Origin of the sequence: Amycolatopsis viridis, assembly GCF_011758765.1 — a bacterium.
In the GTDB taxonomy this organism is placed as follows: domain Bacteria; phylum Actinomycetota; class Actinomycetes; order Mycobacteriales; family Pseudonocardiaceae; genus Amycolatopsis_E; species Amycolatopsis_E viridis.
The window spans coordinates 2,639,684-2,695,736 of record NZ_JAANOU010000001.1; the positions used below are offsets into that span (position 1 = coordinate 2,639,684).

At 72.9% G+C, this 56,053-nt stretch carries 53 protein-coding genes, 4 tRNA genes and 1 riboswitch (2 of these 58 cut by a window edge); of the genes, 37 read left to right on the top strand and 20 right to left on the bottom strand.

The window, feature by feature from the left end; genetic code table 11:
* The 3 genes from FHX46_RS13035 to FHX46_RS13045 all read right to left on the bottom strand — a co-directional run.
* A protein-coding gene (locus FHX46_RS13035; RefSeq protein ID WP_167113741.1) for a PQQ-dependent sugar dehydrogenase crosses the window boundary here: on the bottom strand, positions 1-1,328 show its 5' portion. 1,951 nt of this gene lie to the left of the window's left edge; only the first 1,328 of its 3,279 coding nucleotides appear in the window; it begins with the start codon at positions 1,326-1,328; the stop codon falls past the left edge of the window.
* A gap of 49 nt (positions 1,329-1,377) precedes the next feature.
* Complete coding sequence (locus tag FHX46_RS13040) at positions 1,378-2,331, bottom strand: sugar phosphate isomerase/epimerase family protein (RefSeq protein ID WP_167113744.1); 954 nt, start codon at positions 2,329-2,331, stop codon at positions 1,378-1,380.
* 359 nt (positions 2,332-2,690) lie between these two features.
* Positions 2,691-3,842 carry an epoxide hydrolase family protein gene (locus tag FHX46_RS13045; RefSeq protein WP_167113747.1) on the bottom strand — a complete coding sequence of 384 codons (1,152 nt, stop codon included), beginning with the start codon at positions 3,840-3,842 and terminating at the stop codon, positions 2,691-2,693.
* Between the two features lie 206 nt (positions 3,843-4,048).
* Here FHX46_RS13045 and FHX46_RS13050 point away from each other — a divergent pair, with 206 nt between their 5' ends.
* The 12 genes from FHX46_RS13050 to FHX46_RS13105 are packed head-to-tail and all read left to right on the top strand — an operon-like array spanning position 4,049 to position 17,870.
* Complete coding sequence (locus FHX46_RS13050) at positions 4,049-5,281, top strand: ROK family protein (protein WP_167113749.1); 1,233 nt, start codon at positions 4,049-4,051, stop codon at positions 5,279-5,281.
* Entirely contained in the window at positions 5,281-6,789 is a 1,509-nt protein-coding gene (locus FHX46_RS13055) for a sugar ABC transporter ATP-binding protein (protein WP_167113751.1), read from the top strand. The genes FHX46_RS13050 and FHX46_RS13055 overlap by 1 nt, the downstream gene beginning before the upstream one ends.
* Positions 6,786-7,820, top strand: coding sequence for an ABC transporter permease (locus tag FHX46_RS13060; protein ID WP_167113762.1), 1,035 nt, complete (start codon positions 6,786-6,788; stop codon positions 7,818-7,820). The genes FHX46_RS13055 and FHX46_RS13060 overlap by 4 nt, the downstream gene beginning before the upstream one ends.
* A gap of 55 nt (positions 7,821-7,875) precedes the next feature.
* Positions 7,876-8,931, top strand: a complete 1,056-nt coding sequence (locus tag FHX46_RS13065) for a substrate-binding domain-containing protein (protein WP_167113764.1) — start codon at positions 7,876-7,878, stop codon at positions 8,929-8,931.
* Entirely contained in the window at positions 8,912-10,117 is a 1,206-nt protein-coding gene (locus FHX46_RS13070; RefSeq protein WP_167113766.1) for a Gfo/Idh/MocA family protein, read from the top strand. Before FHX46_RS13065 ends, FHX46_RS13070 begins: the two co-directional genes overlap by 20 nt.
* On the top strand, positions 10,110-11,261 hold the full coding sequence (locus tag FHX46_RS13075) for an inositol-3-phosphate synthase (RefSeq protein WP_208400133.1): 1,152 nt from the start codon (positions 10,110-10,112) through the stop codon (positions 11,259-11,261). Before FHX46_RS13070 ends, FHX46_RS13075 begins: the two co-directional genes overlap by 8 nt.
* The gene (locus tag FHX46_RS13080; RefSeq protein ID WP_167121445.1) at positions 11,258-12,112 is read left to right on the top strand and encodes an SCO3242 family prenyltransferase; all 855 of its coding nucleotides are present in this window, start codon (positions 11,258-11,260) and stop codon (positions 12,110-12,112) included. Before FHX46_RS13075 ends, FHX46_RS13080 begins: the two co-directional genes overlap by 4 nt.
* Positions 12,109-13,521 (top strand): EboA domain-containing protein, encoded by a 1,413-nt coding sequence (locus tag FHX46_RS13085; protein ID WP_167113768.1) that lies wholly within the window; start codon positions 12,109-12,111, stop codon positions 13,519-13,521. Before FHX46_RS13080 ends, FHX46_RS13085 begins: the two co-directional genes overlap by 4 nt.
* Complete coding sequence (locus FHX46_RS13090; RefSeq protein WP_167113770.1) at positions 13,521-14,396, top strand: TatD family hydrolase; 876 nt, start codon at positions 13,521-13,523, stop codon at positions 14,394-14,396. Before FHX46_RS13085 ends, FHX46_RS13090 begins: the two co-directional genes overlap by 1 nt.
* Positions 14,393-15,478, top strand: coding sequence for a metabolite traffic protein EboE (eboE, locus tag FHX46_RS13095; protein ID WP_167113772.1), 1,086 nt, complete (start codon positions 14,393-14,395; stop codon positions 15,476-15,478). The genes FHX46_RS13090 and eboE overlap by 4 nt, the downstream gene beginning before the upstream one ends.
* Positions 15,475-16,869, top strand: coding sequence for an alkaline phosphatase family protein (locus tag FHX46_RS13100; RefSeq protein WP_167113774.1), 1,395 nt, complete (start codon positions 15,475-15,477; stop codon positions 16,867-16,869). Before eboE ends, FHX46_RS13100 begins: the two co-directional genes overlap by 4 nt.
* Complete coding sequence (locus FHX46_RS13105; protein ID WP_167113776.1) at positions 16,866-17,870, top strand: sugar phosphate isomerase/epimerase family protein; 1,005 nt, start codon at positions 16,866-16,868, stop codon at positions 17,868-17,870. The genes FHX46_RS13100 and FHX46_RS13105 overlap by 4 nt, the downstream gene beginning before the upstream one ends.
* Positions 17,871-18,090: 220 nt before the next feature.
* Here FHX46_RS13105 and FHX46_RS13110 read toward each other — a convergent pair whose 3' ends face one another.
* Positions 18,091-19,095 (bottom strand): 1-aminocyclopropane-1-carboxylate deaminase, encoded by a 1,005-nt coding sequence (locus FHX46_RS13110; protein WP_167113778.1) that lies wholly within the window; start codon positions 19,093-19,095, stop codon positions 18,091-18,093.
* A 43-nt stretch (positions 19,096-19,138) separates the two neighbouring features.
* Positions 19,139-19,762, bottom strand: a complete 624-nt coding sequence (locus FHX46_RS13115) for a GntR family transcriptional regulator (protein WP_313886116.1) — start codon at positions 19,760-19,762, stop codon at positions 19,139-19,141.
* An 84-nt stretch (positions 19,763-19,846) separates the two neighbouring features.
* Between FHX46_RS13115 and FHX46_RS13120 the strand changes: the two genes are divergently transcribed.
* The 13 genes from FHX46_RS13120 to FHX46_RS13175 all read left to right on the top strand — a co-directional run bounded on the left by FHX46_RS13120 (position 19,847) and on the right by FHX46_RS13175 (position 34,181).
* Positions 19,847-21,016 carry an AI-2E family transporter gene (locus FHX46_RS13120; protein WP_313886117.1) on the top strand — a complete coding sequence of 390 codons (1,170 nt, stop codon included), beginning with the start codon at positions 19,847-19,849 and terminating at the stop codon, positions 21,014-21,016.
* A gap of 52 nt (positions 21,017-21,068) precedes the next feature.
* Positions 21,069-21,644, top strand: a complete 576-nt coding sequence (locus FHX46_RS13125; protein ID WP_167113785.1) for a biotin transporter BioY — start codon at positions 21,069-21,071, stop codon at positions 21,642-21,644.
* Positions 21,645-21,652: 8 nt separating this feature from the next.
* Entirely contained in the window at positions 21,653-22,894 is a 1,242-nt protein-coding gene (locus FHX46_RS13130) for a class I adenylate-forming enzyme family protein (RefSeq protein WP_313886118.1), read from the top strand.
* Positions 22,891-24,003, top strand: coding sequence for a thiolase family protein (locus tag FHX46_RS13135; protein WP_167113788.1), 1,113 nt, complete (start codon positions 22,891-22,893; stop codon positions 24,001-24,003). Before FHX46_RS13130 ends, FHX46_RS13135 begins: the two co-directional genes overlap by 4 nt.
* Positions 24,000-24,674, top strand: coding sequence for an energy-coupling factor ABC transporter ATP-binding protein (locus tag FHX46_RS13140; protein WP_167113791.1), 675 nt, complete (start codon positions 24,000-24,002; stop codon positions 24,672-24,674). Before FHX46_RS13135 ends, FHX46_RS13140 begins: the two co-directional genes overlap by 4 nt.
* A complete protein-coding gene (locus FHX46_RS13145; RefSeq protein WP_167113794.1) occupies positions 24,671-25,270 on the top strand; it encodes an energy-coupling factor transporter transmembrane component T family protein in 600 nt (199 codons plus the stop codon). The genes FHX46_RS13140 and FHX46_RS13145 overlap by 4 nt, the downstream gene beginning before the upstream one ends.
* Positions 25,271-25,332: 62 nt before the next feature.
* Positions 25,333-26,109 carry an adenylate/guanylate cyclase domain-containing protein gene (locus FHX46_RS13150; protein WP_167113798.1) on the top strand — a complete coding sequence of 259 codons (777 nt, stop codon included), beginning with the start codon at positions 25,333-25,335 and terminating at the stop codon, positions 26,107-26,109.
* A 366-nt stretch (positions 26,110-26,475) separates the two neighbouring features.
* Positions 26,476-26,601 carry a hypothetical protein gene (locus FHX46_RS28810; RefSeq protein ID WP_279589462.1) on the top strand — a complete coding sequence of 42 codons (126 nt, stop codon included), beginning with the start codon at positions 26,476-26,478 and terminating at the stop codon, positions 26,599-26,601.
* A gap of 74 nt (positions 26,602-26,675) precedes the next feature.
* Positions 26,676-26,885, top strand: a complete 210-nt coding sequence (locus FHX46_RS13155; RefSeq protein ID WP_167095909.1) for a hypothetical protein — start codon at positions 26,676-26,678, stop codon at positions 26,883-26,885.
* Between the two features lie 786 nt (positions 26,886-27,671).
* A riboswitch (S-adenosyl-L-homocysteine riboswitch) is annotated at positions 27,672-27,750 on the top strand.
* The gene (gene metH, locus FHX46_RS13160) at positions 27,748-31,374 is read left to right on the top strand and encodes a methionine synthase (protein WP_167113801.1); all 3,627 of its coding nucleotides are present in this window, start codon (positions 27,748-27,750) and stop codon (positions 31,372-31,374) included. It overlaps the preceding riboswitch by 3 nt.
* Positions 31,375-31,478: 104 nt before the next feature.
* The gene (locus tag FHX46_RS13165) at positions 31,479-31,946 is read left to right on the top strand and encodes a DUF6292 family protein (RefSeq protein ID WP_167113804.1); all 468 of its coding nucleotides are present in this window, start codon (positions 31,479-31,481) and stop codon (positions 31,944-31,946) included.
* A gap of 187 nt (positions 31,947-32,133) precedes the next feature.
* Positions 32,134-33,732, top strand: a complete 1,599-nt coding sequence (locus tag FHX46_RS13170; protein WP_167113807.1) for a sigma-70 family RNA polymerase sigma factor — start codon at positions 32,134-32,136, stop codon at positions 33,730-33,732.
* Between the two features lie 275 nt (positions 33,733-34,007).
* Positions 34,008-34,181: a hypothetical protein gene (locus tag FHX46_RS13175; RefSeq protein WP_167113810.1), complete on the top strand. Its 174-nt coding sequence runs from the start codon at positions 34,008-34,010 to the stop codon at positions 34,179-34,181.
* Between the two features lie 376 nt (positions 34,182-34,557).
* Here the strand turns inward: FHX46_RS13175 and FHX46_RS13180 are convergent, their stop codons facing one another.
* The 4 genes from FHX46_RS13180 to FHX46_RS13195 all read right to left on the bottom strand — a co-directional run bounded on the left by FHX46_RS13180 (position 34,558) and on the right by FHX46_RS13195 (position 38,527).
* Positions 34,558-34,710 (bottom strand): hypothetical protein, encoded by a 153-nt coding sequence (locus FHX46_RS13180; RefSeq protein ID WP_167113813.1) that lies wholly within the window; start codon positions 34,708-34,710, stop codon positions 34,558-34,560.
* 177 nt (positions 34,711-34,887) lie between these two features.
* Positions 34,888-36,087: an ROK family protein gene (locus FHX46_RS28815; protein WP_167113816.1), complete on the bottom strand. Its 1,200-nt coding sequence runs from the start codon at positions 36,085-36,087 to the stop codon at positions 34,888-34,890.
* A 49-nt stretch (positions 36,088-36,136) separates the two neighbouring features.
* Entirely contained in the window at positions 36,137-37,315 is a 1,179-nt protein-coding gene (gene xylA / locus FHX46_RS13190; RefSeq protein ID WP_167113819.1) for a xylose isomerase, read from the bottom strand.
* A 105-nt stretch (positions 37,316-37,420) separates the two neighbouring features.
* Positions 37,421-38,527 (bottom strand): ABC transporter ATP-binding protein, encoded by a 1,107-nt coding sequence (locus tag FHX46_RS13195; protein WP_167113822.1) that lies wholly within the window; start codon positions 38,525-38,527, stop codon positions 37,421-37,423.
* Between the two features lie 105 nt (positions 38,528-38,632).
* Here FHX46_RS13195 and FHX46_RS13200 point away from each other — a divergent pair, with 105 nt between their 5' ends.
* Entirely contained in the window at positions 38,633-39,775 is a 1,143-nt protein-coding gene (locus FHX46_RS13200) for an ROK family transcriptional regulator (protein WP_243871595.1), read from the top strand.
* 76 nt (positions 39,776-39,851) lie between these two features.
* Here the strand turns inward: FHX46_RS13200 and FHX46_RS13205 are convergent, their stop codons facing one another.
* On the bottom strand, positions 39,852-40,313 hold the full coding sequence (locus tag FHX46_RS13205; protein ID WP_167113824.1) for an OsmC family protein: 462 nt from the start codon (positions 40,311-40,313) through the stop codon (positions 39,852-39,854).
* A 230-nt stretch (positions 40,314-40,543) separates the two neighbouring features.
* Between FHX46_RS13205 and FHX46_RS13210 the strand changes: the two genes are divergently transcribed.
* Positions 40,544-41,161, top strand: coding sequence for a class I SAM-dependent methyltransferase (locus FHX46_RS13210; RefSeq protein ID WP_167113828.1), 618 nt, complete (start codon positions 40,544-40,546; stop codon positions 41,159-41,161).
* Here FHX46_RS13210 and FHX46_RS13215 read toward each other — a convergent pair.
* Positions 41,158-42,402 (bottom strand): cytochrome P450, encoded by a 1,245-nt coding sequence (locus FHX46_RS13215; protein ID WP_208401201.1) that lies wholly within the window; start codon positions 42,400-42,402, stop codon positions 41,158-41,160. The two genes, FHX46_RS13210 and FHX46_RS13215, sit on opposite strands and share 4 nt — an antisense overlap.
* Positions 42,403-42,570: 168 nt before the next feature.
* Here FHX46_RS13215 and FHX46_RS13220 point away from each other — a divergent pair, with 168 nt between their 5' ends.
* Positions 42,571-43,164, top strand: a complete 594-nt coding sequence (locus FHX46_RS13220) for a TetR/AcrR family transcriptional regulator (RefSeq protein WP_167113834.1) — start codon at positions 42,571-42,573, stop codon at positions 43,162-43,164.
* 54 nt (positions 43,165-43,218) lie between these two features.
* On the opposite strand, the gene gabT is transcribed toward FHX46_RS13220, so the two are convergent.
* Positions 43,219-44,547, bottom strand: a complete 1,329-nt coding sequence (gabT, locus tag FHX46_RS13225) for a 4-aminobutyrate--2-oxoglutarate transaminase (RefSeq protein WP_167113837.1) — start codon at positions 44,545-44,547, stop codon at positions 43,219-43,221.
* A 77-nt stretch (positions 44,548-44,624) separates the two neighbouring features.
* Here gabT and FHX46_RS13230 point away from each other — a divergent pair, with 77 nt between their 5' ends.
* Positions 44,625-45,497 carry a LysR family transcriptional regulator gene (locus FHX46_RS13230; protein WP_167113840.1) on the top strand — a complete coding sequence of 291 codons (873 nt, stop codon included), beginning with the start codon at positions 44,625-44,627 and terminating at the stop codon, positions 45,495-45,497.
* A 44-nt stretch (positions 45,498-45,541) separates the two neighbouring features.
* Here FHX46_RS13230 and FHX46_RS13235 read toward each other — a convergent pair whose 3' ends face one another.
* The 5 genes from FHX46_RS13235 to FHX46_RS13255 all read right to left on the bottom strand — a co-directional run bounded on the left by FHX46_RS13235 (position 45,542) and on the right by FHX46_RS13255 (position 47,009).
* A complete protein-coding gene (locus FHX46_RS13235) occupies positions 45,542-46,060 on the bottom strand; it encodes a hypothetical protein (protein WP_167113842.1) in 519 nt (172 codons plus the stop codon).
* A 165-nt stretch (positions 46,061-46,225) separates the two neighbouring features.
* Positions 46,226-46,297: transfer RNA gene (locus FHX46_RS13240), tRNA-Val, on the bottom strand.
* Position 46,298: 1 nt separating this feature from the next.
* Positions 46,299-46,369 (bottom strand) — tRNA-Cys (locus FHX46_RS13245).
* A 25-nt stretch (positions 46,370-46,394) separates the two neighbouring features.
* Positions 46,395-46,467: transfer RNA gene (locus tag FHX46_RS13250), tRNA-Gly, on the bottom strand.
* Between the two features lie 116 nt (positions 46,468-46,583).
* Positions 46,584-47,009, bottom strand: a complete 426-nt coding sequence (locus FHX46_RS13255; protein WP_167113845.1) for an SsgA family sporulation/cell division regulator — start codon at positions 47,007-47,009, stop codon at positions 46,584-46,586.
* Between the two features lie 384 nt (positions 47,010-47,393).
* Between FHX46_RS13255 and FHX46_RS13260 the strand changes: the two genes are divergently transcribed.
* From FHX46_RS13260 to FHX46_RS13275, 4 genes are all read left to right on the top strand, one after another.
* Positions 47,394-47,465: transfer RNA gene (locus tag FHX46_RS13260), tRNA-Val, on the top strand.
* A gap of 1,132 nt (positions 47,466-48,597) precedes the next feature.
* Complete coding sequence (locus FHX46_RS13265; protein ID WP_167113848.1) at positions 48,598-49,008, top strand: hypothetical protein; 411 nt, start codon at positions 48,598-48,600, stop codon at positions 49,006-49,008.
* A gap of 86 nt (positions 49,009-49,094) precedes the next feature.
* Positions 49,095-49,421: a hypothetical protein gene (locus FHX46_RS13270; protein WP_167113851.1), complete on the top strand. Its 327-nt coding sequence runs from the start codon at positions 49,095-49,097 to the stop codon at positions 49,419-49,421.
* A gap of 367 nt (positions 49,422-49,788) precedes the next feature.
* Entirely contained in the window at positions 49,789-50,436 is a 648-nt protein-coding gene (locus tag FHX46_RS13275) for a class I SAM-dependent DNA methyltransferase (protein ID WP_167113854.1), read from the top strand.
* A gap of 77 nt (positions 50,437-50,513) precedes the next feature.
* On the opposite strand, the gene FHX46_RS13280 is transcribed toward FHX46_RS13275, so the two are convergent.
* Positions 50,514-51,422 (bottom strand): LysR family transcriptional regulator, encoded by a 909-nt coding sequence (locus tag FHX46_RS13280; RefSeq protein ID WP_167113857.1) that lies wholly within the window; start codon positions 51,420-51,422, stop codon positions 50,514-50,516.
* Between the two features lie 118 nt (positions 51,423-51,540).
* Between FHX46_RS13280 and FHX46_RS28820 the strand changes: the two genes are divergently transcribed.
* Both FHX46_RS28820 and FHX46_RS13285 read left to right on the top strand, forming a co-directional pair.
* Positions 51,541-51,666: a hypothetical protein gene (locus FHX46_RS28820; RefSeq protein WP_279589463.1), complete on the top strand. Its 126-nt coding sequence runs from the start codon at positions 51,541-51,543 to the stop codon at positions 51,664-51,666.
* An 18-nt stretch (positions 51,667-51,684) separates the two neighbouring features.
* On the top strand, positions 51,685-52,917 hold the full coding sequence (locus tag FHX46_RS13285) for a CynX/NimT family MFS transporter (protein ID WP_167113861.1): 1,233 nt from the start codon (positions 51,685-51,687) through the stop codon (positions 52,915-52,917).
* Between the two features lie 27 nt (positions 52,918-52,944).
* On the opposite strand, the gene FHX46_RS13290 is transcribed toward FHX46_RS13285, so the two are convergent.
* The gene (locus tag FHX46_RS13290; RefSeq protein ID WP_167113864.1) at positions 52,945-53,475 is read right to left on the bottom strand and encodes a GtrA family protein; all 531 of its coding nucleotides are present in this window, start codon (positions 53,473-53,475) and stop codon (positions 52,945-52,947) included.
* A 66-nt stretch (positions 53,476-53,541) separates the two neighbouring features.
* On the bottom strand, positions 53,542-54,096 hold the full coding sequence (locus FHX46_RS13295) for a TetR family transcriptional regulator (RefSeq protein ID WP_167113867.1): 555 nt from the start codon (positions 54,094-54,096) through the stop codon (positions 53,542-53,544).
* A 108-nt stretch (positions 54,097-54,204) separates the two neighbouring features.
* Here FHX46_RS13295 and bioB point away from each other — a divergent pair, with 108 nt between their 5' ends.
* Both bioB and FHX46_RS13305 read left to right on the top strand, forming a co-directional pair.
* Positions 54,205-55,266, top strand: a complete 1,062-nt coding sequence (gene bioB / locus FHX46_RS13300; RefSeq protein WP_167113869.1) for a biotin synthase BioB — start codon at positions 54,205-54,207, stop codon at positions 55,264-55,266.
* Positions 55,259-56,053: the 5' portion of an adenosylmethionine--8-amino-7-oxononanoate transaminase gene (locus tag FHX46_RS13305; protein WP_167113872.1), read on the top strand. 477 nt of this gene lie beyond the right edge of the window; only the first 795 of its 1,272 coding nucleotides appear in the window; the start codon lies at positions 55,259-55,261; the stop codon falls past the right edge of the window. Before bioB ends, FHX46_RS13305 begins: the two co-directional genes overlap by 8 nt.

Genomic DNA, 56,053 nt, shown 5'->3' on the forward strand with positions numbered 1-56,053 from the left:
GACAGGGTGAACGCGGCGACGTAGTCCTGGGAGAACTCGCCGAAGAACGCCTTGCCGTCCCAGTACGGCGGGAACTTCGTCGGCGACGGGTTGTTCGCGTCGTAGTGGTAGACCGGGCCGGCCATCGGGGCCTGGCCGCTGCTGGAGCGGAACGCGGTGAGCTCGGGCCACGGCTGGTCGCTGTCGCGGTCGCCGTACCAGAGCGTGGCCGGGGTGGCCGGCGGCAGCGTGCGCAGGCCGGTGTTCCACCGCGAGTCGTTGACCGGTGCGGCGCAGTCGAACGCCGGGCCCGGGGTGAGCGTGGCGAAGTCGAAGTCCCGGTAGGGCTGGGAGTTGTCGGCCGTGCAGTACGGCCAGCCCGAGTTCATCGGTTTCGTCGTGGACTGCCACTCCACGTACCCCATCGGACCGCGGTTGGGGTCGGCGGTGCCGGCGTCGGGACCGTAATCACCCCACATCACCGCCCCGGTCACCTTGTCCACGGTCATCCGGAACGGGTTGCGCAGACCCATCACGAAGATCTCCGGGCGCGTCAGCGGCGTGCCGGGCGCGAACAGGTTGCCCTCGGGAATCGTGTAGCTGCCGTCGTCGTTGACGTGGATGCGCAGGATCTTGCCGCGCAGGTCGTTGGTGTTGCCGGAGCCGCGGCGCTCGTCGAGGCCCGGGTTGTAGCCGGGCGCGTCGTTGATCGGCGTGTAGCCGTTGACGTTCGGGCCGGAGGCGGGCGTGTTGCCGCCGGTCGCCAGGTACAGGTTGCCCTGCGCGTCGAAGTCGACGTCACCCGCTTCGTGGCAGCACTGCCCGCGGTTGGTGGTGACGCGGATGATCTCCTGCTCGGTGCTCAGATCCAGCGCGTCGCCGGTCCACTTGAACCGGGACAGGACGTCGTAGCCCTCCCACTGCTTCCAGTACGAGTCGTCCGCACCGGCGGGCAGCGTGTTCGGCGCGGAACCGGCCGGCGTGTTCAGCTTGGGGGAGTAGTACAGGTAGACCCAGTGGTTCTCGGCGAAGCCGGGGTCCAGCGTCACCGTCTGCAGGCCCATCTCCGAGTTCTGGTAGACGGGGATGGTGTTGACGACCTTGGTGACGCCGGTCTTCGGGTCGGTCAGCCGCAGCTCGCCGCTGCGGGCGGTGTGCAGGACCCGGCCTTCCGGCAGCACGGCCAGGTCGATGGGCTCGCCCACGTTCTTGGTGAGCGTGACCTTTTCGTAGTTGTCCCAGTGCAGGGCGGGGTCTGCGTCGTGGGCCGAGGCGGGCGCGGCGAGGCCGAGCACCGCCAGGGCCGTCACCGCCGCGGCGGTGATCGACCGTCTCAGGGCAGGGTGCATCGCGAGATCACTCCGGTGGGGATGTCGACGGGGAGGACGGGGAGGGAGATCAGCCGCGGAGCTCGGTGAGCGCCTGGTAGCTGCGCAGCGCCGCGCCGAACGAGCCGGGCGGGCTGGGCTGGGTGCCGGGGGCGGTGTCCTGCTCCCAGATGCCGTGGTAGCGGCCGCGGCCGTGGACCCGGCGCAGGAACTCGCTGTAGGGCAGGTCGCCCGCGCCGAACTCGACGATGTCGTAGCCGTTGGGGTTGGCCGGGTTCTCGTCACCGTCCTTGAGGTGCAGCAACGGGTAGCGGTGCGGGGCGCGGGTGATGTAGTCGGCCGGGTCGAAGCCGGGGAAGCGGTACTGGCCGACATAGGCCCAGTACACGTCCATCTCCAGGTAGACCAGGTCCGGGTCGGTGTGGTCGAAGAACACGTCGTAGAGCCGGACGTCCGGGCGGTCGGTGGCGAAGGCGAACTCGCCGGCGTGGTTGTGCTGGTAGAACTTCAGGCCGCGGCCGGCGGCCGCGGCGCCGATCCGGTTGAACTCCTCGGCCGCCGCCCGGTAACCGTCCACAGTGTTCACGTTGCTGGGTGCGTTGGCGGTGCCGATGTGCTCGAGCCCGAGGATCTCGGCGTTGTCCAGTTCGCCCTCGAGGTTGGTGCGGAAGTTGCCGAGCCCGACGTGGCTGCCGACCGCTTTGAGGCCGAAGTCCTTCAGCAGCTGGGCGATCTCGGGCACGGTGATCTGCCTGCCCAGGATCGAGGTGCTCTGGGTGTAGCCGGCGAACTCGATCTCGCGGTAGCCGATGCGGGACAGCTCCTCGAACACGGCGCGGAAACCGAGCTGGGAGACCTTGTCGCGGACGCTGTAGAGCTGGATGCCGATCTGGTTCTGCGGGACGAGACGGCCCTGACTGGCCGCGGCGGGCAGTGACCCGGCGAGCGCCGCGGCACTGACCGCGACGGTCGCCCCGGCCGCGGTGCGCAGGAAACCGCGGCGGTTGAACGACGAGTGGGACACGGGTTTCTCCTTCGAGCGAGTGTGAACCGACCCCCTTGCCACGTGCGCCGGTCAACGTAGGCAGCTTCCGTCGAAAGTGTCCAGAGTTTCGCATTTCGCAGAACAAAGTTCCCCGCGCTGCTGCTCAAAAGCGCGGTGGGCGGGACTCCGGTCGGTGCACCCGCGAGCGACGAGGAGGCGCTTTCTCCATGTCCACCAGCGGTTTTGCCCCGCCGGCCGCGCTCCGCGCGGAGGCGGGGCTGCCCGCCCTGGCGCGTGACGAAGGCCCGACGGCGCGGGCCGGACCGGGGGAACGGCTGCGCGTGCCACGCCCGGCCGGCCGGCCGGGATCACCCGGGCGGCCGAGAGCAGGACCGGGTTCAGCGGCCCGGCCCGAGCGTCCGGAAGAACTCCCGGATGTCGGTGACCAGGAGGTCCGGGGCCTGCAACGAGGCGAAGTGCCCGCCCCGGGGGTGGTTCGTCCACCGCGTGACCGTGCTGGACAGTTCCGCGAGACCGCGGATCGCCCGGTCGCCGGGGAAGTTCGCCACGGCGGTCGGCACGGGTGAGCGCGCGGGGCGGCGGCCCCACGCCTCCGGGACCGCCTCGTAGTAGAGCCGGGCGGCCGAGCCGGCGGTGCCGGTCAGCCAGAAGATCGTCACGTCGGTGAGGATGGCGTCCCGCTCGACCGGGGTCTGGTCGCTCTCGCCGGGATCCCAGTCGGCGAACCACTCCAGGTTCCACGCGAGCTGCCCGGCCGGGGAGTCGTTCAGCGCGTAGGCCAGTGTCTGCGGCCGCGTCGACATCTGGGTGGCGTAGCCGGAGTGGCCGTACCACCACCGCTGGTTGTCGCGGGCGCGTTCGCGCTCGGCCGGGGACAGGGCGTCCAGCTCCGCGGGATCGATCGGGGTCGCGGCGTTCGCCAGCGCGTTGACGTGCACGCCGAGCAGGTGATCCGGCGCGATCCGAGCGAGTTCCGGGGACACGATGCTGCCGAAGTCGCCGCCCTGGGCGCCGTAGCGGTGGTAGCCCAGCCGTCGCATCAGCTCCGCCCACGCGCGGGCGACGCGGCGCACGCCCCAGCCGGGCTCGCGGGTCGGGCCGGAGAACGCGAACCCGGGCACCGACGGCGCCACCACGTGGAAGGCGTCCGCCGGGTCCCCGCCGTGCGCGCGCGGATCGATCAGCGGGCCCAGGATGCCCAGCAGGTCGTACACGGTGCTGGGCCAGCCGTGCGTGATGATCAGCGGCGTCGCGTCCGGTTCGGGGGAGCGCGCGTGCAGGAAGTGCACGGTCTGGCCGTCGATCGTCGTGGTGAACTGCGGGATCCGGTTCAGCCGGGCCTCGTGGAAGCGCCAGTCGTACCCGGTCCGCCAGTAGCCGGCGAGTTCCGTCAGGTAGTCCTTGGGCACGCCGTAGGCCCAGCCTGCGCCCGGCAGCTCGTCGGGCCAGCGGGTGCGCGCGAGCCGGGCGCGGAGGTCGTCGAGGTCGGCCTGCGGCACGGCGACGCGGAACGGTCGTGGTGTGGTCATGCCCGCAGCGTGGCACGGTCTGCGGACAGATTCCGGCCGGAAGCTCGTCCGGCGCCGAGCACACTTTCGGCAATCTGGTTCATAAGTAACGATCTGACTGTTACTCCTTTTGCCGGATTGTGGCAGAAGTACTCCGCCGGTCAGAGTAGGCCGGTAGTCACGAGCACTGAGATCCGGTCAGTTTCCCGACGAAGTGGAGCTCCGCGGTGCCCCCTCTCCTCGACCGGCCGCCCGACCGCGCCGGTGTCCGCCGGGCGAACCTCGCCCTGCTCGTCCGGCTCCTGCGCCGCCACGGTGCGCAGTCCCGGGCGCAGCTGTCGACCCGGAGCGGGCTGAGCAAGGCGACGGTCTCCAACCTCGTCGCCGAACTGGAGGCCCGCGCACTGGTCCAGTCCGGCGGCCGCCACGAGGGCGGGCAGGGCCGGCCCGGTCAGCTGGTCGAGCTGCGCCCGCGCGGCACCTGGGGCATTGGCCTGGAACTGGACGCCGGCCACGTCGGCAGCACCCTCCTCGACCTCTCCGGCACCGCCACCACCCGGCGCCGCACTGCCGCCGACGTGCGTGCCCTCGGCCCGGAGCGCACCCTCGACGAACTCGCCGCACTGGTCACCGCCGCGATGTCCGAAGTGGACGGCTGGGACGGCGGGGGGCAGGTGGCCGGGGTGGCCGTCGCGGTGCCCGGGCTCGCCGGTGCCGGCACGGTCCGCGTGGCGCCCGGCCTCGGCTGGCGCGACGTCGCCCTCGCCGACGGCCTCGCCGCCCGCACCGGCCTGCCGCCGGAGCGCATCGTCGTCGGCAACGACGCCGGCCTCGCCGCCGTCGCCGAAACCGACCGGGGTACGGCGCGCGGCTGCTCCGACGTCGTGTTCCTGCTCGGCGGCGCGGGCGTCGGCGCCGGCCTGATCGCCGGCGGCAACCTGATCCGGGCCGGCGAGGCCGGGCACCTGCCGCTCGGACCCGCCGGACGGCTGTGCGCCTGCGGTCGTCGCGGCTGCTGGCAGACCGCCGTCGGCGTCGATGCGCTGCTGCGCTCCTTCGCCGCGCCCGGCGACCTGGTGCACGACCCCGCCCTGGACCTGGCGCAGCGCACCTCCATCGTGCGCCGCCGTGCCCAGCGGGGTGACCGCGGCGTCCTGGACGCGCTCGCCGGGCTGGGCGCCGCGCTCGGCCTGGGCATCGCGGTGCTGGCCGATCTGCTCGACCCGCGGATGGTCGTGCTCGGCGGATACTTCGCGCCGCTGTGCGATTGGCTCGCCGAGCCGATCCGAGCCGAACTCACCGCCCGCTCGGTGACCGCCGAGGCGGGCGGCCTCCGGATCGTGCCGTCCCGGCTCGGGTTCACCGCGGTCGGCACCGGCGCGGCGCAGGCCGCGATCCGGCCCCTGCTGGACGATCCGACGCTGGCCCCGGCCGGCGCCCCGGTGAGCGTGGAGGCGTGATGACCGAAGACCTGCTGACCATGCGCGGCATCGTCAAGACGTTCCCGGGTGTCCGGGCGCTGGACGGCGTCGAGCTCTCGGTGCGGGCCGGGGAGGTGCACTGCCTGCTCGGCCAGAACGGCGCCGGCAAGTCCACGCTCATCAAGGTGCTCGCCGGGGCGCACCAGCCGGACGCGGGCGAGATCCGCTGGCGCGGCGAGCCGGTCACGCTGTCGTCGCCAGTCACCGCGCTGCGGTGCGGCATCGCGACCATGTACCAGGAGCTCGACCTCATTCCCGCGTTGTCCGTGGCGGACAACATCTTCCTCGGCCACGAGCCCGCCCAGGCCGGTTTTACCCGCGACCGGCACGCCCGCGTCAGGGCGAGCGAGCTGCTGGCCCGGCTCGGGCACCCGGAGATCCACCCCGACCGCGAGGTCGCCGACCTGTCCGCGGCCGGGCAGCAACTGGTGTCGATGGCCCGCGCGCTGGTCCACGACGCCCGGCTGATCGTGATGGACGAGCCGACCGCGGCGCTCGCCTCCGACGAGGTGGACAACCTGTTCCGCATCGTCGCCGAGCTCACCGCCGACGGGGTCGCCGTCGTCTACATCTCGCACCGGCTGGAGGAGATCCGCCGGATCGGTAACCGGGTCACCGTCCTCAAGGACGGCGCGACCGTCGCTGCCGGGCTCGACGTGGCCGACGTGACCACCGACCACCTGGTGTCGCTGATGTCCGGCCGCCGCGTGGAAACCGTCTACCCGGAACGACTCGAATCCACGGTGGACAGTTCCGCGGAGCTGCTGCGGGTGGCGAACCTGACCCGGCACGGCGAGTTCGAAGACGTCAGCTTCACCCTCCGGCGCGGCGAGATCCTCGGCGTGGCCGGGCTCGTCGGCGCCGGCCGCAGCGAGCTGCTGGAGACCGTCTTCGGCGCCCGCAAACCCGACGCGGGCACCGTGCACGTGGACGGCAAGCGCCTCAAGCCCGGTGACGTGCCCGCCGCCGTGGCCGCCGGGATCGGGCTGGCACCGGAGGAGCGCAAGAGCCAGGCGCTGCTGCTGGAGATGTCGGTGGCGCACAACGTGACCCTGGCCAGTCTGCCCGCCTACAGCCGCTTCGGCTTCACCGACCGCACCCGCGAGCTCGGCGACTCGGCCGAGCGGCTGCGGCAGCTGGACCTGCGCCCGGCCGACCCGCGCCGCCCGGTCGGCACGCTCTCCGGCGGCAACCAGCAAAAGGCGGTCGTGGCGCGCTGGCTCGTGCGGGGCTGCTCGATCCTGTTGCTGGACGAGCCGACCCGCGGCGTCGACGTGGGTGCGCGGGCCGAGCTGTACCGGCTGATCCGCGAGCTCGCCGCGGCCGGCGTCGGGATCGTGCTGGTGTCCAGCGAGATGCCCGAGGTGCTCGGGCTCGCCGACCGCGTGCTCGTGCTGCGGGAGGGCCAGGTGGTCCGCGAGGCACCCGCCCACGAGCTGACCGAAGCAGACGTGCTGAATCTGGTGATGGAGGGAAGTGCGGCATGACGAAGGACTCCTCGTCGGTGTTGCCCGAGGCCACGCCGGCCCCGCCACCCCGGGCGGCGCCCCCGGCGGCCAAGCCCGCGCGCGGGCGGTTTCCGGTGGACGCCCGGCTGGCCGGCCTGTTCGGCGTGTTCGTCCTGCTCTGCGTGGTCGGCTGGCTGACCCGGCCGGACGCGTTCTTCACCGAGGGCAACCTCTCCACCGTGCTGCGGCTGGCCGCCGCGATCGGCGTGGTGAGCGTCGGCATGACCTTCGTGATCATCAGCGGCGGGATCGACCTGTCCGTCGGGTCGATCGTCGCGCTGTCCAGCGTGTGGGCGACGACGCTGGCGACGCAGTCGTTCGGTCCGCTGGTGATGGTGATCTGCGCGCTGGCGGTCGGACTGGGCTGCGGCCTGGTCAACGGGGTGCTCGTCGCCTACGGCCGCGTGGTGCCGTTCATCGCCACGCTCGCGATGTACGCCTCCGCCCGCGGCCTCGCCGAGCGGATCAGCGGCCGCAACACGCAGGTGGTGCGCCAGAGCGGTTTCCTCGCGTTCTTCCGCGGCGACCTGCTCGGCATCCCGGTGCTGATCTGGATGTTCGCCGCGGTGTTCGTGGCGGGGTGGGTTCTGCTCAACCGCACCACGTTCGGCCGCCGCACGTTCGCCGTCGGCGGCAACACCGAGGCGGCGCGGCTGGCCGGTATCCGCGTCAAGCGGCACACCGCGCTCGTCTACGGCGTGGCCGGGCTGTGCTGCGGCATCGCGGCGCTCATGGTCGTCGCGCGCACCACGTCGGGTGCCTCGACCAACGGCCTGTACTACGAGCTGGACGCGATCGCGGCGGTGGTCATCGGGGGCACCCTGCTCTCCGGCGGGCGCGGCACCCTGACCGGAACGCTCATCGGTGTCCTGATCTTCACCGTGCTCGGCAACATCTTCACGCTCAACAACCTCGACACCGACATCCAGAACATCGCCAAGGGCGCCATCATCGTCCTCGCCGTGCTCCTGCAGTTCCGCAGCAGGCGGCGCGCCCGGCGCTCCACTTAGGACCAGCTTCCCCGACCCCGTCCCGACCGCACCCCGACGACCCCCTGGAGCTCCCATGCCCGGACCATCCTCCCTCGCCCGCCGCCGTTTCCTCACCGGTGGCGCGGCCGTCGGCGCCGGCGCGCTGCTGGCCGCCTGCACCTCCAACGAGTCCCCGCAGTCGGCGCCGCAGGCCGTCGCCGGCACCGCGGGCCAGAACGCCCAGCCGGGCAAGCACGTCACCATCGGCTTCTCCGCGCCGGCCGCCGACCATGGCTGGATGGCGGCGATGACGAAGAACGCCCGCACCCAGGCCGGCCGCTTCTCCGACGTCACCTTCACCGCCACCGAGGGCACCAACGACGTCAACCAGCAGATCGCCCAGGTCGAGACCCTGATCAACCAGAAGGTCGACGTCCTGGTGATCCTGCCCTTCGACGGCAAGGCCCTCACCCAGGCCGGTCAGCAGGCGATGGACGCCGGCATCCCGGTGGTCAACGTGGACCGGGTGTTCGACACGCCACTGGCCTACCGCACCTGGATCGGCGGCGACAACTACCGGATGGGCGTCAACGCCGGCAACTACATCGCGGCGGAGCTCAAGCGCAAGGGTGTGGCCAGCCCGGTGATCGGCGAGGTCGCCGGCATCGATTCGCTGCCGCTGACCCAGGAACGCAGCCAGGGGTTCAAGGACGCGCTGGCGAAGAACGGGTTCCGCGTCGGGCCGCGCGTCTCGGCGCAGTTCACCCCGGAGAGCGGCGAGCAGATGACGGCGAACCTGCTGCAGTCGGCGAGCAAACTGGACGCGTTGTGGAACCACGACGACGACCAGGGCATCGGTGTGCTCGCGGCGATCGACAGCGCGCGCCGGTCCGAGTTCTTCCTGGTCGGCGGCGCCGGGTCGCGCAACATGATGGACCTGGTCAAGGCCGACAGCAGCGTCATCAAGGCCACCGTGCTCTACAGCCCGTCGATGGCGTCCTCGGCCATCGCCCTGGCCCGGCTGCTCGGCCAGGGCAAGGGCATCGGCGACCTCGCCGAGCACGAGATCCCCGCGACCGTCACGACCTACTCGGCCGTGGTGACCAAGGAGAACGTCGATTCCTATGCCGATGTCGCCTTCGACTCCTGACCCGGCGGCCACCCCGGGCGCCGTGATCGGCGTCGGCATGGTGGGGCACGCCTTCATGGGCGCCGTGCACGCCCACGCCTGGCGCTCGGTGCACCGGTTCTTCGACGTGCCGCTGGTGCCGCGGCTGGCCGTGCTCGGCGGCCGCGACCCGGACCGCACGAAGGCCGCCGCCGCCCGGCAGGGCTGGGCGGACGTGGAGACCGACTGGGCGGCCCTGATCGCCCGCGACGACGTGGGCATCGTCGACGTCTGCACGCCCGGCGACTCGCACTGCGAGATCGCCATCGCCGCGCTCGCCGCCGGCAAGCACGTGCTGTGCGAGAAGCCGCTGGCCAATTCGGTGGCCGAGGCCGAGGAGATGGCGGCGGCCGCCGAACGGGCGGCGCTGCACGGGCAGCGGGCCATGGTCGGCTTCAACTACCGGCGCGTGCCGGCCATCGCGCTCGCGCGCAAACTGGTCGCCGAGGGCAGGCTGGGCACGATCCGCCAGGTCCGGGCCGCCTACCTGCAGGACTGGCTGGCCGACCCGGCCACGCCGATGACGTGGCGGCTGCGCCGGGACCGGGCCGGGTCCGGGGCACTGGGCGACATCGCCGCGCACGCCGTGGACACCGCCCAGTTCATCCTGGGCGACCGCATCACCGGGGTGTCGGCGATGACCGAGACGTTCGTGCGGCAGCGGCCGGTGAGTGCGGCGCCGGGCAGCGCGCTGGGCGAGGTCGACGTCGACGACGTCACGGTGTTCCTCGCCCGGTTCACCGGCGGGGCGGTGGCCACGTTCGAGGCCACCCGGTTCGCGCTGGGCCGCAAGAACGCGTTGCGGGTGGAGATCAACGGGTCGCGGGGCAGCCTGGCGTTCGACTTCGAGTCGATGAACGAGCTGTCCTTCTACGACGGTGACGCCGATCCGGCCGAGGCCGGGTTCCGCCGCATCCTGGTGACCGAGCCGGCGCACCCGTACGTGGGTGCGTGGTGGCCGCCCGGGCACCTGCTCGGGTACGAGCACACCTTCACCCACGAGATCGCCGACTTCCTCACCGCGATCGGCGAGCGGCGCGACCCGGAGCCGTCGTTCGCCGACGGGTTGCAGGTCCAGCGGGTGCTGCAGGCGGTGCAGGACAGCGCGGGCAACGGAACGTCCTGGGTCGGCGTACCAGGATCGACCGAAAGGGTGATCGATGCCTGACCGAACTGGATTGTGGCTCGTCGGTGCTCGGGGCTCGGTGGCCACGACGGCGATCTGCGGGCTGCTCGCGATCCGGTCCCGCCTCGCCGGGCCGGACGGCTGCGTGACCGAGCGGCTGGACGTCGCACCCGGCGTGCTGCCGGGCTGGGACGAGCTCGTCGTCGGCGGCCACGACCTGGTGGACACTCCGCTGGAGAAGAAGGCCGAGCAGCTCACGGCCGCCGGGCTGCTCCCGGCCGGCCTGGTGCCGGCTATCCGCGACGGCCTGCGTGCGGTGGAGGCGGACCTGCGTCCGGTCGTTTCCGGCGGCACGCAGGCGGGGACCGCCGCGCGGCTGGCCCGCGATCTGCGGGAGTTCCGCGCCCGGCACGGGTTGTCGGTCGTCGTGGTCGTCAACGTCGCGTCCACCGAACCGCCGGTCGCGGACGCGCCGGAGCACCACGACCTCGACGCGCTGGTGGCGGCGCTGGACGAGCCGGGCCGCGAGGTCCTGCCGGCCAGCTCGCTGGCGGCGTACGCGGCGGTCTCGGCGGGCTGCCCGTTCGTGGACTTCACGCCGTCGCCCGGCATCCGGCTGCCCGCGCTCGTCGAGTTCGCCCGGCGGCAGGGGCTCGCTCATGCCGGGTCGGACGGCAAGACCGGGGAGACGCTGCTGCGCTCGGTGCTCGCGCCGATGTTCGCGGCGCGGGCGCTGAAGGTGCGCTCGTGGGCGGGCACCAACCTGCTCGGCGGCGGTGACGGCGCGACGCTGGCCGATCCGGTGACAGCGGCCGGGAAGCTCGAGTCCAAGGCGCGCGGGCTGGCCGCCCTGCTCGGCGACGACGTGACCGCGCCGCTGCACATCGACCACGTGCCCGATCTCGGCGAGCAGAAGACCGCGTGGGACCACGTGTCCTTCGAAGGGTTCCTCGGCGCCCGGATGACCCTGCAGTTCACCTGGACCGGCTACGACTCGGCGCTGGCCGCGCCGCTGGTGCTGGATCTGGCCCGGCTCACCGCGGCGGCGCACCGGGCGGGCGCGACCGGGCCGCTGGCGCCGCTGGCGTTCTTCTTCAAGGACCCGGTGGGCACCGGCGAGCACCGGTTCGCCGAGCAGGCCCGGATCCTGGCCGAGTGGGCGGCGTCGCTGGGGCGGCCGGCGTGAACCCGTACGTGCAGCTGGTGCGGGCCCCGGCCGCGCTGAGCGTCCTGGGTGACACGGTGGCCGGTGCGGCGGCGGCCGGGCGTCCGCTGCGGGGGCGGCGGCTCGCGCTGCCGCTGGCGTCGGTCGCCTTCTACTGGTCCGGCATGGCGCTCAACGACTGGGCGGACCGGCGGCTGGACGCGGTGGAGCGGCCGGAGCGGCCGATCCCGTCCGGTCGGATCAGCGCGTCCCGGGCGTTCGGCGTGGCAGCCGGGTTGAGCGGGGCGGGCCTGGTGTTGTCCGCGCTCGCCGGCGGCCGTGACGCCCTCACGGTCGCCGCGCCCCTCGCGGCGGCGGTGTGGGCCTACGACACCGTGCTGAAGAAGACCCCGCTCGCGCCGGTGGCGATGGCGGTGTGCCGGTCGCTGGACGTCCTGCTCGGCGCGGGCGGACGCGCCGCGTCCCGGGCGCTGGTGCCGGCGGCCGTGCTCGGCGGGCACACGCTCGGGGTAACCGCGTTGTCGGCGGGCGAGGTGCACGGCGCGTCCCCGGCGCGGGCGGCCGGTGCCCTCGCGCTGACCTCGGTGTCGGCCGCCGCGGCGGCCTCCGGCCGGGGCGGCCGCCCGGGGCAGCGCGCCGCCGCGCTGGCCGCGGCCGCCGGATACGGGGTGAGCGTGGGAACCCGGCAGTACGCGGCCGTGCGCACACCGACCGCGCCGGTCGTGCGGGCGGCCACGGCCGCCGGCATCCACGGCATGGTGCCGTTGCAGGCGGCGCTCGCGGCCCGGCGCGGACGGGTCCGCGCAGCGGCCCTCGTCGCGCTCGCGCTGCCACTGGCCCGGCGGCTCGGCCGGAAGGTGAGCCCGACATGAGCGGATACCACCTCGGCTACGGCACCAACGGTTTCGCCAACCACCGGCTGGACGACGCGCTGGCGATCATCGCCGACCTCGGCTACACCGCGGTCGCGCTGACCCTGGACCACCAGCACCTCGACCCGTACGCGGACGACCTGGCCGCGCGCGTGGACCGGGTGGCGACCCGGCTGGACGCGCTCGGCCTGCGGTGCGTCGTGGAGACCGGCGCGCGGTTCCTGCTCGACCCGTGGCACAAGCACGAACCGACGCTGGTCAGCGAGGACGCGGACAAGCGGCTGGACTTCCTGGCCCGGGCCGTCCGGGTCGCCGAGGGGCTGGGCGCGGACTGCGTGTCGTTCTGGTCCGGCGTGTCTACTGTGGACCGTGACACGGCCTGGCAGCGGCTGCGCTCGCGGATGCCCGTCGTGCTGGCCGAAGCGGACCGGCGCGGCGTGTGGCTCGGTCTGGAACCCGAACCGGGCATGCTGGTGGAAACGCTGTCGGACGCGCTGCGGCTGCGCACCGAGCTCGGCGAGCCCGAGCCGCTCGGGATCACCCTGGACGTCGGGCACTGCGTCGCGGTCGAGGAGGTCGATGCGGCCACCTGCCTCCGGCAGGCCGGGGCACTGCTGGTCAACGTGCAGCTGGACGACATGCGGCCGGGCGTGCACGAGCACCTCGAGTTCGGCGACGGGGAGCTGGACCTGCCGGCCACCCTCGCCGCGCTGGACGAGATCGGCTACCGCGGCGTCGCCGCCGTCGAACTGCCGCGGCACGGCCACGCCGCGCCGCAGGTCGCCCGCGCCGCCCTGACCGCGCTGCGTGCCGCGCGGCTGGACCAGTCCTGGCTCGCGCCCGCGCAACGCCGGGTGGCCGCCGACCCGGATGCGATCCGCACGCTGTTCCCGGCGGCCGGCCGGCACGCCGGGCGTGCACCGCTGCACCCGCACTCCGATCCGGACGGCCTGGTGCACGGCACGGCCGACGACCTCGCCCGCACCCGGCTGCTGGAAACGCTCGCCACGGTACTGCCCGCGGCGGAGTTCGCCACCGAGCTGGCCGACCTCTACCGCTACGGCGACGGCGCCGAGCGGCGTGGCGTGCTGCGTGCGCTGTCCGCCGTGGGCGACCGGGCGCCGGCGACCGGCCTCGAGCTCGTCCGCGACGCCCTGCGCAGCAACGACACCGGCCTGATCGCCGCCGCGCTCGGCCCGTTCGCGGCCCGGCACCTGGACCAGCACGGCTGGCGCCACGGGGTGCTCAAGTGCCTGTTCACCGGCATCCCGGTGGCCGCGGTCGCCGAGCTGGACCGGCGGGCCGACGACGAGCTGCGCCGGATGATCACCGACTACGCCGGGGAGCGCCGGGCTGCCGGGCGCGCGGTCCCGGCCGACGCCCTCCGCCTCCTGGAAGGGGCCCGCTGATGCGCCTGTTCGATCCGCACATCCACATGACCTCCCGCACCACCGACGACTACCAGGCCATGTACGCCGCCGGCGTGCGGGCGCTGGTCGAACCCGCGTTCTGGCTCGGCCAGCCCCGCACCGGGGTGTCCTCGTTCACCGACTACTTCGACGGCCTGATCGGCTGGGAACGGTTCCGCGCGGCCCAGTTCGGCATCCGCCACCACTGCACGATCGCGCTCAACCCGAAGGAGGCCAACGACCCGCGCTGCACCCCGGTGCTCGACGTGCTGCCGCGTTACCTCGCCAAGGACGGGGTGGTCGCGGTCGGCGAGGTCGGCTACGACTCGATGACCCCGGCGGAGGACGCCGCCTTCGCCCGGCAGCTCGAGCTGGCCGGGGAGCACGACCTGCCGGTCCTGGTGCACACCCCGCACCGGGACAAGCTGGCGGGCACCAGGCGCACGCTCGCCGTGGTGGCCGAGTCCGGCGTCCCGCCGGAGCGCGTCGTGGTCGACCACCTCAACGAGGTCACCGTCGGCCTGGTCAAGGAGTCCGGGTGCTGGATGGGCTTTTCCATCTACCCGGACACCAAGATGGACGAGCAGCGCATGGTGGCGATCCTGCACGAGTACGGCACCGAGCGGATGCTGGTCAACTCCGCCGCCGACTGGGGGCGCTCCGACCCGCTGAAGGTGCGCAAGACCGGCCTGGCGATGCTGGACGGCGGGTTCACCGAGTCCGATGTGGACCAGGTGCTGTGGGCCAACCCGGTCGCCTTCTACGGGCAGAGCGGGCGGCTGGTGCTCGACGAGCTGCCCTCCTTCACCGCGGCGAAGGAGACGTTCGCGGGCAACTCGGTACTGCGCGGCGGACGGGACGAGGCGGTCGTGTGACACCGCTGTCCTACTGCACCAACGTCCACCCGGCCCAGGACCTGCCCGGGGTCCTCGCCCAGCTCGACGAATTCGCCCTGCCGGTGCGGGAACGGCTCGGCGCGGACCGGCTCGGGCTCGGGCTGTGGCTGGCCGCGGGCGTGGCATCGGCGCTGGCTGACGACCCGGCCGGGCGCAAGCGGCTGCGGGCGGAGCTGGACGCGCGCGGCCTGGAGGTGGTCACGCTCAACGCGTTCCCGTACGGCGGCTTCCACGACCGGGTGGTCAAGCACCAGGTCTACCGTCCACGGTGGACCGAACGGGCGCGGGCGGAGTACACCCTGGACTGCGCGACGGTGCTGTCCGGGCTGCTGCCCGGCGACGTCGAGTACGGCAGCATCTCGACGCTGCCGCTGGGCTGGCGCGAACCGTGGACACCCGGGGACGACGCGGCCGCCGCCCGGCTGCTCGACGAGGTCACCGCCGGGCTGCGGGCCCAGGACCGGACCATCCGGCTCGCCGTCGAACCGGAGCCGGGCTGCGTCCTGGACACCGTGCACGACGCGGTGACCTGGCTCGCCGGGCGCGCCGACCCGGCACACGTCGGGTTGTGCCTGGACACCTGCCACCTCGCGGTGTCCTTCGCCGACCCGGCCGGGGCGGTCGCCGAGATCACCGCGGCCGGGCTGGACGTGGTCAAGGTCCAGCTGTCGGCCGCGCTGCACGTGCCCGATCCGCGGGACCCGGCCGCGCGGGAGGCGCTCGACGCGTTCGACGAACCGCGTTACCTGCACCAGACGCGCGAGCTGGCCGGCGGCACCGTGCGCGCCGCGGACGACCTGGGCGAGGCGTTGACGGATCTGCCGGGGGAGGGGCCGTGGCGCGTGCACTTCCACGTGCCGCTGCACGCCCGGCCCGCGGCGCCGCTGTCCTCGACCACCGGGGTGCTCGCGGCGGCGCTCGCCGCGCTCCCGGACCGGGCGGTGCACCGGGAAGTGGAAACCTACACCTGGACCGTGCTGCCCCAAGCGCACCGGCAGGACCTCGTCGGCGGGATCGCGGCGGAGCTGACGTTCGCCGCGGGATTGGTGGAGCAGGCATGAAACCACTCCTCGTGCTCGACGTCGTCGGCATGACCCCGCGGCTGCTCGAGCACATGCCGAACGTGGCGCGGCTGGGACGGCAGGGCTGGCAGGCGCAGCTGGACACCGTGCTGCCCGCGGTGACCTGCAGCGTCCAGTCCACCTTCCTGACCGGGCGGATGCCCGCGGGGCACGGCATCGTCGGTAACGGCTGGTACTTCCGCGAGCTCGGCGAGGTCTTCCTGTGGCGCCAGCACAACCGGCTCGTCTCGGGCGAGAAGCTGTGGGAGACCGCCCGCGCCGCGCACCCCGGATACCGGGCGGCCAACGTGTGCTGGTGGTACGCCATGGGCGCCACCACGGACCTCACCGTCACCCCCCGGCCGATCTACTACGCGGACGGGAAGAAGGCACCGGACTGCTACACCCGCCCGCCGGAGCTGCACGACCGGCTCACCTCGCGGCTGGGCGAGTTCCCGCTGTTCCAGTACTGGGGCCCGACCGCGTCGATCGCCTCGACCGACTGGATCGTCGGCGCGACCTCGGCCATCCTGCGCGCCGACCGGCCCGATCTGACCCTGGCCTACCTGCCGCACCTGGACTACGACCTGCAGCGGTTCGGCCCGGACTCGCCGCAGGCACTGGCGGCGGCCCGCGCGGTGGACGCGTCCGTGGCACCGCTGCTGGAACAGGCCCGCGCGGACGGGGTGGCGGTGGTGGCGCTGAGCGAGTACGGCATCACCAGCGTGCACCGGCCGGTCGACGTCAACCGGCTGTTGCGCCACGAGGGGCTGCTCGAGGTCTACACCCAGGACGGCATGGAGTACCTGGACCCGTGGACGTCACGGGCCTTCGCCGTCGCCGATCACCAGGTCGCCCACGTCTACGTCGCCGACCCCGCCGACCTGCCGCGGGTGCGCGGCCTGCTCGCCGGACTGTCCGGTGTGGACGAGGTGCTGGACCGGTCCGCCCAGGCCCGGTACGGGATCGACCATGCGCGGGCGGGCGAGTTCGTGGTGACCGCGGAGCCGGACGCGTGGTTCACCTACTACTACTGGCTCGACGACGACCGCGCCCCGGACTTCGCGCGGGGCGTGGAGATCCACCGCAAACCCGGCTACGACCCGGCGGAGCTGTTCTTCGACCCGGCCGATCCCCTGGTCAAACTGAAGGCCGGGCTGAACCTGGTGCGCAAGCGGGCCGGGCTGCGGTACGCGATGAACGTGGTACCGCTCGATCCGGCGCCGGTGCGCGGCTCGCACGGCCGCCTGCCGGACTCGCCGGCGGACGGGCCGGTGCTGCTGTGCGGCGAGGCAGGGGTGCCGGAGCGGGAGCGGCTGGCCGCGACCGAGGTGCGGGACCTGCTGCTCAGCGTGCAAGGACTCAAGACGAGGGAAGGGAGCCGGCGATGAGCCGTCCGGTCACGTTGTTCACCGGCCAGTGGGCCGACCTGCCGTTCGAGGAGGTGTGCCGGCTCGCCGCGCAGTGGGGTTACGACGGGCTGGAGATCGCGTGCAGCGGCGACCACTTCGAGGTCGGCCGCGCGCTCGCCGACGACGACTACGTCGCGGGGCGGCACAAGATCCTGTCCTCCTACGGCCTGAAGGTGTGGGCCATTTCGAACCACCTGGTCGGGCAGGCGGTGTGCGACGACCCGATCGACGAGCGGCACCGCAACATCCTGCCCGCCCACGTCTGGGGCGACGGTGAGCCGGAGGGCGTGCGGCGGCGGGCGGCCGCGGAGATGGCGGACACCGCGCGCGCCGCGGCGAAGCTCGGGGTGGACACCGTGGTCGGCTTCACCGGGTCGAAGATCTGGAAGTACGTGGCGATGTTCCCGCCGGTTCCGCAGGAGGTCATCGACGACGGCTACGCCGACTTCGCGGCGCGGTGGAACCCGATCCTGGACGTGTTCGACGAAGCCGGTGTCCGGTTCGCGCACGAGGTGCACCCGTCGGAGATCGCCTACGACTTCTGGACGACGCGGCGCGCCCTGGAGGCCGTGGGGCACCGCCCGGCGTTCGGGCTGAACTGGGACCCGTCGCACTTCGTCTGGCAGGACCTGGATCCGGTCGGGTTCATCCTCGACTTCGCAGACCGCATCTACCACGTGGACTGCAAGGACACCAAGAAGCGGTTCGACGGCCGCAACGGGCGGCTCGGGTCGCACCTGCCGTGGGCCGATCCGCGGCGCGGCTGGGACTTCGTGTCCACCGGCCACGGGGACGTGCCGTGGGAGGAAAGCTTCCGCGCGCTGAACGCCATCGGCTACACCGGCCCGATCTCGGTGGAGTGGGAGGACGCCGGCATGGACCGGCTGCGCGGCGCGGAGGAGGCGGTGCGTTTCGTCCGCGGCCTGCTGTGGGACAAGCCCGCGTCCGCCTTCGACGCCGCCTTCCGCACCGACCACTGACCGCGCCCCTCCCAGCCAACACGCCGCCGGGAGCGGCGAACACGCCGTCGGGAGCGGCGAACACGCCGCCGGGAGCGGCGAACACGCCGCCGGGAGCGGCCAACACGCCGCCGGGAGCGGCGAACACGCCGGGGTGTGGCGTGTTGGCCGCTGGGCGCGCCGTGTTTGCTCTTCCGGGCACCGTGTTGGCCGCGGTGGGTGGTGGGTTGGCCGGTCCGGGTCAGGTGAACAGCGCGCTGTAGCCGTTGAGCGCGGGCTGGCCGCCGAGGTGCGCGTAGAGCACCGTCGCGTCCGGGGGGATCTCCCGGCGGGACACCAGGTCGATGAGCCCGGCCATCGACTTGCCCTCGTACACCGGGTCGGTGATCATGCCCTCGGTGCGCGCGGCGGTGCGCATCGCGTCCAGGGTCTGCTCGTCCGGGATGCCGTAGGTTCCCGCGTGGTACCGCTCGTCCAGCTCGACCGTCACCTCCGGCCCGGCGCCGAGCAGTGACGCGGTGTGCCGAGCGATCCGGGCGATCTGGTCGCGGGTCGCGGCCGGCTCGGCGGAGCCGTCGATGCCGAGGATGCGCCGCGGGCGGTCCTCATCCAGCGCGGCGAACCCGGCGATCATCCCGGCCTGCGTGGAACCGGTGACCGAGCAGACGATGATCGTGTCGAAGTGCACGCCCAGCTCACGCTCCTGCGTAACCACCTCGGCGGCCCACCGCGCGAAGCCGAGCCCGCCGAGCGGGTGGTCGGACGCGCCGGCCGGGATGGCGTACGGCTTGCCGCCGCGCTCGCGGATCTCCGCCAGCGCCTGCTCCCAGCTCTCCTTCACGCCGATGCCGAACCCGGCCCGCACCAACCGCACGTCCGCGCCGGCCAGCCGGCTGATCAGGATGTTGCCGACCTTGTCGTAGACGGCGTCCGGCCAGTCGACCCAGCTCTCCTGCACCAGCACGCACTTCAGCCCGGTCCGCGCGGCGACGGCGGCGACCTGCCGGGTGTGGTTGGACTGCACCCCGCCGATCGACACCAGCGTGTCGCAGCCCTGCGCGAGCGCGTCCGCGACGAGGTACTCCAGCTTGCGGGTCTTGTTGCCGCCGAAGGCGATGCCGGAGTTGCAGTCCTCGCGCTTGGCCCAGATCGCGGCGCCGCCGAGGTGCGCGGTCAGCCGGTCCAGCCGGTGCACCGGTGAGGGGCCGAACAGCAGGGGATGGCGGGGGAACGATTCGAGGGACATGGCGGCTCCATTCCGGTGGGCAGTGCGGGTCGCGAGCGCGGGGTCAGTCGGCGAGGTCTTCCAGTTCCCGCCAGATCTCGGTGGTGACGGCGGTGGCCGCGGCCGCGTCGCGAGCCCGGCAGGCCGCGATCAGGCGGTCGTGCAGCGCGACCGACTGCTGCCCGGCTGCGGCGCTGAACCGCAGCCGCTCCAGCCGCCGGATGAGCGGGGTGTAGCGGTCGATGGTCGCGGCCACCGCGCGGTTGCCGCAGGCCCGGACGAGGACGTCGTGCAGTTCGTCGTCCGCGCGCAGGGCGGCATCGACGTCCCCGGCGCGGGCTGCGGTGGCGAAGCGGTCGTTGGCCGCCGCCATCGCCGCGCAGTCGGCTCCGGTCAGCAGGGGGACCGCGGTGCGCGCGGCCAGTTCGTGCATCGCCCGGACCACCGCGGCCGCGTCGCGTACGTCACGGGAGAGGAGGGGGGTGACGCGAGTGTGGCTCTGCGGCTTGGTCTCGATCAGGCCCTCGTCGGCCAGCCGGGCCAGTGCGGCGCGCACCGGCGCCCGGGACAGGCCCAGCTCCTCGGCCAGGTCGGCGTCGCGCACCACGCTGCCGGGCGCGAGATCGCCCCGCACGATCGCATCCCGGATCACCTGGTGCGCCGTCTCGCGCAGGAGTGTCCGCCGCACTCGTTCCACACTAATATGTTAGATGTCAATCCCGGGCGACGCCAGCCCGGTTTCACCACCCGCTTCCCGGGCTATTCGCCCGGCGTGGCGGCCTCAGCAGCGGGTGCGGGCGGACCGGACGAGTTCGTCGGGCAGCCCCGGGACGCCGTCCCGGGCCCGGTCGCCGACGCCGAGGCCCTCGCCGGGCGGATCAGCAGCGCGGATCGCCCGCTGGGCCCGCACGGCAGGCCGGTGAACAGACGCTCGCCGTTCTTCATCGGCATGGCCGCGGCCGCCGGAGCCGCCGTCACCGCCGGCGCCGTCTGGTTCCTCGTCATCGCGAGCAGCACCCTGCTGCTGATCGGCGTCGCGTTGTTCGTCGCGATCGGACTGGAACCCGTGGCGTCGTGGCTCGTGCGCCGCGGTCTGCCGCGGCCGCTGGCCGTCGCGATCATCGTGCTCGGCGGTCTCGGCCTGGCCGCCGGGTTCTTCGCCGCGCTGATCCCGCCGCTGGTCGACCAGGCCGGCCGGTTCATCCACCAGGCCCCGCAGTACCTGGCGCGGCTGAGCGACCGCAGCTCGTGGCTAGGCCAGGTCAGCGACCGGTTCCAGCTCCAGCAACGACTCCAGAGCACGTTCCGCAACCCCGACCCGTCCCTGATCAACGGGCTGCTCGGCAGCGGCCGCGCGGTGCTGGGCACCTTGACCGACACGCTGATCGTGTTCGTGCTGACGATCTACTTCCTCGCCGACTTCCCACGGCTGCGTGCCACGCTCTACCGCTTCGTGCCGCACACCCGGCGCCCGCGGGCCATCCTCCTCGGCGACGAGATCTTCGCGAAGGTCGGCGCGTACGTGCTCGGGAACGTGGTCATCTCGGTCGTCGCCGGGGTGCTCGGCTTCATCTGGTTCACGGCCTTCGGCATCCCGTACCCGGTGCTGCTGGCGCTGCTGCTCGCCGTGCTCGACCTGATCCCGGTGATCGGTTCGATCATCGCGGGCGTCGTGATCAGCCTGGCCGCGTTGAGCGTGTCGTGGCCGGTGTGCTGGGCCACGGTCGGGTTCTTCGTGGCCTACCGGTTCGCCGAGGACTACCTCCTGACGCCGAAGATCATCGGGCGGTTCGTGAAGGTGCCGGCGCTGGTCACCGTCGTCGCGGTGGTGCTCGGCGGGGTGCTGCTGGGGATCGTCGGCGCGCTGGTGGCGATCCCGGTGGCCGCCGCGGTGCTGTTGCTCGTGCGGGAGATCGTGTTCCACAGAATGGATCACAGCTGAATGTGACCTGCGTCTTTCCCGCTCCGGGGTGGCGGGGGTTACCGTTCCCCGCGTGCCAGCACCACGCGCCACTCTTCCCGCCGGCGACCTCGCCCGCACGGTCGTGTTCGCCGCCTTCATCGCCGTGCTCGGGCTCTTCCCGGGCCTGTACGTCGGCGGCTCCGCCGTGCCGATCGTGCTGCAGAACGCCGGACCGCTGCTCGCCGGGTGCGTGCTCGGCGCGCGCCGCGGCACCGCGTCGGTCGTGTTGTTCCTGGCGCTGACCGCGATCGGGCTGCCGCTGCTGTCCGGCGGTCGCGGCGGGATCGCGCCGTTCGTCGGCCCCAGCGGCGGTTTCCTGGTCGGCTGGATCCCGTCCGCGCTGCTCGCGGGCCTCATCGTGGCGCGGCTCAAGCGCGCGAACCTGCCCGTCCTGCTGCTCGCCGCCGCGGCCGGCCTGCTCGTCGACTACGTGTTCGGCATCGCCTACCTCGGTGTGTACCTGGGCAACCTGCGCACCGCTGCGGTGCAGTCGCTGGTGTTCGTGCCCGGCGACGCGGCGAAGGTCGTTGCGGTCGCCCTGATCGCCGCCGTGGTGCACCGCGCTCTGCCCGGCAAGCTGGTGGGATCGGCGTCCCGGGGCGAATGATGTCCCCGGTGACCGGCGGCGTGGTGCCGGACGCGCGCGCCCACGGCGCGGCGCGGTGGCTGGCCGCCCGGGGCGTCCGGGAGCACTCCCGGGTCGCGCTCGACGTGCCGGACGTGCTCCCGTGGTTCCTCGGCGCCGACCTGCTGGGCGCCGCGGCACTGGTGGTCGAACCGTCCTGGACGCCGCGGGAGCGGGCCGCGGTGCTCGCCGACGCCGACCCCGACCTCGTGGTCTCCGGCGTGACCGCACCGCAGGGCGAGCCGGTCGAGCCGGCCGGCTCGGGCGGCACGTTCTTCTACCTCGCGACGACGTCGGGCAGCAGCGGCAGTCCCAAGGTCCTCGTCCGCACCCGCGACTCGTGGCTGCGCAGCTTTTCCGCGCTCGGCCCGCTGCCCGGGCCGGTTCTGGCCCCCGGGCCGCTCAGCTCGTCGTTGTTCCTGTTCGCCGCGCTGCACGGGCTGTGGTGCGGGCAGCCGGTGACGACGCTGCCACGCTGGGACGCCGAAGCCGCGGCCCGCGCCGGGGCCGCGACCGTGCACCTCGTGCCGGCGATGCTGTCGGCGTTGCTGTCGGCACTGGAACGGCGCGGCGGACCCGGCACGCTGCGCACGGTGGTGTGCGGGGGCGCGCACCTCGGTGACGAGGTCCGCGCCCGGTTCGCGCGCGTGCTGCCGGACGCCGAGCTGATCGAGTACTACGGCTCGGCGGAGCATTCGCTGATCGCGATCCGCCGTGGCGACGGCGGTCTGCGCCCGGTTCCGGGCGTCGACCTCCAGGTGCGGGACGGGGTGCTGTGGGTGCGCTCGCCGCTGGCCTGCTCCGGGCAGCTCCGCGACGGGGACCTGCGCCCGTCCGGCGACTGGTCCACGGTGGGTGATCTCGCCGGGTTCGACGCGTCGGGTGCGCTGGTGGTGCGCGGCCGGGCCGGATCCGTGGTGTCCAGCGGCGGGCGCCTGGTGCCCGCCGAGGAGGTCGAGGCGGTGCTGCGGAGCGCGCCGGGCGTGGACGATGTGCTCGTCACCGGCACCCCGCACCCGCGGTTCGGTGAGCTGGTCACCGCGATCGTCGAAGGCCGGCCGCGGTTGCGTGACCTGCGGGCGGTCGCGCGCGCGGGGCTGGCTCCGGCGTACCGGCCGCATCGCTGGCTCGTCGTCGAGCAGCTGCCGCGCACCCCCTCTGGCAAACCGGCTCGGGCGCTGGTCGCGGACCAGCTAGCCGGCGGCACCCTTCCCGCGGAGCCGCTGACATGACCACGCCGGTGGTGATCGCGGCCCGGCGCACCGCGATCGGCACCGCGTTCGGTGCGCTGCGCGGGGTCGCCGCCGACGAGCTGGCCGCGCCCGTGCTGCGCGCCGCGCTCGACGACGCCGGCCTGGACACCGTCGACGACGTGGTGCTGGGCAACGTGTTCGGCCCCGGTGGCAACGTCGCGCGGGTCGCCGCGCTGCGCGCCGGTCTGGGCAGCGGGGTGCCCGGGGTGACGATCGACCGGCAGTGCGCCAGCGGCCTCGCCGCGATCACCCTGGCCGCCGCGATGATCCGCGCCGGGGAGGGCGAGGTCTACCTCGCCGGCGGCGTGGAAAGCGCCTCAACCGCGCCGTTTCGCGCCTGGCGCGTGGACGGCAGCACCGAGCCGGGGGAGTTCTACACGCGGGCACCGTTCGCCCCCGCCGAGATCGGCGACCCGGACATGGGCCCGGCCGCGGACCTGGTGGCGGCGCAGGCGGGCATCTCCCGGCAACGGCAGGACGCCTTCGCCGCCCGCAGCCACGCCCGGGCCGTCGCGGCCCAGCGGGCCGGCCGGTTCGACGCGGAAATCGTGCCGGTGCGCGGGGTGGTGCGCGACGAGCGCCCGCGCGCGAACTTCACCGCGGACCGGCTGGCCCGGTTCCGCCCCGCGTTCACCCCGGACGGCACCGCGACGGCGGCCAACTCGTGCGGCATCAACGACGGCGCGGCGGCCGTGCTGATCGTCAGCGAGCGGGTGTGGCGGCGGCTCGGGGTGCCGGGGTTGCGGCTGACCGGGTCGGCGACCTCGGCGGTGGACCCGAACCGGCTCGGGCTGGGCGCGGTGCCGGCGATGAGGCGCGTGCTGGACCGGACGCCGGACGTGGTGGAATTCACCGAGGCGTTCGCCGGGCAGGCACTGGCCTGCCTGGACGCGGCCGGTGTCGACGAACGGACCGTGAGCCCGGACGGCGGCGCGATCGCGCTCGGGCACCCGTGGGGGGCCTCCGGCGCTGTGCTGGTCGTGCGGCTGTTCGGCACACTGGTGCGGCAGCGCGCGGGCGGATGCGGCCTGGCCGCGTTGTCCGCGGGCGGCGGCGTGGGTGTGGCGACGATGTGGGAGACCGGATGATCGAGTTCGACGGCGTCGGGCACCGCTACGGCGAGCGGGTGGTGCTGTCCGATGTGGATCTCCGGATCCCGCAGCGGCGGGTGGCGTTCGTGGGCGCCAACGGGTCCGGCAAGTCCACCCTCGCCCGGATGATCAACGGCCTGGTCACCCCGGTGTCCGGCCGGGTGCTGGTCGACGGCCTGGATCCGGCGCACGAGGGCCGGGCGGTGCGGCGGCGGGTCGGGTTCCTGTTCACCAACCCGGACAGCCAGATCGTGATGCCCACCGCCGGCGAGGACGTGGCGTTCTCGTTGCGCCGGAGTGGACTGTCCACAACGGAGCGTTCCCGGCGGGCCGCGGAGGTGCTGGAGCGGTACGGCCTCGGCGGGTACGCCGACCACCCGGCGCACCAGCTCTCCGGCGGGCAGAAGCAGCTGCTGGCGTTGTGCGCGATGCTGGTGCTGGAGCCGGACATCCTGGTCTGCGACGAACCGACCACGCTGCTGGACCTGCGCAACAAGCGGCGCTTCGCCGAGACGCTCGCCGGGCTGGATCAGCAGGTGGTGCTGGTGACGCACGACCTGGACCTGCTGGCGGGTTTCGACCGGGTGGTGGTGCTGGACGCGGGCCGGGTGGTGGCCGACGACGAGCCGGAACCGGCGATCGCGCACTACCGGAAGCTGATCGCGTGAACACCTGGTACGAGCCGGGTACGAGCCCGGTGCACCGCGCCCCGGCGGGCGTGAAGTTCGGGCTGCTGCTGGTGCTCGCGGCGGTGGTCTTCGTGCTGCGGTCACCGTTGTGGCTCGGGGTGCTGTCCGGGGCCGCGCTGGCCGGGTACGTGCTCGCGCGGGTGTCGTGGCGGCGGTGCCGGGGGCTGCTGCGGTCGGCCGGGCTGCTCGTGGTGGTGGTGTTCGCGTTGCAGTGGTGGCTGCTCGGCCTCGAGCCGGCGGTGGTGGTGTGCTTGCGGATCGTCGCCGCGCTGGCCGCCGCGAACCTGGTGACCATCACCACGCGGGTGGCGGACCTGATCGCCGCGATCGAGCGTGGCCTCGGCCCGCTGCGGCGGTTCGGGGTGCGGCCGGAGCGGCTCGGTCTGCTGGCCGGCTTGACGCTCCAGGCGGTCGCGGCGCTGACCGCCATCGCGGGCGAGGTCCGGGAAGCGGCCAAGGCGCGCGGAGCGGACCGGTCGGTGGTCGCGTTCACCGTTCCGTTCCTGGTGCGCACCCTGCGGCACGCCGACGAGCTGGGGGAGGCGCTGGCCGCGCGCGGCGAGGGCGACCGCTGAACCCCGGCCCGTCGCGCGGATTCCGCCTGCGACGGCTGATCGCCGGCCACTATCCTGGGCCGGTGACCGACGAGGCCCCCGGCGACCGCCGCAGCAGGCTCGGCCAGGCGCTGCGCGAGGTTGACCGGCACGAGAGCCTGCTGCGCACGGCGCGGTTCGTGCGGCGGCTCGCTCCCGGCGACAGCGAGATGGGCGATCCGCTGTCGACCGCGGGCCGGCTGCCGTCGCACCGGCTGGCCCGCGCTCTGGCCGGCACCGCGGAGCCGAGTGTGCTCCGCGAACTCGGCCTGACCGCGGTGCAGGTGTGGCAGGCGTTCACCGCGTCGCGGCGCGCCACCGAGACCGCCGGGATCACCATCCTGTTCACCGATCTGGTCGGGTTTTCCACGTGGGCGCTGGACGCCGGGGACGACGCGGCGCTGCGGCTGCTGCGTGAGGTCGGCCGCGTCTGCGAGCCGGAGATCACCCGCCGCGGCGGACGGATCGTCAAACGCCTGGGCGACGGGCTGATGGCGGTGTTCGCGGATCCCGCTGCCGGTGTCGAGGCCGCGGTGGCGGCGTGTGCGCGGGTGGCGGAGCTGGAGATCTCCGGCCACCGGCCGAGCCTGCGGGCCGGTCTGCACGCCGGCACCCCGCGCAAATTGGGCCACGACTACCTGGGTGTGGACGTCAACGTGGCGGCGCGGGTGGCCGACGCCGCGTCCGGCGGCCAAGTGCTGATCTCCGGCCCGGTGCGCGAGGCGCTGGACCCGCAGCGGTTCCCGGTGCGCCGCAAACGCTGGTTCCGCGCCAAGGGCACGCCGCGCGACTTGGAGATCTTCGCCGTGGAGACGGCGTAACACGCACCGGAGCGACTGTCCAACGTGGACTGACGCGGATACGGCCGGCCGATGGGACGTCCCGGTGTGCGGGTGGGGTGCGCACCGGGTGGACCGGCCCGCCCGGAGCGCGCCGCGTGGGCCACCGGTTGCCCCGGGCTCGGTCCGGGCGCCTGCCCGGCACGGCCCACGAGCGCGGGATTCCCCGTCCCGGGGGGCGGCAAACTCCTCTGTGGACGTGGCCCGGTCCGCGCGCCGGGCATCCCCCGTTCTTGGGATTTCGCCTGGCGGCTGCGGGTGGACGCGTGCTAATTTCCGACCTCGCGTGGGCGTACACGACGCTGGAGGGGAACGTATGTGTGCCGAGCCGGACCCGCGGGGCGCCCGATGAGCGACCGCACCCCCATCTTCGACGACGTCGTCGCCGCGATCGGGCTGGACTGGGCCGACGTGCAGGGTGGTGACGAGGCCCGGGCGGCCGCTGAGGACGCCGCGGAGGAGGTCGTCTCGTGACCCGGCAGGGGTCCGATCGCGTGGAATCGGCCGTTGCGGTGGCGCCCTGCGGCGCGAGCGGTCATCCTGCGAGCATGGCTGACGGGACCGAAGCCGGGCCGGACGAGCTCTTCTGGCAAATCGTCGAGGTGCTCCACGTACCGCGTTCGCTCGCCGAGCAGGAGCTCGCCCGCTCCCGCTCCGACGTCGCGAACGGCGCGGTGCGGCCGGGTGACCCGGCCGAACCCTACGCGCTGGCCTGGCGGCGCATCCGCACCCGGTGGGCGGGCCGCGAACTGGCCTGAGCCGGCCTCCCGGCGGCACGGCCGATCGTGCCCGCCGCTGCCCGCGGCGCGGGACGGCCGGGGGCACACCCGTCCGCCCCGGCGGTCCGGGTTCCGCACGCGCCCTCCCGCACCGTCACCCCGGCCGGGGACCCGCCGCCGCGGCCGGCGTGACCGGCCCCACACCCACGGCGACGGGCGAACCCGGACCGGCCGCTCCGGCGGCGTACTGCTCGGTCGTCCCCGCGGCCGGGCGCGGGGAGCCGGACGGCGTCGACCGCGGTGACGCCCCTCAGCCGGCTGCTGCGTGCCCGGCAGGCTCACCCGGCCGGACATTCCGGGGAAGCGTGCCGGCCGCCGGGCCGCACCGTGGCCACCCCGCCGGGATCCCGGTCCCCGTCCGGATGCTGCCGTCCGGGCCCGCGGCCGAGCCCCGTCGGTGACCCGGCGGCCGGCGCGGCCGGGTCCGCCCCGCATCGGCGCGGCCCGGCGAGAAAGATCCACTGTGGACGGCAATGGCACAAAGTCCTCATTTTGGGGACTTCGGCCTTGCCCGACCGGCCCCGTCCAGGCGCATACTGGTGAGGCACGTGCGGGTGCTCGGGGCACCGCACGGGCGGGGAAAGCGGGTTCCGTCGGGGGATGGTGCCCGCAGGAGGTCGATGCCCGGCCGGTCGGGGCCGTGAAGGGCAGGCGGTCTCCGACGGCGGGCCGGCTTGGGGAAGCCGGCCCGCCGTGCTGTGTGCGGGGGTGACCACATCGCGGAACGGCCTTGGTGCCGTCGGCGGGCGTCTAGTACCGTGGCCGCAGGCCGAGAGGCGCTGCAACGGACCCGTGGTCCGCCACGCTCGGCCCCTTCCGTTCGCACCAAGGGCGCCTCCCGATGGATGGGAGGGCGCTGGTGGACACGATCGCGGCACTGCGAGAAATCCTGGACCGGCGGGTGGCCGTGCTGGACGGCGCCTGGGGCACGACGCTGCAGGGGGCGGGCCTGACCCCGGCCGACTACCGCGGCGATCTGATCACCGACCACCCGCACGACGTCACCGGCGACCCGGACCTGCTCAACCTCACGCGGCCCGACCTGATCCTCGACGTGCACCGGCGCTACCTCGCCGCGGGCGCGGACATCACCACCACCAACACGTTCACGGCCACGAGCATCGGCCAGGCCGACTACGGGCTGGGCCACCTGGTCCGCGAGATGAACGTGCGCGGCGCCCGGCTGGCGCGCCAGGCCGCCGACGAGGCCGGCGGGAAGTTCGTCGCGGGATCGATCGGCCCGCTCAACGTCACCCTGTCCCTGTCGCCGGAGGTCGACGACCCCGCCTACCGGGCGGTGACCTTCGACAAGGTGCGCGACGCCTACGCCGAGCAGATCGCCGCGCTCGCCGAGGGCGGCGTCGACCTGCTGCTGATCGAGACGATCTTCGACACGCTCAACGCCAAGGCCGCCATCGCCGCCGCCCGGGAGGTCGCCCCGCACCTGCCGCTGTGGATCTCGGTGACGATCGTCGACCTGTCCGGCCGCACGCTGTCCGGGCAGACCGTCGAGGCGTTCTGGAGCGCGGTTGAGCACGCCGACCCGCTGGTGGTCGGTGTCAACTGCTCGCTGGGCGCCGAGGAGATGCGCCCGCACGTCGGGCAGCTGGCGAAGCTGGCCGGCACCTACGTCGCCTGCCACCCGAATGCCGGGCTGCCCAACGCGTTCGGCGGCTACGACCAGACCCCCGCCGAGACCGCGCGCCTGCTCGGCGAGCTCGCCGGCACCGGCCTGGTCAATATCGTCGGTGGCTGCTGCGGCACCGGCCCCGAGCACATCGCCGAGATCGCCGAGGCGGTTGCCGGTGCGGCCCCGCGGGTGGTTCCGCCGCCCCGCGCGCACACCCGGTTCAGCGGGCTCGAGCCGTTCGACCTCGGCGCGGACACCGGGTTCGTGATGATCGGCGAGCGCACCAACGTCACCGGCTCGGCGAAGTTCCGGCGGCTCGTGGAATCCGGTGACTACCAGGCCGCGGTGGACGTCGCGCTGGACCAGGTCCGCGGCGGCGCCAACCTGCTCGACGTGAACATGGACGCCGACCTGCTCGACTCGGAGCGGGCGATGACCACGTTCCTCAACCTCATCGCCACCGAACCCGAGGTCGCCCGCATCCCGATCATGATCGACAGCTCGCGGTGGAGCGTGCTGGAGGCCGGGCTCAAGTGCGTGCAGGGCAAGGGGGTGGTCAACTCGATCAGCCTCAAGGAGGGCGAGGAGCAGTTCCTGCAGCAGGCCCGCCGGATCCGCGACTACGGCGCCGGTGTCGTCGTGATGGCGTTCGACGAGCAGGGTCAGGCCGACACCTGCGCGCGCAAGGTGGAGATCTGCGGCCGCGCCTACGACCTGCTCACCCGCGTGGCCGGCTTCCCGCCCGAAGACATCATCTTCGACCCCAACGTGCTGGCCGTCGCCACCGGCATCGCCGAGCACAACGGCTACGCCAAGGCGTTCATCGACGCGCTGCCGCTGATCAAGCAGCGCTGCCCGGGGGCGCGCACCAGCGGCGGCATCTCGAACCTGTCGTTCTCCTTCCGCGGCAACGACGTGGTGCGCGAGGCCATGCACTCGGCGTTCCTGTTCCACGCCGTGCGGGCGGGACTGGACATGGGCATCGTCAACGCCGGTCAGCTCACCGTCTACGAGGACATCCCGGCCGAGTTGCTGGAGCTGGTCGAGGACGTGTTGTTCGACCGCCACCCGGACGCCACCGACCGGCTGGTCTCCTACGCCGAGACCGTCCGCGGCCAGGGCCGCAAGCGTGTGGTGGACCTGTCCTGGCGCGAGGCGCCGGTGGCCGAGCGGCTGCGGCACGCGCTGGTGCACGGCATCGTCGACCACATCGAGGACGACACCGAAGAAGCGCGGCAGAGCTTCGCCCGTCCGCTCGAGGTCATCGAGGGCCCGCTGATGGACGGCATGAAGACGGTCGGCGACCTGTTCGGCGCCGGCAAGATGTTCCTGCCGCAGGTGGTCAAGAGCGCGCGGGTGATGAAGCGGTCCGTCGCCTACCTGGAGCCGTTCATGGCGGCGGAGAAGGAGCAGCTGCGGGCCGCGGGGCAGGTCCAGGCCGAGCGCGGCCAGGGCAGGATCGTGCTCGCCACCGTGAAGGGCGACGTGCACGACATCGGCAAGAACATCGTCGGTGTCGTGCTGGGCTGCAACAACTACGAGGTGATCGACCTCGGCGTGATGGTGCCGGCGGCGAAGATCCTGGACACCGCGGTTGCCGAGAACGCCGACGCGATCGGCCTGTCCGGGCTGATCACGCCGTCGCTGGACGAGATGGTCACGGTCGCCGCGGAGATGCAGCGGCGTGGTCTGAAGATCCCGCTGCTGATCGGCGGTGCGACCACCTCGCGCCAGCACACCGCGGTGCGGATCGCCCCGGCCTACGACCACACCACGGTGCACGTGCTGGATGCCTCCCGGGTCGTCGGGGTGGTGTCGGACCTGCTCGACCCGGACCGCGCGACCGCGCTGGACCAGGCCAACCGCGCGGAGCAGGAGCGGCTGCGTGAGCAGCACGCCGGCAAGCAGCGCCGCCCGATGCTGACGCTGGAGCAGGCGCGCGCGAACCCGGAGCGGGTGTCCTTCGACGAGCTGCCGGTGCCGTCGTTCACCGGCGTGCGGACCGTCGAGCCCGGCCTGCCCGCGCTGCGGGACATGATCGACTGGCAGTTCCTGTTCCTGGCCTGGGAGCTGAAGGGGAAGTACCCGGCGATCCTGGAGCAACCGGTCGCGCGTGAGCTCTTCGACGACGCGAACGCGTTGCTGGACCAGATCATCACGGACGGCAGCCTGACCGCCCGCGGCGCCTACGGGTTCTGGCCCGCGCACCGCGAGGGCGACGACATCGTGCTCGAGCGCGGGGTGCGGTTCCCGATGCTGCGCCAGCAGACGTCCAAACCGCAGGGGCGCGCGAACCGGTGCCTGGCCGACTACATCGCGCCGGCCGGGGACCACCTGGGCGGGTTCGCGGTGACCGTGCACGGCGCGGAGGAGCTGGCCCGCCACTACGAGTCCCGCCACGACGACTACCGCGCGATCATGGTCAAGGCGCTGGCCGACCGGCTGGCCGAGTCCTTCGCCGAGTACCTCCACCTGCAGGCCCGGCGGGAGTGGTTCGAGCCGGACGCGCAGCCGTCGCTCGCGGACCTGCACGCCGAGCGGTTCCGCGGGATCCGCCCGGCGCTCGGGTACCCGGCGAGCCCCGACCACAGCCAGAAGCGGGAGCTGTTCGACCTGCTCGGGGCGGCGCGGCTGGGGCTGGGCCTGACCGAGTCGTTCGCGATGACGCCCGCGGCGAGCGTGAGCGGGCTGATCTTCGCGCACCCGGCGTCGCGGTACTTCACCGTCGGCCGGCTGGGCCGCGACCAGGTGCGCGACTACGCCGCGCGGCGTGGCGTGCCGCAGGCGGAGATCGAAAAGTGGCTGCGCCCCAACCTGGACTACGACCCCGCGGACTGACCCGGTCCTCATCGGGACGAAGCGTGTCCAGCTGAAATGGTTTGCTCACCCGGTCAGGTGGTAGTCCGCCCGGACGGCAGACTACTCACTCAACGGGGTGTGAGATGCACCTGGAATACGAGCACGCGGCGGCCTCCGGGCTCCGCCGTTACGTCAACACGGTCGCCCAGGAGCTGGGTTGCAGCGGCGAGGCCTATTACGCGCACGTGGACCCGGCACCGGCCTACGCCTACATCGCGCTGGACGACCGGCTGTCCGACCATCCCGGCGAGGACACGGCGCTGGTGTGGAACGAGAACGACGGCTGGGCGGTCGCGATCGAGGTGACCGCGGGACACGAGCTGACCGTGGTGCGCTACTTCGGGCGTGAGCTGCTGCCCCCGCCGCCCGACGTGGCCCGGTTCGTGGAGGACGTGTTCGCGGGCCGTGCCCCGGAGGCGGGGCCGGCGGGCACGACCGACGCTGCCGCCGTGCGTCAGCACCTGGCCACCTACGCGATCCCGTACCAGGAACGGGTGACCGCCCGTCCGGGTCGGCCGGCCGAACAGGCCCGCCGGCGCCCGACGAGCTGATTCCCCGGGCGCTGCGCCGTTGGCGGGCTGGGCTGCCCGCGGCGCCCGGCGTGGTGCCCAGGAGCCGGTGGTCTGCCGGGTTTCGCTGATCGCTTTCGCCGGTTGCTTCCGCGTGGGAGGCTGTCCGGTAACGAAACGCGGGACTGCGGAGTCTCCTCGGGTGAGGGCCCGGGGGACGAGGAGGACCATGGCGGGGGACACGGACGCCGATGCCGAGCTGATCGGGGCGGTCCGCGGCGGCGATCTGGCTGCGTACGACACGCTCTTCCGGCGGCACCTGCCGGCCGCGCGCCGGGTGGCGGCGATGCTGTGGCGGGACCGGGCCGAGGTCGACGACCTGGTGGCTGAATCGTTCCTGCGGGTGTTCGCGGCGATCCGGGACGGGGCCGGCCCGGCCGACCGGTTCCGCCCGTACCTGCTGGTGACGTTGCGGAACCTGGCGATGGACTGGGGGCGCCGCCGCGAGCGGTGCGACCCGTGGGCCGCGACCGGCGACGACGGCGCGCCCGGGGTCGAGGAGATCGTTATCGACCGGCTGACCGGCGAGGTCGCGCGGTCGGCGTTCGAGACGCTGCCCGCGCGCTGGCGGTACGTGTTGTGGCACACCGAGATGCTCGGCACCGGGCCGGGGAAGCTCGCCGGCGAGCTCGGGATGACGGCCAACGGGGTCGCCGCGCTCGCGGTACGGGCGCGCGAGGGGTTGCGGCAGGCGTTCCTGCAGGCCCACGTGCCCGCCGCGCGCACCGAGGAGTGCCGCACCGTCCGGCGGCGGCTGGCGGCGTGGACCCGGGGCAAGGTCACCGCGCGGCAGCGGCAGGCGGTGTCGGCGCACCTCGCGCGGTGCCCGAAGTGCCAGCGGATCGCCGCCGCGCTGGAGACGGTCAACGGCGGGCTGCCGGCGCTGGTCCCGCTGCTGGGACGGTTGCTCGGCGGCGGGCCGGCCGTACCCGCCGGGGAAGCCGCCTCGGTCGCGGCCGGTGGTGGCGCTCCCGCCGCGTCCGCGGTGTGGGGCGGGGCGTCCGCGGCGCTGTCGAAGGTCGCGGCGGCGGCGACGCTCGCCGCGGTGGCGGCGGTGGCCGGGCCGGTGGTGACCGCGGAGCCGCCGCCCGGAACCGCGGCAGCAGCGCCGGTCGTGGCCAGGACGCCGGCGGTGCCCGCCGCCCCGGCTGCCCCGGCGCGGCGCGGACCCGGCGCCCAGCGGCCCACCGGAGCACAGCCGGAAACCGGCGGTATCGCGCCGGTCGAGGGCACCGCCGGACAGCGCACCACGACCAACCCCGGCCCGGCCGCGGCCGACGGCCCGCCCGGCGGCACGGACCCCGGCGCCGGCGCGAACGGCCATCGCCGCGGGCGCGGCAACGGGGCCGGGACGGGTGACTTCACCACCGAGGCCGATCGCGGTGACGCCGCCGATGCGCCGGGCCGGTACCACCGCCCAGCCGCGGGGACACCCCCGGACGCCAACGGCAAGGCCGGTGGCCGCGGTGCCGGAAAGCCCGTGGGTGCAGGGAAAAACGACTTCACCACCAAGGCCGATCGCGATGGCGCCGCCGATGGTCCGGGCCGGCACCACCGCCCAGCGTCGACGACGGCCGCGGATGACTCCGGCACCGGTTCCGACGCGGCGAATGCCGGTGCAGTTGCGCACGGCAAGGGAGATGGCGCCACGAAGCCCGGCACGCTCGGGCACGGTGCGGGCCACCGCGCCGCGGACGCCCCGGCGAGGCGTAGCCCTGACCTGGGCACCGGTAGTGCCGCCGCCGGAGCGGCTGCGCCGGGGCGGTAGCGGAGTAACACACACGGCCAGGCCCGGCACCGCGCCCAGCGCGCCGGCCGCGCCACGCCGGGTCCTCGCGAAGACCCCGCGAAGACACGGCGAAGACACGGCGAACACCGGCGGTACCACGCGCGCCAGGCCGGCCACCGGTTACCGGGAGCCGGTCACCCGCACCCACGTCCGCTCGTACCCCGGGATACGGGCGTGGAACCGCGATCGCCGGTTCCGCGTCCACCGGGCCGAGAAGGAGGTCCGGTGGGGTAGACGAGATCTACTTCGGACTCGTGTTGGTGCCGCAGGGGCTCTGGATACTGATCAGCCCGCGGTCCGCGCGCGAGTGGTTGCACCGGCGGGACGGCGGCGGCTTCCGCGAGTTCAGCGACCGGGAACTGCTGCTCACCCGCGCCGCGGGTGCCGCGGGCATTCTGGTGTACGTGGCCGCGGAAATCTTGTTCTGAGCGCTCGCACGGAGACGGTCCGGCGGCCACAGCTCGAGCACATCCACCGACACCCGCACAGCCGGGTCGTTTCCGTGCCGAGAGGCCCCATGGCGTGGGCGTACTGGGCCCAGGTGCGCACGGGGTGGGGCACCAGACGCTGCCCGGGTTCGCGCAGGATGACCTGCCACACCGTGGACCGCGCGAGACACCGCGGCGATGGCTGCCAGCAGCGGCCCGTCCCGGGCCTCCAACACGGCGCGGTCGATGTCCTGGATGAACTCGTTGCCGCCCAGCTCGACGATCACCGTGCGCCCGCCGGGCAGGTAGTCGTCAGCGCGGGCACCGGTGTGGACCATCCCGGCACTGTGGTTCCACCTGGCGCCCGCCAAGCCGGTCACCCGGGGTGGCCCAGCCGTTCGCCGTGGCCACGGCCGACGGGGTGGCGGGCGCGCCCGGCGTCAAGGGTGAACAGCGGTGTCAGCACGGCGCCCGCGAACACGGCGGCGAATGCGGTGCCGCTGATGCCTTTGGTGCGCGGATTCTGCACCGCCCCGCGGTGCTCGGCATGCCCAGCTTCGGGGCCCACCGGGACACGCGCGCCGGCACCGGCGAACCGGGGTGCGGCATGATCGCCACGCCTGCCTGCGTGCGTCTTGTTCCGCCGTGTGCCGCGTGGCGGCCGCGCAGCCCGTCCCGCCGGGCCGGACGGCCTGCCCCGGCGCGCTCAGCCGAGCCAGCGGACCGGGTCGGCCAGGACCGCCGCCAGTTCGTGGTAGGCGGCGCCGGTCGCGCCCGGAGCGGAGTTGTCCGGCGCCGCGTGGATCGCCGGCGCGGTCCACCTGGCGGACAGCACCCGCGCGCGCAGCCGGGCCGCCAGTTCCGGTCGCAACAGGTCGGCGACCTGTGCGAGGTGCCCGCCGAGCACCACCGTCGGGATGTCCAGCACGTTGATCACCCCGGCCAGCGCCACTCCCAGCGCATGGGCCGCCGCCGTCACCGCCGCGCGTGCCCGGGCGTCGCCCGCCGCGGCCAGCTCCGCGAGGTGCGCCGGGGTGGAGGCGGGCGGCAAACCGGCGGCGGCGAGCAGCGCGTCCCGGCCCGCGTAGGTTTCCAGGCAGCCGGTCGACCCGCACCGGCACGCCGGGCCCGCCGGGTCGACGCACACGTGCCCGATCTCGCCGGCCCACCCGTGCTGCCCCGCCATCACCGCACCACCCACCACCGCCGCGCCGCCGATGCCGATCTCACCGGAGAGGTACACGAAGTCGGCGAACGGCCCGGGGCGCCCGGGGGCGACCTCGGCGACCGTGCGGGCGGCGAGGTTCGCCTCGTTGCCCGCACGCAACGGCAGTCCCGCCACCGCGGCCGGGGCCAGCAGATCCGCCGGGCGCACGCCGGACCACCCGAGGTTCGGGGCGCGCAGCAGGGCGCCGTCCGCCGCGGCGACGATTCCGGGCAGGGCGAGGCCCGCGCCGACCAGCCGCAGCTCGCCGGGCAGCCCGCCGAGGACCCGCGCCGCCAGCGTGCCCAGCCGGGCCAGTGCGCGCGCCGGGTCGCTTCCCACCAGGTCGGCGTACTCCAGCGACTCGGCGACCACCCGGCCCCGCAGGTCGATCACCCGCACCGCGAGGAACCCGGCGTTGACCTGCAATCCCAGCGCGGCGAGCCGGGACCCGGGCACCAGGGGAGTGGCCGGACGGCCGCGCCGGCCGCCGCCGTCCGGTTCGATCTCGGCGAGCACCCCCGCCGCCACCAGTTCGTCGGCCAGCCGCGTCGCCGTGGTGCGGGTCATCGAGGTCGCCGCCGCCACGTCCGCGCGCGACAGCGGCCGGGCCGACGCGCACACGGTGCGCGCCACCAGTGCCAGGTTTCTCGCCCGCAGGCTCGACTGACGTGCGCTGGTCTGCGGGCCGGGGACGGTCACGGCCCCGATCCTAACCGGACGATCGATTTCGTTCAGCGGGTGGACGAAATCATCCGATCAGATGCTCGAGCGCGAGCTGCTGCAACTGCACGAACCCGAAGTCGCGCTGCGCGGCCTCCCCGGGATCGAAGCCGTCGTCGGCGGCCAGGAAGTCCGCGACCGACTCGCCCGCGGCGAGTGTCGGCTCGGCCAGCTCGAGCACGCCGGCCCGCTCCCACGCCTGCCGCACCCGCGGGTCGGCGCGGAACGCCTTCGACTTCTCCGCCAGCAGCAGGTACGTCGCCATGCACGCCCGCGCCGAGTCCCAGATCCCGTCGAGGTACTCGGTGCGGGACGGCTTGTAGTCGAAGTGCCGCGGCCCGGTGTAGCGGGGCGCGTCCGGGTAGCCCGGGAAACCGTTCTCCAGCAGGTCGACGGTGAAGAACGCGGAGATCAGGTCGCCGTGGCCGAACACCAGGTCCTGGTCGTACTTGAGTCCGCGCTGCCCGTTCAGGTCGAGGTGGAACAGCTTCCCGCTCCACAGCGCCTGTCCCAGGGCGTGGGTGTAGTTGAGGCCGGCCATCTGCTCGTGCCCGGTTTCCGGGTTGAGGCCCACGATGTCGCCGTGCTCCAGCTGCGCGATGAGCGCCAGGGCGTGGCCGACGGTGGGCAGGAAGATGTCGCCGCGCGGCTCGTTCGGCTTCGGCTCCAGGCCGATGCGCAGGTCGTAGCCCTGCGACTTGATGTAGCCGGCGACGGTGTCCAGGCCCTCCTTGTAGCGCTCGAAGACGGCGTGCAGGTCCTTGGCGCCGTCGTATTCGGCACCCTCGCGCCCGCCCCACATCACGAATGTGGTCGCGCCCATCTCCGCGGCCAGGTCGCATGCCTGCAGCACCTTGCGCAGCCCGAAGCGGCGCACGCCCCGGTCGTTGGAGGTCAGGCCGCCGTCCTTGAACACCGGGTGGCTGAAGGTGTTGGTGGTGACCATCTCGATGACGAGGCCGGCCTTGTCCGCCGCGTCCTTGAGCCGTCCGGTGAGCTTGCGCCTGGTCGCCGGGTCGGCGTCGAAGGGGAAGACGTCGTTGTCGTGGAAGGTGATGCCCCACGCGCCCAGTTCGGCGAGCTTGTCGGCGTACTCCCACGGATCCAGCGCCGGGCGGCTCGGGCCGCCGAAGGGGTCGGTGCCGGTCCAGCCCACGGTCCACAGGCCGAACGAGAACTTGTCCTCGGGGGTGGGTTGGCGCACCATCGCAGCTCCTCCAAATTTGTTTTCTGGAGTAACTTATTCGCGCGGTGTCGGCACGGTCAAGGGGCCGGGCGGTGTTCGCCACCCGGCCCCTTGACGTGTTCGTGCTCAGCCGGCGGTCGGCAGCCGCTCGCCCGTCTCCGGGTGGAAGGCGTGCACCTCGTCCGGGTCACCGACCGCGATCTGGACGGTCTCACCCAGTTGCGGCGGACGCCGTCCGTCGGCGCGGACCACGAACCGCTCGACGCGGTCGCCGATCTTCACCCCGCCGTGGATGTAGGCGTCGGCGCCCAGCTCCTCGACCAGCTCGACGACGAGCTTCGCCGCCGGCTCACCGGCACCGGCCAGGCGCAGCGACTCCGGCCGCAGGCCGAGCGTCACCGACTCCACCCCGGCGGAGCGGGCGGCGGCCATCGTCGCGCGGGGGAGCGGCACGGTCAGCCCGTCGAGCTGCGCACCCTCGGGACTGAGGGTGACGGTCTTCAGGTTCATCGCCGGCGAGCCGATGAAACCGGCCACGAACGCGTTCCGCGGCCGTTCGTAGAGGTTGCGCGGGGTGTCGCACTGCTGGAGCTTGCCGTCCTTGAGCACCGCGACCCGGTGGCCCATCGTCATGGCCTCGACCTGGTCGTGCGTGACGTAGATGGTGGTGGTGCCCAGGCGCTTCTGCAACGCCGCGATGTTGGCACGGGTCTCCACCCGCAGTTTGGCGTCCAAGTTGGACAGTGGCTCGTCCATCAGGAACACGGCCGGCTCGCGCACGATGGCGCGGCCCATCGCGACCCGCTGCCGCTGCCCGCCGGACAGCGCTTTCGGCTTGCGATCCAGGTACGGGGTGAGGTCGAGGAGGGCCGCCGCCTCGCGCACCCGCTCAGCGATCTTGGCCTTGGACACGCGCTTGAGCTTGAGCGCGAAGCCCATGTTCTCGGCGACGGTCATGTGCGGGTAGAGCGCGTAGGACTGGAACACCATCGCGATGTCGCGGTCCTTCGGCGGGATCGCGGTGACGTCCTTGCCGTCGATGAGGATCGCGCCCTCGTCGACGTCCTCCAGTCCGGCGAGCATCCGCAGCGCCGTCGACTTGCCCGACCCCGAGGGGCCGACCAGGACCAGGAACTCGCCGTCGGCGATGTCGAGATCGAGGCTGTCCACGGCCCGGACCGGCGGCGAGCCGGGGTAGAGCCGCGACGCCTGCCGGTAGCTGACCTCAGCCATGTGGGGACCGCCCTTCGCGCCACGTCGTCGTTCCGCCCTGTCTATCCGGTCCCTGCACCGGCCGCCAGGATTCGTCAATTCAGTAAACTGACGAATGTGGAGGCCATGGACGCGCAGGCCATGCGGCGGCACAACGTCGCCCTGGTGATGGAACTGATCGCCCGCGACGCCCCGGTGTCGCGGGTCGAGCTCGCGCGGCGAACCGGGCTGACGAAGGCGACCGTGTCGAGCCTGGTCGCCGAGTTGACCGGGGCGGAGCTGGTGCGCGACCTCGGGCCGGAGCCGGGGCGCGCACCGGGCCGGCCGGCCGGGCGTCTCGTGCTCGACCCGTACGGGCCGGTCGCGCTCGGCCTGCAGTTCGGCTCCGGGCACATCGCGGGCGTGATCCTGGACCTGTCCGGGCGCCCGCTCGCCCGGCGGCTGCGGCGGTTCGACGTGGCCGCCGGGGGCGCGCCGGACGGGGTGCGCGCGGCCCGGCCGGTGCTGCGGCAGCTGTTCGACGAGGCCACCACCGCCGGGCGGCTGGTCGCGGGCGTCGGGGTCGCGGTCGGCGGCACGGTGTCGCATGGCCTGGTCTCGGCGTTGCCGCTGGGCTGGCACGGGGTGGACCTGCGGGGGCTGGTCGCGGCCGAGTTGCGGGCGCTGGACCTGCACGGGCTGGACGTCCTGGTGGCCGGGGAGGTGGCGTGCGCGGCGCTGGCGGAGTACCAGGCCGGGGCGGCACGGGACTGGCTGTACCTGGGTGGGGAGGAGGTGATCGGGCTCGCGCCGCTCAACCCGGCCGCGAGCCTCGCGGGCGATCTCGGGCACGTGCCGGTGCGCCGTCGCGGCGAGCCGTGCCCGTGCGGCGGGCGCGGGTGCCTGGACCGCTACGCGGGCCGCCCGGCGATGGCGGCGGCCGCCGGGCTGGCGGACGCCGGGGTCACGCGGCTGCTGGCCGGCGAGGAACCGTTGGCCGTCCGGGTGCGGGAGCAGGACCCGGGGGCGCTGCGGGCGCTGCACCGCGCGAGTGAGGCCCTGGCCGACGCCCTGATCGGGGTGCGTGCCCTGCTCGCGCCGGAGACGATCGTGCTCGGCGGCCGTCTCGCTGGCCTGGGCGAGGCGTTCCGGCACGCGGTGGTGGGCCGGCTCGGATCCGGGCTGACGGTGCGGTTGTCGAGGCTGGGCCCGGATGCCGCGGTGCGCGGCGCGGCGGGACGGGTGATCGCGCGGGTCGTCGCGGACCCGCTTGCCTGGATCGAGGGCTGATCGGGCGGACCGTCGCCGCACGCCCGTGAGCGGCGGTCCGGCGGGACCCCGCGCCGCGCACCGGACACGGCGGAACCTAGGCGATCTTGGTCTCCGGGACGTGCCGGACCGGGAACGACACCGAGTTCGCGATGAAGCACAGCTCGTGTGCGCGGTGGTGGAGTTCGGCGGCCCGGTCGGCGTCCTCCGCCGTCGCCACGGTGACGACCGGGTTCAGGGTCACCTCGGTGAAGTGCCCGCCGCCGTCCGGCGTTTCGGCCATCCGGCCGGTCGCGGTGTCGCGGTAGCCGGTGACGGTGATGCGGTGCCGCGCGCACAAAGCCAGGTAGGTCAGCATGTGGCACTGCGACAGCGACGCCACCAGCAGCTCCTCCGGGTTCCAGCGGGAGGGGTCGCCGAGGAAGGCGGGGTCGGCGGTCGCGGCGATCACGGGTTTGCCCTCGGCGGTGATGTCGTGACCGCGGTCGTAGGCCCGGTAGCCCTCGCCGGTGGTGCCGCTCCAGGTGACGGTGACCTGGTAGCCGTGTTCTTTGCTCATCGTGGTGCTCCTTCGGGCGCAGCGGTCACCGGAATCTACAAAGGCGCAGGCCGCACCGTCCACCGAGATCGGCTGCCGGGCCCGCGGACGGACCATGACCCTCGCCACCTCCCGCCGCCGGCGAACCCGGGCCCGCCCGTCGCCGGACCCGGTGACAGGGCCGTCCGGCTCTACCACCCGGCCGCCGGTGGCGGCAGCATCGCCGGTGACCGGAACGCAGGGAGGCCGACATGGGCGTTTACCACGAGCAGGTTCTGCCGCGGCTCGTCAACGTGCTGGGCGGGATGCAGGCGGTGGCACCGCACCGTGCCCGGGCCTGCGCGGGGCTGCACGGCCGGGTGCTGGAGATCGGGTTCGGCTCGGGACTCAACATCCCGTTCTACCCGCCCGCGGTGACCGCCGTGTGCGCCGTTGAGCCGTCCGACGTCGCGTGGAAGCTGGCCCAGGATCGGGTCGCCGGGGCCCAGGTGCCGATCGAGCGGGTGGGCCTGGACGGCCAGTCGGTGCCGTTGCCGGACGACAGCTGCGACACCGCGCTGTCCACGTTCACGCTGTGCACGATCCCGGACGTCCGTGCGGCGCTTGGGGAGCTGCGGCGCGTGCTCAAACCGGGTGGCACGCTGCACTTCTTCGACCACGGGCTCGCGCCCGACGAGGAGGTGCAGCGCTGGCAGCACCGCCTGGACCCGCTGCAGACCCGGCTCTTCGGCGGCTGCCACCTGACGCGCCCGATCACCGGACTGCTCCGTGAAGCGGGCTTCGAACTGCACGAGGTCGAGCAGTTCTACGAAAAGGGCTCACCGAAGGTGATGGGAGCCGACTCGCTCGGTGTCGCGGTGTCCCCTTAGGACCGTCCATTGAGGCGGGCAGGCAGGCGCTCGAACCCGCGCAGGATGCGGGTTTTCCGGCGCCGCGCGCCCGGCGTCAGCCGAAGCTGCGGGTAGCGGTCGAACAGCGCGCGCAACCCGACCTCGCCCTCCATGCGGGCCAGCGCGGCGCCGAGGCAGTAGTGGCGGCCGGCCGAGAACGAGATGTGCTCGCGCGCGTTCTCCCGCCGCACGTCGAACCGGCCGGGCTCGGCGAAGACCGCCGGATCGCGGTTAGCGCCGGCGAGGATCGTCGCCACCACCGAGCCCGCGCGCACCGGGACCCCGCAGATCTCCGTGTCGCGCAGGCAGGTCCGGCCGGTGAGCAGCACGGGCGGGTCGACGCGGAGGATCTCCTCGACCGCGTTCGCCCACCGCGACGGTTCTGCCCGCAGCGCCGCGAGCTGCCCGGGATGGTCGTGCAGCAGGGCGATCCCGTTGCCGAGCAGGTTGACAGTCGTCTCGAACCCGGCCGCGAGCACCAGCCCGGCCGTCGAGCGCAACTCCAGATCGGTCAGCCCGACACCGTCCTCGCGCGCGGCCACCAGCTGGCTGAGCAGGTTGTCGCCCGGACGCGCGCGCAGGCGGTCCAGGTGGTCGCCGAGCCACGCGTCGAACTCGGCCAGTGCCGACTCCACCGCCCGGAACTCCCGCCACGACAGGCCCATGTCGAGGCTCGGCGCGGCGGCCGTGCCCAGTTCGAGCACCCGCCGCCGGTCCTCCTCCGGCACGCCGAGGATCTCGGCGATCACGGTCACCGGCAGCAGCGCGCAGTAGGACTCGATCAGGTCGACCGGCCCGTCCGGATCCAGCGCGTCGAGCAGGTCGCGGGCGATCTCCTCGGTGCGCACCCGCAGCTTCTCCACGGCGCGGACGGTGAAGACCCGGGTCACCAGCTTGCGGTAGCGCGTGTGCTCCGGCGGCTCGGTCGCCAGCAGCGACGGCGGCGTGATCGGGTTCATGGCCTCGCTCGCCGACCACTCGCCCAGCCGCGCCAGCACCCCGTCGGTGGCCACGCCGACCCCGGTGCGGAAGTCGTTGCTGGTCAGCACTTCCCGGACCGCGGCGTGGCTGGTCGTGACGCAGGCGAACGACCCCTTGTACAGCGGGCCGTGCGCGCGGATCTCGTCGAACAGCCCGGTGAGCGCGGCGGTGGGCGACACGGCGGCCTCGGCGACCAGCCGGGCCTGCAGGTCCCCGCGCCGGGCAGCGGCGCGCAGCATGGTGCGGGGGAGTGCGTGGGCGACGCCCCAGCGCACCGCCGGTTTCGCGCCGTCCCGCAGACGCGCCACCCTCGTCACGACCGCCACCTCCACCGTGGTACTGCCGGGTACCAGGAACCGTAGAGGCGGACGAGTGCCCCGGTCAAGCAGCTGGGTTAGGTTGACGGCGTGACCGACGCCGACGTGGCAGCCACCGGGTTCCGCGACCGGCTCCTGCGGGGCATGGCGGCCGCTCTGCGGGAGCGGGACTACCACGAGCTCACCATCGCCGACGTCGTCAACCACGCCCGCACCTCGAAGCGCACGTTCTACGAGCAGTTCGGGAGCAAACAGGAGTGCTTCGTCGAGCTGCTCCGGGAGACGAACGCCCGGATGGTGCGCGACATCGCGGCCGCGGTCCAGCGGGACGCCCCCTGGCAGACGCAGGCGCGGCAGGCGGTGGAGGCGCTGATCGGCTCGATGGAGCGCGACCCGGAGCTGTGCCTGACCTGGATGCGGGCCGCACCGTCCCTCGGCGAGGCGGGGCGTGCGCTGTCCCGGGAGAGCATGGACTCGTTCGTGGCGCTGATGCGGACGCTGGCCGACACGCCGGAACTCCGCGCGGCGGGCGTGGTCCCGCCGTCCCGCCAGCTGGGGATCACGTTGTTCGGCGGATTGCGCGAGCTCATCGCGACCACCCTGGAGGAGGGTGGCGACCTGGCCGGCACGGTGGAGGTCGCGACCGAGGTCGTCACGCTGATCATGGGACCCCGGTCGCGCTGAGCCCGGCCGGCGCAGCCGACCGGGCGGGGTCCGGCGCGGGCGAGGGCGTGCTGGCTAGCTCGCGAACGTCTCCCCGAGCACGTCCATCGCGTCGTGCAGGAGGTCGTCGCCGATCGTCAGCGGGGGCAGGAAACGCAGGACGTTGCCGTGGGTCCCGCAGGTCAGCACGATCACGCCGCGCTCGTGGGCGGTCGTCGCGACCGCCTTCGCCAGTGCCGGGTCCGGTTCCCCGGTGCCCGGGTGCACCAGCTCGGCCGCGATCATCGCCCCCCGGCCGCGCACGTCGCCGATCCGCGGATCGCCCAGCCCGCGCAGCCGCGTGGTCAGCAGCTCCCCGATCTCCCGGGCCCGCGTCACGAGCCCGTCGGTCTCGATGGTCTCGATCGCGGCCAGCGCGGCGGCGCAGGCCAGCGGGTTTCCGCCGTAGGTGCCGCCCAGCCCGCCGGCGTGCACGGCGTCCATGATCTCCGCGCGGCCGGTCACCGCCGACAGCGGCAGGCCACCCGCGATGCCCTTGGCGGTCACGATCAGATCGGGGACCACCGCCTCGTGCTCGCAGGCGAACCAGTCACCGGTGCGGGCGAAGCCCGTCTGCACCTCGTCGGCGACGAACACGACGCCGTTCGCGCGGCACCACTCGGCCAGCGCGGGCAGGAACCCGGGCGCGGGCTCGATGAACCCGCCCTCGCCCTGGATCGGCTCGATCACCAGCGCCGCCAGGTTCGCCGCCCCGACCTGCTTCTCGACCACGTCCAGCGCCCGGCTTGCCGCGGTCGCGCCGTCCAGGCCCCCGTCGCGCAGCGGGTAGGACAGCGGCGCCCGGTAGACCTCCGGCGCGAACGGCCCGAACCCGTGCTTGTAGGGCATGTTCTTGGCGGTCATCGCCATCGTCAGGTTGGTCCGGCCGTGGTAGGCGTGGTCGAACACCACCACGGCGTTGCGGCCGGTGTGCGCGCGGGCGATCTTCACGGCGTTTTCCACCGCCTCGGCGCCGGAGTTGAACAACGCGGTGCGCTTGGCGTGCCCGCCCGGGGTGAGCCGGGCCAGCGCCTCGGCGACGGCGACGTAGCCCTCGTACGGGGTGACCATGAAGCAGGTGTGCGTGAACGCCCCGGCCTGGGCGCGCACCGCGTCGACGACCCGCGGCGCGCTGGCGCCCACGGTGGTGACCGCGATGCCCGAGCCGAGGTCGATGAGGTGGTTGCCGTCGACGTCGACCACGATGCCGCCGCCCGCCGCAGTCGCGAAGACCGGCATCGTCGTGCCGACCCCGGCGGCGACCGCCGCGGTCTTGCGCGCCATCAGTTCCCGGGACTTCGGTCCCGGGATCGCCGTCTCCAGCCGCCGCTGCTGCCGGATACCTGTCTGGGTGCTCGTGGTCATGCCCCAGTTTCGGGACGGCCCGGTCATGCTGTCCAATACTTGGTTGGCAGGATTTCCATGCCTGGGAGGCATCAGAGATGGAGTTGCGTCACCTGCGGTACTTCGTGGTGACCTGTGAGGCCGGCACGGTGAGCCGCGCGGCGGAGCTGCTGCACATCACGCAGCCGAGCCTGTCCCGGCAGCTGCGGCAGCTGGAGGACGAGCTGGGCGCCGGGCTGTTCGACCGGGCCGGGCGGCGGATGACGCCGTCGCGGGTCGGCCGTGCGCTCCTCGGCAGCGCACGCGACGTGCTGGCGCGCGCGGACGCGCTGAAGACGGCGGCGACGTTCCACGCGCACGGCCGCATCGACCGCCTCACCGTCGGCGCGCCGACGGTGACGCTCACCGACGTGGTGGCCCCGTTCATCGCGACGCTGGCCCCCGAGGACCCGACCATCGACGTGCTGGGCGCGGACGGTCTGTCCGCAGTGGACACGCTGGCGCGCGGGGCCGACCTCGCGATCGCCACCGCCGCACCGCGCGCGCCGTACCGGTCGCGGCGGCTGGCCGTGCTGCCGGTGTGGGCGTACGTGCCGGCGCGGCACCCGTGGTGCGACCGGGAGGCGGTGGCACTGGAGGAGGTGCTGGCGGAGACGGTGATCATCCTGCCGCCGGCGTTCACCGCACGGCAGGCCCTGGACGCGGCGCTGCTCGCGGCGGGCACGACCTACGCGCGGGTGATCGAGGCCGCGAACGGCACGGTGGCGCAGGCGCATGCGGCCGCGGGGCGGGGAGTGGCGCTGGTGTCGGACGATCCGCGGTTCGGACTGGTGCCGCTGCGGGTCCACGCCGGGCAGCGGCAGCTGGAGATCACCCTGTTCGCGGCGTGGGATTCGCGGCACGAGGCGGCCACCACGCTGGAGGCGTTCGCACGACGCCTGGGCGGGTTCGTCGCCGCCCGGTACGGATGAACCGCGCGAACATCCACAATAGACGGATGGCCGGTGCGGGCGGGTCAGGCTGCCTGCGCGGTCCCGCCGCCCAGCCGGGCCAGCAGATCCGCCCGGTGCAGATCCGCCACGGGGGAGAGCAGGTCCGGGTGCCGCAGCAGCACCGCCGCCTGCCGGTCGCGCCGGTCGGGGTCGGCGAGGCGGCGGAAGTCCGGCGCGAGACCGGCGGCGTGCACCGAACCGGTGACCGTCGCGATCGCCGCCACCGCGAGGCCGCGGTCGGCGAGCAGGCACGCCGCCCAGCTGGCCACCACCTCGTCCACCCAGGTCCGCCACCCGGCGTCCTCGCCCGGTACGGCGTCCACGCCGGTGACCCAGTCCAGCCGGCCGGACCCGCCGGGGCCGACGACGTCCAGCAGCCCCGCGTCGAGCGCTGTCGGGTACCGCAGCCACGCGGCGACCGTCGCGGCCTGGCGGCACTGCGCCTCGGCGAGGGCGCCGCTGAGGGCACCGCGCTCCGGCGGGTACGCGCGCAGCAGCCACTGCGCGGTGGCCGCGATGACGGACGACAGGTCGGCGGGCACGGGAACACCTTCCGGGACAACACCAGCGATCCGGGGCACGCTAACAGCCGGCCGCGGCCGTTCCGAGGCGCTTTTGCCCCACGTCACAGCCACTATGAGGGGTGTCACGCCGAAACGACAGTGCCCCGCCGGTGACGGATCACCGGCGGGGCACTGGTCGGAGAGTGCGCGATACTGGGATTGAACCAGTGACCTCTACCGTGTCAAGGTAGCGCTCTCCCGCTGAGCTAATCGCGCGAGGTGGAGACGGGATTCGAACCCGTGTACACGGCTTTGCAGGCCGTTGCCTCGCCTCTCGGCCACTCCACCGTGCGGGCCCGAGTGGGCACCTCCGAGCGGACGACGGGATTCGAACCCGCGACCCTCACCTTGGCAAGGTGATGCGCTACCAGCTGCGCTACGTCCGCCTACCGTGACTCCGGGAACCGGTGTGGTCCCCGTCGCCGTGGTGTGAGAGAACAATATCCGACCCCGGAACCCGCGAAAACAGGGGGGTGGGTGTTCCCGCCCGCCCGCGCGGGTGCTATCCAAGATCGTTGGGGATCAGGTGGGTGAGGGCCTCGTCCATGTCGACCCACAGGTGCTCGTTGCCGGGGAGCACCACGTCATAGGTGCGATCCAGGAAGTCGGCGAGCTCCTGGGCGGAGGCCTCGAACACCGCGTGCCCCGACGGGGAGTTCAGTTCGATCATCACCGACTCGGGGTCCTCGACCGACGGGCGGATCCGGACGTCGCCGTCGCCCGCCTCGGCCAGCAGGCCGTCGGCCAGCAGGTCCCGGGCGTACACCCATTCCACCCAGCCGGCGCGGCCGGTGCGGAACGCCGCCACGACCGCGTACGGGTCGCGGGTGTCGTACCGCAGCTCCACCTTCACCGGCACGGCCGGAGCGCGCGGGGCCAGGAGGTCGAACACCGCCGTGGAGCGGAGCGTCACGTGGTCGTTGCGCATCGTCTTACCTTTCGTCTCCCTTCACGGCCCACTCGGCCGAGCTTCGAGTGTGAGACGCACGAACCCACCGCCTCGAATCGCGATTCGCCCGTGCTTCACCCGGACGGGTCCGCGGCACCTCTTTCCCACTCGCGCTCGCGCGATACCAGCCCGGGGGACGGTACCGCTGATCGTCTACCCACACATACTGCTCGGTTCAACGCGTGCTGGACAGCGTCGCATTGCAGCCTGACACGTGACCTGGCTCGCCCCTGCGGTGGGGGCACCCACGGTCACCTCGGATTTCTCCGGTGCGTATCCAGTCCTATCCGCAGCGTGCAGCGCAAAGACCACCCGTTTGCGGTGTCCCGGTCGCGATCCGCTAGAGTCCTTCGCAACGAACAGGGGCGATTAGCTCAGCGGGAGAGCGCTTCGTTCACACCGAAGAGGTCACTGGTTCGATCCCAGTATCGCCCACCGCATGTTTTCCCTGTTCAGACGGCTCGTCGGCGTTCATCGCCGACGGGCCGTCGGCATGTGCGGGGAGCGGATGGGGAGCACGGCGTCCTGACCTTCTTCGCGAATCCTCCGACTAGGTCACGCCGGATCCTCTTCCTGACCTGGGGTTTCGTCCCAGCGCCACCCGCCGTCCTGCTCCCAGTGTCGCTGCAGAGTGGCCAGCCTCGACTCTCACGTGATGTCCGTCACGTGAGAGTCGATGTCATCGGGGTCTTTACGCTTGTGTCCCAGGCGTAACAGCCGGAGGGTGTGCGGGCCGCCGTCTTCGAACAGCGATGTCTAGTGGGTGTGACGTAAGCCATGAAGAAACCCCCCTGGGTGAGTGGTGCGCGGCCGCGGCTCGGGTCGCGAAGTTCCCCGGCGAGTGGTCATGCCGCCCGGCCCCTGGTGCAGAGGTGGCCGGCGGGGCGGACGAAGGCTGGTGACCTGCCACGTCAGCTTCCAGCCGTGGGAGACCAAGGTTGACGCCCGTTCCAGCAGGCTGTCGTAATACTGGAGTCCGAGGACCATCGGATCAGGTTGACCGTCTAGAGCACCCCATCGCGCCGCGTTGGCCTGACCAGAACTCTCGGGCAGGCCGGAGCTCGACAGGAGTAGTGGACGCAGGCCTAGGTGCGACGGGCTGTTTGCGGTCTGGTCAAGTGGCGACGGCAATGAGCGCTTCGAGCGTATCCGGCCGCTTCGGCCCGCCTCGCCCCATCGAATACGGCTGGTTCAGGAGGCGGCGCCCACCCGTCCCATATCCCGGGAGTAGCACCCCGCACCCCGGAGAGGCCAAGGTGTCCCCGGGCCCAGCGGCTCATCAGACCTGTCCCGCCCTGGACCCTGCCAGCGCGCGAGCACGGGAGTGCTGCGAGGGAGCCCCGTGGCGAACAGGAGACATTGGTGGGCGCTCAGCCGGATCCGGGATTCGGGATGCAATACGGAGCGGGCCAACAGTGATATAGATTTTCGGGTTTTTTGCCGTCTTTTCACTCGGATGGGTTCTTGTGGTGATCTAGTCACTGGTTGTTCACTTTCTCGTGAGGGGCTCGGTTCGACATTGCAGGACTACCGGGCGTCGCTCAACTTCGCACGATAGGGGGAGATCGTGAAATATCTTGTCCTTCGCATGAGAGGCATTGCTCTGTTGTGGGTGATGGCGTTGTTTGCCGGCATGCCGGTGGCGCACGCAATGGAGTACCGGCCCGCGGCTTTCGAAACGTTCGCAGGTATTTCTTGCCTGTCTGGGGCTTACCCTCACATCTCTTACAAAGGATGGGGCGTAGACTACGCCAAGAACACCAAGATCGATATCTATCTGGATGTTACAGGGCCGTCTACCGCGTCGGTGAAGCCTCTAGTGATGACCAGCCTCTATACGGATGGCAACGGCGCCTGGTCGTCGCCCACATACTCTGACCTCTCGTCCGGGGTGGGCACGTATCACCTGCACGTACGCGCGTACTCGACGAGCAGCGGCGCCTTGCTCAATGAGGCTTTCGGTGCTTGCACCTACTAGCCTTGGTTGGGTGTCCGGTTGCCGCGCCGGTGCAACTGCCATATCGTGCAGCAGAGGATCGCGTGCCCGGGGGAAGGTGCTCATCAATGTCCGAGGAAGTTTTCGAGAATCCGGCGTTGAACCCCACTAGAAGGTGGGAAGACTCCGTCGACGTTCGCAATGAGCTGTCGTTTATCGTGCATGGGAGCACGCCAGTCGATCGCATCGATTTTCTTCGAGAGTTGGTGGAGGTTGGCGAGATGCAGTTGAGTGATTCGCGCTCCCGTGATCTGGCGAAATTCTTCAATAAGGTTGCCACGGCGTTCGGATTTGTTCCGATGATTGAGTTCAGCGGAGAGTCCTGTTGGTTGACTCCGGAGGTGGTTGCTCCATTGCGTACTGTTTTGTCGCCGGCCTACCGTCCTGGAGAGTGATGAATTATTCTCCACGATCCAGCGATCTCTGTTGCTGATACCGTTACTCGCGGATCGGCTGCAGTGTCGCTGTGAGGCTAGTTCCGGCTCGGCCAGCTCCTTTTGTCAGACCGGCAACTGACTGAGCTCGGTCTTCGGGCATTGATGACGCGCCAGGTGAGCTACCGGACCTGGCGCGAGTCGCGCACGCGACGCTGGCGGCCCTCAGCTGCCCCCCGCTGGCTACTGGCGACCCGGCGTTCCAGCTACCGGTCGACCGGGGGCTTCACGCGCTGCACGGCCGGCGTTGGGGCGAGCCCGACAGGTCATGCGGACGCCGGCCCAGCACAATGAGACCAGCGCCGCGCGGCGGACTACCGTCTCTGCGGTGATCGACCCCGCCGTCCTGCACGACACCCGCGCCGCCTACGACGCCGTGGCGCCCACCTACGCCGAGCTCTTCAGCAACGTGCTCGAGACCCGGCCGATGGAACGTGCGCTGCTCGCGGCGTTCGCCGAACTCGTCCGGGTCCACGGCGCCGGACCGGTCGCGGACCTCGGATGCGGCCCCGGCCACGTGACCGCGCACCTCAACGCGCTCGGGCTGGACACCTTCGGCGTCGACCTGTCCGCCGAGATGGTCGCGCTGGCCCGCCGGGCGCACCCGCACCTGCAGTTCGACGAGGGGTCGATGGCCGCGCTGGACCTCCCCGGCGGAGCTCTCGGCGGCATCCTCGCGTTCTACTCGATCATCCACACGCCCCCGGTGCAGCTGCCCGCCGTGTTCACCGAGTTCGAGCGCGTGCTGGCGCCGGGCGGCCACCTGCTGCTCGGCTTCTTCGCCGGCGACGACCCCCGACCGCAGGAATTCGACCACAAGGTGACGCTCGCCTATCGATGGTCGCCGGACAGCCTCCTGGACCTGGTGCGGCAGGCCGGTTTCACCGAAGTGGGCCGGATGCTGCGCGAGCCGTACGAGCACGAGCGGCAGTTCCGGCACTGCCAGCTGCTGGTCCGCAAGCCCGGCAACCCCTGACCGCCGGCGCGCCGAACCGGCCACAGTGGACCCTGGTTCGTTGTTCAGCGGCTTGCGCCGGCGCGGTTCGCGGGGACTCAGACGGTGAGCAGCGCCGGGGCCAAGCCCGCCAGTTCGTCCAGCACGGCGGCGATCGCGGGGTTCACGTGACCGCCGCGCCGGGTGACGGTGAGGATCTTGCGCCGCGGCTCGTCCACGCAGGGGATCCGGACCACGGCGTGGTTCGCCGGCACCCGGGCCAGCCGCGGCACCAGCGCCACGCCGAGCCCGTGCGCGACCAGCGCGGTGGTGGCGTCCCAGTTCAGCGCATCGTGTGCGGCGTCCGGGGTGAAGCCGGCCGCGCCGCACGCGGCCAGGACGTGCGTGCGGCAGGTGCAGGGCGTGCTGGGCACGATCCACGGCTCGTCGGCGGCCTCGGCGAGGTCCACGCGCTCCCGGCCGGCGAGCCGGTGGCCGGGAGCGACCACCAGGTCGAACGGGTCGTCCACGAGCGGCCGCTGGTCGAACCGGGCGCGGTCGCGCGGCGGTTCGTCCGGGGTGGCCTCCACCACGGCCAGGTCGACCTCCCCGTCGAACAGCAGGTCGAAGCTGTGCGCGGCCTCGGCCTCCCGGAGTCGTGGGACGAGGCGGGGGTAGCGGCTGGTGAGCGCCGCCGCGGCCGGGGCGAGCAGCGCGCTCAGCGCGCCCGGGAATCCGGCCATCCGCACGAGCCCGGCGGGCTGGTCACCGTCGGCCCGCAGGTCCTGTTCGGCCAGTTCCCAGCGGGCCTGGATGTCGTCGGCATGGGCCAGGAGCCGTTGTGCCGCGGAGGTCAGCCGGACCCGGCGGCCCTGCGGCTCGAGCAGCGCCACGCCCAGCTCGCGGCTGAGCTGGCGGATTTGCTGGGATGCTGCCGACGGGGTGAAGTGCAGCGCCTGCGCCGCCGCGGTCACCGTGCCGTAGTGGTCCACGGCGCGCAGTACGTGGAGGCGGCGCAGGTCAATCATGTAGGCGATTCTTCACGGTCATGGGCCAAAACGCAACCTGGACCTGTCTGGATCATCGCGCAACCCTGGAGTTGAGGCCGTCCGCGGGGCGGCGACGACAACCCCGGGAGGTGTCCCGATGAGCACGGTGTGGATGTCCCTGTTCGCCGAAGCCGTGGTGGCGACGGGCGTCGCCGCCGCGCTGACCCGCTGGTCGGCCCGCCGGCGCCGCCCGAGCGCGAACTCCCGCCCGACGTGCCGGTAGCCGCAGGACGAAGGTGACATGACTTCCGCTTCCCGTACCCGAAGGTCCACGCTGATCTGGACCCTGCTCGCCCTGGTGCTGCTGTCGCTCAACCTGCGGGCGGCCATCACCGGGGTGCCCCCGGTGCTGAGCCGGCTCCAGGAGGGTTTCGGCCTCAGCGGTGTCGGGGCCAGCGTCCTCACCACCCTGCCGGAGCTGTGCGTGGGCATCTTCTCCGCGCTCGCCCCGGTGCTCGCCCGCCGGATCGGCACCGAGACGGCGATCGCCGCGGCACTCCTGGTGATCACCGCCGGGCTGCTGCTGCGCGTGGTGTCCGCCCAGATGGCCCTGTTCGCCGGGACCGTGCTCGCCGGAGCCGGGATGGCAACCGGCAACGTGCTGATTCCCGCGGTCATCAAACGGGTGTTCCCCAACCGGGTGGGATCACTCACCGGCTTGGCGATGATGCTGCTGTCGGTCGGCGGCGCGGCCGGTGCGGGGCTGGCCGTCCCGCTGGAACACGTCGGCGGCTGGCGGCTGGCCCTGGCCGCCTGGGCGGTCCCGGCGCTGGTCGCGGCCCTGGTCTGGGGCCCGCTCGCGCTCCGCGGGCGCAGGGAACTGCCGGACCGCGCGCCCGAGCCGGCCGCGGCGGGCACGCTCCTGCGGTCACCGCTGGCCTGGTGCGTGATGATCTTCATGGGCATGACGTCGCTGATGTTCTACACGCTGACGTCCTGGCTACCGGAGATCATGCAGGGGCAGGGGTTCACGCCCGCCACCGCCGGGATGATGAACTCGGTCATCATCATCATCGGCATCCCGCTCGGCTTCGTGGTCCCGGTGCTCGCCGCACGGCTGCGCGACCAGCGGCCGCTCGTGCTCGCGGTGGTCGTGCTGATGGGGACCGGGCTGGCCGGCCTGCTCCTGGCGCCGCGCGCGGGATGGGTCTGGGTCACCGTTTTCGGGGTCGCCACGGGCTCCGCGTTCCCGATCGCGCTCACGCTCCTCAACCTGCGGTCGGACACGCACGCGGTCACGGCACGGCTGTCGGGCATGGCCCAGTCCGGCGGGTATCTCCTCGCCGCGTGCGGGCCGGTGACCTTCGGGGTGCTGCACACCCTCAGCGGTGGCTGGAAGATGTCGATCTGGCTGCTGGTCCTGCTGCTGATACCCGAGCTCGGGTGCGGCCTGGTGGCGGCGCGGCCCGGCTTCGTGCGGCTGCGTACCCGGCGGCCCGCCGGTCGCCCCGGAGTCGGTGCGGGTGTGGGATGAGCTCCCCTCGCCCTGCTCTGCTCCGGTTCAGGGGTGCGTCTTCTCCGTGGCCGGTTTCGACCGGCGCGGCCGCTCGACCTCGTCGGGGAACACCCACTTCTTGAGCGCCCACCACCGGAAGACCATGGCCAGCAGGGTGCCCAGGATGATGCTGCTGACGAAGTCGGCCACCTCCTGCGTCAGCACGCTGACGGCGGGCGCCTGCAGGCCGAGCAGGTAGCGGGACACGTAGAGGGGCAGCGCGTTCACCCCGGCCGCCACCCCGCTGACCGCGAAGAACAACGCGGCCTCGTGACGGCGTTCCCGGCCGCCCCGGGACCGGAACGACCACTCGCGGTTCAGGACGTAGGAGAGGATGGTCGCGACCAAGGTGGCGATGATCAGCGCGGTCAGCGGCTTCGTGTGCAGGATGGTCAGCTTGAGGCTGTAGTTGACCACCACGGTGGCGACGAAGCAGACACCGCCGACCATCAAGAACTTCAACAAGGCGCGGTGCCGGATCAGCACGCTGCGGATCGGTCCCGGAAGGATTTTGAGCAGCTTCCCCACCAGCGCCATCGGGGTAGTCTAGACCACCTGGCCACCGCTGACGTGCCGGGTCGCACGGGCTCCCGGGGTGCGAATTCAGCGGTGCACTTTGGACCGCAGACCGTCGAGCAGCAGGCCGATGCCCGCCTCGAAGTCGCCGGATCCGCCGGGCTCCCAGTCGATTGCGCCCGCGCTGGCGGCCTGGAGCGCCGCCTGCTCCTCCGCCGTGTGGCCGAAGACGAGGTGCAGCAGGGCGCGGGTGCCGACCTCGACGAGGTCGCCGGGCAGGCCGGCGTCCCGCAGGGCGGCGCGCAGCTCGGTGGCCGGTGCGCTGGCGCCGAGGCCGAAGGTGTGGGCGGTGGCGACGACGTCCGCGCCGTCGCGGTAGGCCAGCATCGCGTCCCGCAGTTCGCCGCAGATCTCGGCCACCCGCCGGTCCCACGCCACGGCCCGGCGCTCGCGCTTGCCCCGGGCCAGGATCTCGTCGGCGAGCGCGGCCAGCAGGGTCTGCTTGTTGGGCACGTGGTGGTAGAGGGCGCTGGGCTGCAGACCGAGTTCGGCGGCCAGGCGGCGCATGGTGAGCGATTCCAGCCCGTACTCGTCGAGGACCGCGAGGGCGCGCTCCACGACATCGCGCCGGTGGTAGCGCACGCCGACTCCTCCCGTTGACCCGCCGAACGGGCTCAGTGTAGCGTCGGCGCCGCCAACCGAACACCGTTCAGGTTGTAGTCGAATCATCACACTGGGTCAGGAGTAGGAATGAGCTCCAGGTTCGAGCAGCTCGCCGACGCGGTCCTCGCCGGGACCGCCGCCACGCCCGGGGACGCCCTCGCCGTGCTGCGGGCGCCGGACACCGACGTGCTGGCCGTCGTCGCCGCGGCGGGCAGGCTGCGCCGTGCGTACTTCGGGAACACGGTGAAGGTGAACTACCTGGTGAACCTGAAATCCGGGCTGTGCCCGGAGAACTGCACCTACTGCTCGCAGGCGCTGGGCTCCGCGGCGCCCATCCTCAAGTACTCCTGGCTGTCCACGGAGGAGGCGGTGAAGCAGGCCGGCGCCGGCATCAGCGGCGGCGCCGCCCGGGTGTGCCTGGTCGCCTCGGGGCGCGGACCGTCCGATCGCGACATCGACCGGGTCGCCTCGATGGTCGGCGCGCTCAAGGAGGAGCACCCCGGCGTGGAGGTGTGCGCCTGCCTCGGCCTGCTCGCCGACGGGCAGGCCGAGCGGCTGAGGACCGCCGGGGTGGACGCCTACAACCACAACATCAACACCGCCGAGAGCAACCACCACACCATCGTCCAGACCCACACCTACGCCGACCGGGTGGACACCGTCGAGAAGGCGAAACACGGCGGGCTCTCCCCGTGCTCGGGTCTCATCGCCGGTCTCGGCGAAACCGACGAGCAGCTCGTCGAGGGGTTGTTCGCGCTGAAGGACCTGGACGCGGACTCGATCCCGGTGAACTTCCTGATGCCCTTCGACGGCACCCCGCTCGAGCACACCTGGGAGCTCACTCCGCTGCGCTGCCTGAAGATCCTCGCGATGGCGCGGTTCGTGTGCCCGGACAAGGAGATCCGGATGGCCGGCGGCCGCGAGATGCACCTGCGGTCGCTGCAGCCGATGGCGCTGCACGTGGCCAATTCGCTCTTCCTCGGCGACTACCTCACCTCCGAGGGCCAGGCCGCCGAGGCCGACCTGGAGATGATCCGCGACAACGGTTTCGTCGTGCTGGGCTCGGACGCGGACCGGGCGCGCACCGAGCCCGCCGATCCGCGGATCCGGCGCCGCGGAGCCGGCACCGGTCTGGTCCCCAATGCCTGAGCCGAGGTCGCCCGAGCAGCTCCTCGCCTTCGATCGCGCGCACCTGTGGCACCCGTACACGTCGATGACCGATCCGGCGCCGGCCCGGCTGGTGACCGGCGCCGCCGGGAGCCGGATCACCCTCGACGGCGTCGGCGACGTGGTCGACGGGATGGCGTCGTGGTGGTCGGCCATCCACGGCTACCGGCACCCGGCGCTCGACGACGCGGTGCGCCGCCAGCTCGGGCAGATGGCGCACGTGATGTTCGGCGGCCTCACCCACGAGCCCGCCGTCGAGCTGGCGTCCCGGCTGGTCGGCCTGATGCCCGCCGGGCTGGAGCACGTGTTCCTCGCCGACTCCGGATCGGTCGGCGTCGAGGTGGCGATGAAGATGGCGCTGCAATACCAGCGCGGCACCGGCCACCCGGAACGGACCCGCTTCCTCACCGTCCGCGGCGGTTACCACGGCGACACCTTCGACTGCATGAGCGTGTGCGACCCCCACGGCGGGATGCACACGATGTGGTCGGAAATCCTGCCGCAGCAGGTGTTCGGGGAGCGCCCGCCCCGGCACGACGAGGACGTCGACGCGTGGGCCGCGGGTTTCCGCGCGCTCGCGGCGCAGCACGCCACCGGTCTCGCCGGGCTCATCGTGGAACCCCTGCTGCAGGGCGCCGGCGGCATGCACCCGTACCCCGCGCGGTGCCTGCCGGTGTTCCGCGAGGTCGCCGACGAGCACGGCCTGGTGCTGATCTTCGACGAGATCGCCACCGGTTTCGGCCGCACCGGCACCTTGTTCGCCGCCGAG

What these genes read in the sequence shown, in the direction of transcription:
- FHX46_RS13065 (WP_167113764.1), top strand. Translation starts at nt 7,876, where the DNA reads ATGCCCGGACCATCCTCCCTCGCCCGCCGCCGTTTCCTCACCGGTGGC.
- FHX46_RS13155 (WP_167095909.1), top strand. Translation starts at nt 26,676, where the DNA reads ATGGCTGACGGGACCGAAGCCGGGCCGGACGAGCTCTTCTGGCAAATC.
- FHX46_RS13045 (WP_167113747.1), bottom strand. Translation starts at nt 3,842, where the DNA reads ATGACCACACCACGACCGTTCCGCGTCGCCGTGCCGCAGGCCGACCTC.
- FHX46_RS13100 (WP_167113774.1), top strand. Translation starts at nt 15,475, where the DNA reads ATGAAACCACTCCTCGTGCTCGACGTCGTCGGCATGACCCCGCGGCTG.
- FHX46_RS13140 (WP_167113791.1), top strand. Translation starts at nt 24,000, where the DNA reads ATGATCGAGTTCGACGGCGTCGGGCACCGCTACGGCGAGCGGGTGGTG.
- FHX46_RS13090 (WP_167113770.1), top strand. Translation starts at nt 13,521, where the DNA reads ATGCGCCTGTTCGATCCGCACATCCACATGACCTCCCGCACCACCGAC.
- metH (WP_167113801.1), top strand. Translation starts at nt 27,748, where the DNA reads ATGGATGGGAGGGCGCTGGTGGACACGATCGCGGCACTGCGAGAAATC.
- xylA (WP_167113819.1), bottom strand. Translation starts at nt 37,315, where the DNA reads ATGGTGCGCCAACCCACCCCCGAGGACAAGTTCTCGTTCGGCCTGTGG.
- FHX46_RS13135 (WP_167113788.1), top strand. Translation starts at nt 22,891, where the DNA reads ATGACCACGCCGGTGGTGATCGCGGCCCGGCGCACCGCGATCGGCACC.
- FHX46_RS13110 (WP_167113778.1), bottom strand. Translation starts at nt 19,095, where the DNA reads ATGTCCCTCGAATCGTTCCCCCGCCATCCCCTGCTGTTCGGCCCCTCA.
- FHX46_RS13105 (WP_167113776.1), top strand. Translation starts at nt 16,866, where the DNA reads ATGAGCCGTCCGGTCACGTTGTTCACCGGCCAGTGGGCCGACCTGCCG.
- FHX46_RS13200 (WP_243871595.1), top strand. Translation starts at nt 38,633, where the DNA reads ATGGACGCGCAGGCCATGCGGCGGCACAACGTCGCCCTGGTGATGGAA.
- FHX46_RS13215 (WP_208401201.1), bottom strand. Translation starts at nt 42,402, where the DNA reads ATGCTGCGCGCCGCTGCCCGGCGCGGGGACCTGCAGGCCCGGCTGGTC.
- FHX46_RS13210 (WP_167113828.1), top strand. Translation starts at nt 40,544, where the DNA reads ATGGGCGTTTACCACGAGCAGGTTCTGCCGCGGCTCGTCAACGTGCTG.
- FHX46_RS13060 (WP_167113762.1), top strand. Translation starts at nt 6,786, where the DNA reads ATGACGAAGGACTCCTCGTCGGTGTTGCCCGAGGCCACGCCGGCCCCG.
- FHX46_RS13055 (WP_167113751.1), top strand. Translation starts at nt 5,281, where the DNA reads ATGACCGAAGACCTGCTGACCATGCGCGGCATCGTCAAGACGTTCCCG.
- FHX46_RS28810 (WP_279589462.1), top strand. Translation starts at nt 26,476, where the DNA reads ATGAGCGACCGCACCCCCATCTTCGACGACGTCGTCGCCGCGATCGGG.
- FHX46_RS13270 (WP_167113851.1), top strand. Translation starts at nt 49,095, where the DNA reads ATGTCCGAGGAAGTTTTCGAGAATCCGGCGTTGAACCCCACTAGAAGG.
- FHX46_RS13195 (WP_167113822.1), bottom strand. Translation starts at nt 38,527, where the DNA reads ATGGCTGAGGTCAGCTACCGGCAGGCGTCGCGGCTCTACCCCGGCTCG.
- FHX46_RS13170 (WP_167113807.1), top strand. Translation starts at nt 32,134, where the DNA reads ATGGCGGGGGACACGGACGCCGATGCCGAGCTGATCGGGGCGGTCCGC.
- FHX46_RS13280 (WP_167113857.1), bottom strand. Translation starts at nt 51,422, where the DNA reads ATGATTGACCTGCGCCGCCTCCACGTACTGCGCGCCGTGGACCACTAC.
- FHX46_RS13230 (WP_167113840.1), top strand. Translation starts at nt 44,625, where the DNA reads ATGGAGTTGCGTCACCTGCGGTACTTCGTGGTGACCTGTGAGGCCGGC.
- FHX46_RS13255 (WP_167113845.1), bottom strand. Translation starts at nt 47,009, where the DNA reads ATGCGCAACGACCACGTGACGCTCCGCTCCACGGCGGTGTTCGACCTC.
- FHX46_RS13085 (WP_167113768.1), top strand. Translation starts at nt 12,109, where the DNA reads ATGAGCGGATACCACCTCGGCTACGGCACCAACGGTTTCGCCAACCAC.
- gabT (WP_167113837.1), bottom strand. Translation starts at nt 44,547, where the DNA reads ATGACCACGAGCACCCAGACAGGTATCCGGCAGCAGCGGCGGCTGGAG.
- FHX46_RS13290 (WP_167113864.1), bottom strand. Translation starts at nt 53,475, where the DNA reads ATGGCGCTGGTGGGGAAGCTGCTCAAAATCCTTCCGGGACCGATCCGC.
- FHX46_RS13285 (WP_167113861.1), top strand. Translation starts at nt 51,685, where the DNA reads ATGACTTCCGCTTCCCGTACCCGAAGGTCCACGCTGATCTGGACCCTG.
- FHX46_RS13070 (WP_167113766.1), top strand. Translation starts at nt 8,912, where the DNA reads ATGTCGCCTTCGACTCCTGACCCGGCGGCCACCCCGGGCGCCGTGATC.
- bioB (WP_167113869.1), top strand. Translation starts at nt 54,205, where the DNA reads ATGAGCTCCAGGTTCGAGCAGCTCGCCGACGCGGTCCTCGCCGGGACC.
- FHX46_RS28820 (WP_279589463.1), top strand. Translation starts at nt 51,541, where the DNA reads ATGAGCACGGTGTGGATGTCCCTGTTCGCCGAAGCCGTGGTGGCGACG.
- FHX46_RS13205 (WP_167113824.1), bottom strand. Translation starts at nt 40,313, where the DNA reads ATGAGCAAAGAACACGGCTACCAGGTCACCGTCACCTGGAGCGGCACC.
- FHX46_RS13165 (WP_167113804.1), top strand. Translation starts at nt 31,479, where the DNA reads ATGCACCTGGAATACGAGCACGCGGCGGCCTCCGGGCTCCGCCGTTAC.
- FHX46_RS13075 (WP_208400133.1), top strand. Translation starts at nt 10,110, where the DNA reads ATGCCTGACCGAACTGGATTGTGGCTCGTCGGTGCTCGGGGCTCGGTG.